The 55,800-nt window shown below is 60.6% G+C and carries 58 protein-coding genes (2 of these 58 running past the window's edge); 38 read left to right on the top strand and 20 right to left on the bottom strand.

Features of this window, described 5'->3' with window-relative positions; all coding sequences use genetic code 11:
- Nucleotides 1–1,838 carry the 3' portion of a bifunctional rhamnulose-1-phosphate aldolase/short-chain dehydrogenase gene (locus tag J5J09_RS16545; RefSeq protein WP_208552397.1) on the top strand. The gene continues 259 nt to the left of window position 1, outside the view, so only the last 1,838 of its 2,097 coding nucleotides appear in the window; its start codon lies beyond the left edge, outside the window; it ends in the stop codon at nt 1,836–1,838.
- A 44-nt stretch (nt 1,839–1,882) separates the two neighbouring features.
- On the opposite strand, the gene J5J09_RS16550 is transcribed toward J5J09_RS16545, so the two are convergent.
- Nucleotides 1,883–2,041 (bottom strand): YqaE/Pmp3 family membrane protein, encoded by a 159-nt coding sequence (locus tag J5J09_RS16550; protein ID WP_208552399.1) that lies wholly within the window; start codon nt 2,039–2,041, stop codon nt 1,883–1,885.
- A gap of 78 nt (nt 2,042–2,119) precedes the next feature.
- On the opposite strand from J5J09_RS16550, the gene rhaI reads away from it, so the two are divergent.
- The 6 genes from rhaI (at nt 2,120) to J5J09_RS16580 (ending at nt 8,747) form a co-directional block, all read left to right on the top strand.
- On the top strand, nt 2,120–3,412 hold the full coding sequence (gene rhaI, locus J5J09_RS16555) for an L-rhamnose catabolism isomerase (RefSeq protein ID WP_208552400.1): 1,293 nt from the start codon (nt 2,120–2,122) through the stop codon (nt 3,410–3,412).
- A gap of 240 nt (nt 3,413–3,652) precedes the next feature.
- Nucleotides 3,653–4,798 carry an ABC transporter ATP-binding protein gene (locus J5J09_RS16560; protein ID WP_208552401.1) on the top strand — a complete coding sequence of 382 codons (1,146 nt, stop codon included), beginning with the start codon at nt 3,653–3,655 and terminating at the stop codon, nt 4,796–4,798.
- Between the two features lie 14 nt (nt 4,799–4,812).
- The gene (locus tag J5J09_RS16565; RefSeq protein ID WP_348646484.1) at nt 4,813–5,721 is read left to right on the top strand and encodes a sugar ABC transporter permease; all 909 of its coding nucleotides are present in this window, start codon (nt 4,813–4,815) and stop codon (nt 5,719–5,721) included.
- Nucleotides 5,721–6,542 (top strand): carbohydrate ABC transporter permease, encoded by an 822-nt coding sequence (locus J5J09_RS16570; protein ID WP_208552403.1) that lies wholly within the window; start codon nt 5,721–5,723, stop codon nt 6,540–6,542. Before J5J09_RS16565 ends, J5J09_RS16570 begins: the two co-directional genes overlap by 1 nt.
- A gap of 38 nt (nt 6,543–6,580) precedes the next feature.
- A complete protein-coding gene (locus tag J5J09_RS16575) occupies nt 6,581–7,873 on the top strand; it encodes an ABC transporter substrate-binding protein (RefSeq protein WP_208552404.1) in 1,293 nt (430 codons plus the stop codon).
- Between the two features lie 73 nt (nt 7,874–7,946).
- The gene (locus J5J09_RS16580; protein WP_208552405.1) at nt 7,947–8,747 is read left to right on the top strand and encodes a phosphodiesterase; all 801 of its coding nucleotides are present in this window, start codon (nt 7,947–7,949) and stop codon (nt 8,745–8,747) included.
- 57 nt (nt 8,748–8,804) lie between these two features.
- On the opposite strand, the gene J5J09_RS16585 is transcribed toward J5J09_RS16580, so the two are convergent.
- Nucleotides 8,805–9,833: a LacI family DNA-binding transcriptional regulator gene (locus tag J5J09_RS16585; protein WP_208552407.1), complete on the bottom strand. Its 1,029-nt coding sequence runs from the start codon at nt 9,831–9,833 to the stop codon at nt 8,805–8,807.
- Nucleotides 9,834–10,139: 306 nt separating this feature from the next.
- On the opposite strand from J5J09_RS16585, the gene J5J09_RS16590 reads away from it, so the two are divergent.
- From J5J09_RS16590 to J5J09_RS16620, 7 genes are all read left to right on the top strand, one after another.
- Nucleotides 10,140–11,474: an extracellular solute-binding protein gene (locus J5J09_RS16590; RefSeq protein WP_208552409.1), complete on the top strand. Its 1,335-nt coding sequence runs from the start codon at nt 10,140–10,142 to the stop codon at nt 11,472–11,474.
- 216 nt (nt 11,475–11,690) lie between these two features.
- Nucleotides 11,691–12,638: a sugar ABC transporter permease gene (locus J5J09_RS16595; RefSeq protein ID WP_208552411.1), complete on the top strand. Its 948-nt coding sequence runs from the start codon at nt 11,691–11,693 to the stop codon at nt 12,636–12,638.
- Nucleotides 12,635–13,579, top strand: a complete 945-nt coding sequence (locus J5J09_RS16600) for a carbohydrate ABC transporter permease (protein ID WP_208552413.1) — start codon at nt 12,635–12,637, stop codon at nt 13,577–13,579. The genes J5J09_RS16595 and J5J09_RS16600 overlap by 4 nt, the downstream gene beginning before the upstream one ends.
- A complete protein-coding gene (locus J5J09_RS16605; RefSeq protein WP_208552416.1) occupies nt 13,576–13,764 on the top strand; it encodes a hypothetical protein in 189 nt (62 codons plus the stop codon). The genes J5J09_RS16600 and J5J09_RS16605 overlap by 4 nt, the downstream gene beginning before the upstream one ends.
- Before the next feature lie 3 nt (nt 13,765–13,767).
- Nucleotides 13,768–14,865, top strand: a complete 1,098-nt coding sequence (locus J5J09_RS16610; protein WP_208552419.1) for an ABC transporter ATP-binding protein — start codon at nt 13,768–13,770, stop codon at nt 14,863–14,865.
- Nucleotides 14,858–15,853, top strand: a complete 996-nt coding sequence (locus J5J09_RS16615; RefSeq protein WP_208552421.1) for an ABC transporter ATP-binding protein — start codon at nt 14,858–14,860, stop codon at nt 15,851–15,853. Before J5J09_RS16610 ends, J5J09_RS16615 begins: the two co-directional genes overlap by 8 nt.
- Before the next feature lie 12 nt (nt 15,854–15,865).
- On the top strand, nt 15,866–17,485 hold the full coding sequence (locus tag J5J09_RS16620) for a dihydroxyacetone kinase subunit DhaK (protein ID WP_208552423.1): 1,620 nt from the start codon (nt 15,866–15,868) through the stop codon (nt 17,483–17,485).
- A gap of 18 nt (nt 17,486–17,503) precedes the next feature.
- Here the strand turns inward: J5J09_RS16620 and J5J09_RS16625 are convergent, their stop codons facing one another.
- Nucleotides 17,504–18,826: an MFS transporter gene (locus J5J09_RS16625; protein ID WP_208553616.1), complete on the bottom strand. Its 1,323-nt coding sequence runs from the start codon at nt 18,824–18,826 to the stop codon at nt 17,504–17,506.
- Between the two features lie 239 nt (nt 18,827–19,065).
- Here J5J09_RS16625 and cyoA point away from each other — a divergent pair, with 239 nt between their 5' ends.
- The 6 genes from cyoA (at nt 19,066) to J5J09_RS16655 (ending at nt 24,444) form a co-directional block, all read left to right on the top strand.
- Nucleotides 19,066–20,271 (top strand): ubiquinol oxidase subunit II, encoded by a 1,206-nt coding sequence (gene cyoA / locus J5J09_RS16630; RefSeq protein WP_208552427.1) that lies wholly within the window; start codon nt 19,066–19,068, stop codon nt 20,269–20,271.
- Nucleotides 20,272–20,283: 12 nt separating this feature from the next.
- A complete protein-coding gene (cyoB, locus tag J5J09_RS16635; RefSeq protein ID WP_208552432.1) occupies nt 20,284–22,287 on the top strand; it encodes a cytochrome o ubiquinol oxidase subunit I in 2,004 nt (667 codons plus the stop codon).
- 5 nt (nt 22,288–22,292) lie between these two features.
- Nucleotides 22,293–22,913, top strand: coding sequence for a cytochrome o ubiquinol oxidase subunit III (gene cyoC, locus J5J09_RS16640; protein WP_208553617.1), 621 nt, complete (start codon nt 22,293–22,295; stop codon nt 22,911–22,913).
- Nucleotides 22,913–23,323, top strand: coding sequence for a cytochrome o ubiquinol oxidase subunit IV (gene cyoD / locus J5J09_RS16645; protein ID WP_208552434.1), 411 nt, complete (start codon nt 22,913–22,915; stop codon nt 23,321–23,323). The genes cyoC and cyoD overlap by 1 nt, the downstream gene beginning before the upstream one ends.
- Before the next feature lie 12 nt (nt 23,324–23,335).
- Nucleotides 23,336–24,037 carry an SURF1 family protein gene (locus tag J5J09_RS16650; protein WP_208552435.1) on the top strand — a complete coding sequence of 234 codons (702 nt, stop codon included), beginning with the start codon at nt 23,336–23,338 and terminating at the stop codon, nt 24,035–24,037.
- Nucleotides 24,038–24,123: 86 nt separating this feature from the next.
- Nucleotides 24,124–24,444 carry a WGR domain-containing protein gene (locus J5J09_RS16655; RefSeq protein ID WP_246745863.1) on the top strand — a complete coding sequence of 107 codons (321 nt, stop codon included), beginning with the start codon at nt 24,124–24,126 and terminating at the stop codon, nt 24,442–24,444.
- Here J5J09_RS16655 and J5J09_RS16660 read toward each other — a convergent pair.
- The 6 genes from J5J09_RS16660 to J5J09_RS16685 form a co-directional block, all read right to left on the bottom strand.
- The gene (locus J5J09_RS16660; RefSeq protein WP_208552437.1) at nt 24,407–25,285 is read right to left on the bottom strand and encodes a MurR/RpiR family transcriptional regulator; all 879 of its coding nucleotides are present in this window, start codon (nt 25,283–25,285) and stop codon (nt 24,407–24,409) included. The two genes, J5J09_RS16655 and J5J09_RS16660, sit on opposite strands and share 38 nt — an antisense overlap.
- Nucleotides 25,286–25,327: 42 nt before the next feature.
- The gene (locus tag J5J09_RS16665; RefSeq protein WP_208552442.1) at nt 25,328–26,374 is read right to left on the bottom strand and encodes an ATP-binding cassette domain-containing protein; all 1,047 of its coding nucleotides are present in this window, start codon (nt 26,372–26,374) and stop codon (nt 25,328–25,330) included.
- On the bottom strand, nt 26,371–27,120 hold the full coding sequence (locus J5J09_RS16670) for a glycerophosphodiester phosphodiesterase family protein (protein ID WP_208552444.1): 750 nt from the start codon (nt 27,118–27,120) through the stop codon (nt 26,371–26,373). Before J5J09_RS16670 ends, J5J09_RS16665 begins: the two co-directional genes overlap by 4 nt.
- Before the next feature lie 14 nt (nt 27,121–27,134).
- Nucleotides 27,135–27,944, bottom strand: coding sequence for a carbohydrate ABC transporter permease (locus J5J09_RS16675; RefSeq protein WP_208552447.1), 810 nt, complete (start codon nt 27,942–27,944; stop codon nt 27,135–27,137).
- Nucleotides 27,934–28,803 carry a sugar ABC transporter permease gene (locus J5J09_RS16680; RefSeq protein ID WP_208552448.1) on the bottom strand — a complete coding sequence of 290 codons (870 nt, stop codon included), beginning with the start codon at nt 28,801–28,803 and terminating at the stop codon, nt 27,934–27,936. Before J5J09_RS16680 ends, J5J09_RS16675 begins: the two co-directional genes overlap by 11 nt.
- Before the next feature lie 61 nt (nt 28,804–28,864).
- Entirely contained in the window at nt 28,865–30,124 is a 1,260-nt protein-coding gene (locus J5J09_RS16685) for an ABC transporter substrate-binding protein (RefSeq protein ID WP_208552452.1), read from the bottom strand.
- 319 nt (nt 30,125–30,443) lie between these two features.
- Here J5J09_RS16685 and J5J09_RS16690 point away from each other — a divergent pair, with 319 nt between their 5' ends.
- The gene (locus tag J5J09_RS16690; RefSeq protein WP_208552455.1) at nt 30,444–30,920 is read left to right on the top strand and encodes a sigma-70 family RNA polymerase sigma factor; all 477 of its coding nucleotides are present in this window, start codon (nt 30,444–30,446) and stop codon (nt 30,918–30,920) included.
- A gap of 285 nt (nt 30,921–31,205) precedes the next feature.
- Complete coding sequence (locus J5J09_RS16695; protein ID WP_246745991.1) at nt 31,206–31,892, top strand: Crp/Fnr family transcriptional regulator; 687 nt, start codon at nt 31,206–31,208, stop codon at nt 31,890–31,892.
- 29 nt (nt 31,893–31,921) lie between these two features.
- Here J5J09_RS16695 and J5J09_RS16700 read toward each other — a convergent pair whose 3' ends face one another.
- Nucleotides 31,922–32,644 carry a Crp/Fnr family transcriptional regulator gene (locus tag J5J09_RS16700; RefSeq protein WP_208552459.1) on the bottom strand — a complete coding sequence of 241 codons (723 nt, stop codon included), beginning with the start codon at nt 32,642–32,644 and terminating at the stop codon, nt 31,922–31,924.
- A gap of 193 nt (nt 32,645–32,837) precedes the next feature.
- Here J5J09_RS16700 and J5J09_RS16705 point away from each other — a divergent pair, with 193 nt between their 5' ends.
- From J5J09_RS16705 to J5J09_RS16715, 3 genes are all read left to right on the top strand, one after another.
- A complete protein-coding gene (locus J5J09_RS16705) occupies nt 32,838–33,203 on the top strand; it encodes a hypothetical protein (protein WP_208552460.1) in 366 nt (121 codons plus the stop codon).
- A gap of 76 nt (nt 33,204–33,279) precedes the next feature.
- Entirely contained in the window at nt 33,280–33,546 is a 267-nt protein-coding gene (locus J5J09_RS16710) for a hypothetical protein (protein WP_208552461.1), read from the top strand.
- A gap of 13 nt (nt 33,547–33,559) precedes the next feature.
- Nucleotides 33,560–33,757, top strand: a complete 198-nt coding sequence (locus J5J09_RS16715; protein ID WP_208552462.1) for a hypothetical protein — start codon at nt 33,560–33,562, stop codon at nt 33,755–33,757.
- A 6-nt stretch (nt 33,758–33,763) separates the two neighbouring features.
- On the opposite strand, the gene J5J09_RS16720 is transcribed toward J5J09_RS16715, so the two are convergent.
- Together J5J09_RS16720 and treZ are read right to left on the bottom strand one after the other, a co-directional pair.
- Nucleotides 33,764–34,375, bottom strand: coding sequence for an HD domain-containing protein (locus J5J09_RS16720; protein ID WP_208552464.1), 612 nt, complete (start codon nt 34,373–34,375; stop codon nt 33,764–33,766).
- A 279-nt stretch (nt 34,376–34,654) separates the two neighbouring features.
- Nucleotides 34,655–36,622, bottom strand: coding sequence for a malto-oligosyltrehalose trehalohydrolase (gene treZ, locus J5J09_RS16725; protein WP_208552468.1), 1,968 nt, complete (start codon nt 36,620–36,622; stop codon nt 34,655–34,657).
- A 12-nt stretch (nt 36,623–36,634) separates the two neighbouring features.
- On the opposite strand from treZ, the gene J5J09_RS16730 reads away from it, so the two are divergent.
- From J5J09_RS16730 to J5J09_RS16745, 4 genes are read left to right on the top strand one after another with little or no spacing between them, the layout of a single operon-like run.
- Complete coding sequence (locus J5J09_RS16730) at nt 36,635–36,946, top strand: hypothetical protein (RefSeq protein WP_208552470.1); 312 nt, start codon at nt 36,635–36,637, stop codon at nt 36,944–36,946.
- Between the two features lie 36 nt (nt 36,947–36,982).
- Entirely contained in the window at nt 36,983–37,210 is a 228-nt protein-coding gene (locus tag J5J09_RS16735) for a hypothetical protein (RefSeq protein WP_208552472.1), read from the top strand.
- The gene (locus tag J5J09_RS16740) at nt 37,207–37,821 is read left to right on the top strand and encodes an NAD(P)H-dependent oxidoreductase (protein ID WP_208552474.1); all 615 of its coding nucleotides are present in this window, start codon (nt 37,207–37,209) and stop codon (nt 37,819–37,821) included. The genes J5J09_RS16735 and J5J09_RS16740 overlap by 4 nt, the downstream gene beginning before the upstream one ends.
- 27 nt (nt 37,822–37,848) lie before the next feature.
- Nucleotides 37,849–38,424 (top strand): exopolysaccharide biosynthesis protein, encoded by a 576-nt coding sequence (locus tag J5J09_RS16745; RefSeq protein WP_208552476.1) that lies wholly within the window; start codon nt 37,849–37,851, stop codon nt 38,422–38,424.
- Nucleotide 38,425: 1 nt separating this feature from the next.
- Here J5J09_RS16745 and J5J09_RS16750 read toward each other — a convergent pair whose 3' ends face one another.
- The 3 genes from J5J09_RS16750 to J5J09_RS16760 all read right to left on the bottom strand — a co-directional run bounded on the left by J5J09_RS16750 (nt 38,426) and on the right by J5J09_RS16760 (nt 40,232).
- Entirely contained in the window at nt 38,426–39,061 is a 636-nt protein-coding gene (locus tag J5J09_RS16750) for a DUF4142 domain-containing protein (protein ID WP_208552478.1), read from the bottom strand.
- Between the two features lie 32 nt (nt 39,062–39,093).
- Nucleotides 39,094–39,255, bottom strand: coding sequence for a hypothetical protein (locus tag J5J09_RS16755; RefSeq protein ID WP_208552480.1), 162 nt, complete (start codon nt 39,253–39,255; stop codon nt 39,094–39,096).
- Between the two features lie 764 nt (nt 39,256–40,019).
- Complete coding sequence (locus tag J5J09_RS16760; RefSeq protein WP_208552482.1) at nt 40,020–40,232, bottom strand: hypothetical protein; 213 nt, start codon at nt 40,230–40,232, stop codon at nt 40,020–40,022.
- A 597-nt stretch (nt 40,233–40,829) separates the two neighbouring features.
- Here J5J09_RS16760 and J5J09_RS16765 point away from each other — a divergent pair.
- From J5J09_RS16765 to ngg, 9 genes are all read left to right on the top strand, one after another.
- A complete protein-coding gene (locus J5J09_RS16765; RefSeq protein WP_208552484.1) occupies nt 40,830–41,954 on the top strand; it encodes a DUF475 domain-containing protein in 1,125 nt (374 codons plus the stop codon).
- A gap of 101 nt (nt 41,955–42,055) precedes the next feature.
- Nucleotides 42,056–43,213: an osmoprotectant NAGGN system M42 family peptidase gene (locus J5J09_RS16770; protein ID WP_208552487.1), complete on the top strand. Its 1,158-nt coding sequence runs from the start codon at nt 42,056–42,058 to the stop codon at nt 43,211–43,213.
- Between the two features lie 153 nt (nt 43,214–43,366).
- Entirely contained in the window at nt 43,367–44,932 is a 1,566-nt protein-coding gene (locus J5J09_RS16775) for an ABC transporter substrate-binding protein (RefSeq protein ID WP_208552489.1), read from the top strand.
- Nucleotides 44,933–45,002: 70 nt separating this feature from the next.
- Nucleotides 45,003–45,950, top strand: a complete 948-nt coding sequence (locus J5J09_RS16780; protein ID WP_208552491.1) for an ABC transporter permease — start codon at nt 45,003–45,005, stop codon at nt 45,948–45,950.
- Entirely contained in the window at nt 45,947–47,746 is a 1,800-nt protein-coding gene (locus tag J5J09_RS16785; RefSeq protein ID WP_208552493.1) for a dipeptide/oligopeptide/nickel ABC transporter permease/ATP-binding protein, read from the top strand. The genes J5J09_RS16780 and J5J09_RS16785 overlap by 4 nt, the downstream gene beginning before the upstream one ends.
- The gene (locus J5J09_RS16790) at nt 47,743–48,537 is read left to right on the top strand and encodes an ATP-binding cassette domain-containing protein (RefSeq protein ID WP_208552496.1); all 795 of its coding nucleotides are present in this window, start codon (nt 47,743–47,745) and stop codon (nt 48,535–48,537) included. Before J5J09_RS16785 ends, J5J09_RS16790 begins: the two co-directional genes overlap by 4 nt.
- A 5-nt stretch (nt 48,538–48,542) precedes the next feature.
- The gene (locus J5J09_RS16795; protein WP_208552498.1) at nt 48,543–49,325 is read left to right on the top strand and encodes a FadR/GntR family transcriptional regulator; all 783 of its coding nucleotides are present in this window, start codon (nt 48,543–48,545) and stop codon (nt 49,323–49,325) included.
- Nucleotides 49,326–49,450: 125 nt separating this feature from the next.
- Complete coding sequence (locus tag J5J09_RS16800; protein ID WP_208552500.1) at nt 49,451–51,226, top strand: N-acetylglutaminylglutamine amidotransferase; 1,776 nt, start codon at nt 49,451–49,453, stop codon at nt 51,224–51,226.
- 1 nt (nt 51,227) lies between these two features.
- Nucleotides 51,228–53,021: an N-acetylglutaminylglutamine synthetase gene (gene ngg, locus J5J09_RS16805; protein WP_208552501.1), complete on the top strand. Its 1,794-nt coding sequence runs from the start codon at nt 51,228–51,230 to the stop codon at nt 53,019–53,021.
- 66 nt (nt 53,022–53,087) lie between these two features.
- Here ngg and J5J09_RS16810 read toward each other — a convergent pair whose 3' ends face one another.
- The 5 genes from J5J09_RS16810 to J5J09_RS16830 form a co-directional block, all read right to left on the bottom strand.
- Nucleotides 53,088–53,312, bottom strand: coding sequence for a hypothetical protein (locus J5J09_RS16810; RefSeq protein WP_208552502.1), 225 nt, complete (start codon nt 53,310–53,312; stop codon nt 53,088–53,090).
- Between the two features lie 112 nt (nt 53,313–53,424).
- Nucleotides 53,425–54,120, bottom strand: coding sequence for a TfuA-like protein (locus J5J09_RS16815; RefSeq protein WP_208552503.1), 696 nt, complete (start codon nt 54,118–54,120; stop codon nt 53,425–53,427).
- Nucleotides 54,117–55,319, bottom strand: coding sequence for a YcaO-like family protein (locus J5J09_RS16820; RefSeq protein ID WP_208552504.1), 1,203 nt, complete (start codon nt 55,317–55,319; stop codon nt 54,117–54,119). Before J5J09_RS16820 ends, J5J09_RS16815 begins: the two co-directional genes overlap by 4 nt.
- A 48-nt stretch (nt 55,320–55,367) precedes the next feature.
- Entirely contained in the window at nt 55,368–55,613 is a 246-nt protein-coding gene (locus J5J09_RS16825) for a hypothetical protein (RefSeq protein ID WP_208552507.1), read from the bottom strand.
- A 22-nt stretch (nt 55,614–55,635) separates the two neighbouring features.
- Nucleotides 55,636–55,800, bottom strand: the 3' end of a protein-coding gene (locus J5J09_RS16830; RefSeq protein ID WP_208552509.1) for a hypothetical protein. It continues 1,698 nt past the right edge of the window; the window shows 165 of its 1,863 coding nt (coding positions 1,699–1,863); the start codon falls outside the window, past its right edge; its stop codon occupies nt 55,636–55,638.

Raw genomic sequence — 55,800 nt, forward strand, 5'->3', positions numbered from 1 at the left:
AGGAGAAGCTTGAAGCGCTGAAGGGCATCTACAAGGGTGTGCACGACGAAGACCGCATGGTTGGCTTCCTGCCGCATTGCACCTTCAACCTCAATCCGCGCGCGGCGTCGATCGATACGCCGCTGCATGGTTTCGTGCCGTTCACGCATGTCGATCATATGCATCCGGACGCGATCATCGCGATAGCGGCCTCGAAGAATTCGAAGGAATTGACCGAGAAGATCTTCGGCTCGGAGATCGGCTGGCTGCCCTGGCGCCGTCCCGGTTTCCAGCTCGGCCTCGACCTCGAAGCCTTCGTGAAGGCCAATCCGACCGCCAAGGGCGTCGTGCTCGAAAGCCATGGCCTGTTCACCTGGGCGAATGACGCCAAGGATTGCTACCTGCTGACGCTCGAGATCATCAACAAGGCGATCGCGTGGTTTGCGAAGGAGACCGAGGGCAAGACGATCTTCGGCGGTGCTGTCGCAAAGAGCCTGCTGGCAGAGGAGCGCCGTGCGATTGCCGCGCGCCTGATGCCCGAGATCCGCGGCCGCATCGGCAAGGCGGAGCGCAAGCTCGGCCATTTCGACGACCAGGATGCCGTGCTCGAATTCGTTAATTCGAAGAACCTGCAGCCGCTGGGCAGCCTCGGTACTTCCTGCCCCGACCACTTCCTGCGCACCAAGATCCGACCGCTGATCGTTGATTTCGATCCGGCAAAGCCGGATGTCGATGCGGTTCTTGCGGGTCTGGACAAAGCGCTCGAAGCCTATCGCGCCGACTACACCCGCTACTACGAGACCTGCAAACACGACAATTCGCCCGCCATCCGCGATCCGAACCCGGTGATCTTCCTGGTTCCCGGCGTCGGAATGCTGTCCTTTGCCAAGGACAAGGCGACGGCGCGGATTGCAGGTGAATTCTACGTCAATGCGATCAACGTCATGCGCGGCGCCTCGACAGTCTCCGAGTATCAGGGCCTGCCGGAGCAGGAAGCCTTCGATATCGAATACTGGCTGCTCGAGGAGGCCAAGCTGCAGCGCATGCCGAAGCCGAAGAGCCTTGCCGGCCGCGTTGCCTTCGTCACCGGTGGCGCCGGCGGCATTGGCCGGGCGACCGCCGATCGGCTGATGGCGGAAGGTGCCTGCGTGGTGCTGGCGGACATCGACGCAGCGGCGCTCGAACAGACCGTCGCCGATTTCTCGAAGCGCCATGGTGCGGATGTGGTCCGCTCCGTGCAGCTCGATGTGACGCGCGAGGATGCGGTTATTCGTTCCTTCGCCGAAGCCTGTGTGGAGTTCGGTGGCGTCGATATCCTCATATCGAATGCCGGGATCGCCTCCTCGGCTCCGGTCGAAGACACGACCCTTGCCATTTGGGACAAGAATATCAGCATCCTGGCCACCGGCTATTTCCTCGTGTCGCGCGAAGCCTTCCGTCTGTTCCGGCGTCAGAAGCTCGGCGGCAACGTCGTCTTCGTCGCATCGAAGAACGGTCTTGCGTCGTCGCCGAACGCCTCCGCCTACTGCACGGCCAAGGCGGCCGAGATCCATCTCGCGCGCTGCCTGGCGCTGGAAGGGGCGGATGCCGGCATTCGCGTCAACACCGTCAATCCGGATGCGGTTCTTCGCGGCTCGAAGATCTGGAACGGCGAATGGCGCGAGCAGCGCGCGGCGTCCTCGAAGATCGAAGTAGACGATCTCGAGGAGCATTACCGCAAGCGCTCGATGCTGAAGCTCAACGTCTTCCCGGAAGACATTGCCGAAGCGATCTACTTCCTGGCGTCCGATCTATCGGCCAAATCGACCGGCAACATCATCAACGTCGATGCCGGCAACGCGCAGAGTTTCACGCGATAGATTTCCCAGGGCAAGCCGCGGCGCGAATGCCGCGGCGACGACCGTTACTTGCGCAGGATCACCCAGATGGCATGGATAATGCCGGGTATGTAGCCCAGCAGCGTAAGCAGGATATTGAGCCAGAAATGCAGGCCGATACCGACCTGCAGGAAGACGCCGACCGGCGGCAGGATAATGGCGAGCAGGATGCGGATGACGTCCATGGAAAGCCTCTTTCGTCGGATGGAATGGGACATAAACGCGGACGGACCACAAACGTTCGCGAGGCCGAGGAGGAAACCATGACGAACCCGACGATTTCGCCCGATCTGATTGCCGACCACAACCACAGAAACGCTGGCGCCTTGAAAGCGGATTACGATGCGCTCGGCGAAAAGCTGTCTCGTGGCAACGTCGATATCGAGACGATCACCAGGAAGGTCTCGGAGTTCTTCGTCGCCGTTCCCTCCTGGGGTGTCGGTACGGGTGGCACGCGCTTCGCACGATTTCCAGGTCCCGGCGAACCGCGCAACATCTTCGACAAGCTGGAAGACTGCTCCGTCATCAACGAACTGACGCGCGCGACCCCAACCGTTTCGCTGCACATTCCCTGGGACAAGGCGGACGCGAGTGAGTTGAAGGCTAAGGGCGATGCGCTGGGCCTCGGCTTCGATGCGATGAATTCCAACACATTTTCGGATGCGCCAGGGCAGGCACATTCCTACAAATACGGTTCGCTCAGCCATGTCGACGCCGCGACGCGGGCACAGGCTGTGGAGCACAATATCGAATGCATCGAGATCGGTCGCACGATCGGCTCGAAAGCTCTGACGGTCTGGATTGGCGACGGCTCGAATTTCCCCGGCCAGAGCAATTTTACAAAGGCCTTCGAACGGTATCTGTCGGCCATGGGCGATATCTACAAGGCGCTCCCGGACGACTGGCGGCTCTTCACCGAGCACAAGATGTACGAGCCGGCTTTCTATTCGACGATCGTGCAGGACTGGGGCACTAACTACCTGATCGCCAACACGCTCGGCCCGAAGGCCTACTGCCTCGTCGACCTCGGGCACCATGCGCCGAACACCAATATCGAGATGATCGTCGCCAGGCTGATGCAGTTCGGCAAGCTCGGCGGCTTCCACTTCAACGATTCGAAGTATGGCGACGACGACCTGGACGCTGGCGCGATCGAGCCTTATCGGCTGTTCCTCGTTTTCAATGAGCTCGTCGATGCCGAGCATCGCGGCGTGAAGGGTTTCCACCCCGCGCACATGATCGACCAGAGCCACAACGTCACCGATCCGATTGAAAGCCTGATTTCGAGCGCGAACGAGATCCGCCGCGCTTATGCGCAGGCTCTGCTGGTCGACCGCGTGGCCCTGGAAAGCTGCCAGTCCGACAATGACGCGCTGATGGCCTCCGAGACGCTGAAACGCGCCTATCGCACCGATGTGGAGCCGATCCTGGCCGAAGCCCGTCGACGAGCGGGTGGTGCCATCGACCCGGTCGCTGCCTATCGGACGAGCGGCTACCGCGCGAGGAAAGCTTCCGAACGTCCGGCCGTGAAGGGTGGCTCGGGCGGCATCGTGTAGCAGCCGATCATCGGCAATCCGCCGGCTCCTTGTCCAAACCGCCTCGGTCGGGGGCGCTGGCTTCCAGCCTGAACGGCTGTCCCAACAGGAGCGCGCCCCTAATTTCGACTTGAGCTGCAGACAGCGTGGCTCGGACGAAGTCGGCAGTGCGACTGCGCAATACTGTCATCAAATGTTCTCGAAAGTGTCGTGCGCACGTCATCGCGCGCCGCCATACGCGCTTCCACCAAGGAGGTCCGTATGTCAGCCAACTCCCTCGAAATCAGTGGTATCGGCAAAGCCTTCGGCGCAGACGATGTGCTGAAGAATATCGATGTTTCCGTCCGCCCTGGTGAGTTTCTGTCGCTGGTCGGCATGTCCGGTTGCGGCAAGTCGACGCTTTTGCGTGTCATAGCAGGGCTCGAGAAGCCGGATCGCGGCCGTATCCTGATTGGCGGCACCGACGTCACCGACATCGATCCGAGCGACCGCAACCTGGCAATGGTCTTCCAGTCCTACGCCCTCTATCCGCATATGACGGTGCGTCAGAACATAGCCACGCCGCTGCGCATGCGCCGGCTGTCGCTTGGCGCCCGTATGCCGCTGATTGGCCGGATGATGTCACCGGCGAATGCTCTTCGGGATATCGAGTCGAGCGTCATACAGGCGGCCGAAACGCTGCAGATCGCGCATCTTCTGGATCGCAAGCCCGCCCAGCTTTCCGGCGGTCAGCGCCAGCGTGTGGCGCTTGCCCGCGCGCTCGTGCGGTCTCCTGCCGCCTTCCTGATGGACGAGCCGCTGTCCAACCTCGATGCGAAGCTCCGAGCGCACATGCGCGACGAACTGGCGGCTCTCCATCGCCGCCTCGGCGCCACATTCATCTATGTCACGCATGACCAGGTCGAGGCGATGACGATGTCGGATCGCATCGCGCTGATGAGCGAGGGCCGGATCGAACAGCTAGGCACTCCGGACGAGCTTTATGGCGAGCCGGCGACCCTGACCGTGGCCCGCTTCATCGGCACGCCATCGATCAATCTTCTGCCGGTCGAGATCGGTGGCGACGGCATCGTGCGCCTGTTCGGTCAGGACCTTCCGATCGCCGCCCCCGTTCGGCATGCCGGGCCGGCCACGCTTGGGTTGCGTGCGGAGGATCTGACGATTGCCGCCAAAGGCCTGGCGCTGCGCGTCTTCCGGACCGAGATGCATGGGGCCGACCGGTTCGTGCATGGTCATGTTCTCGCCGACGAGAACCAGATACTGACGCTCAGGCTGTCGGCGGGCGAACAGCTTGCCGCCGATGCCGACGGTATCATCCACGTGTCCCTCAATGGCGGCCGCGCGCATCTCTTCGGTGCCGACGAGGCTCGGATCGCCGCATCGCTCACCCAGAGGGCGGCGGCATGACGGTCGCTGTTCATATGGCGCCTGCCGCCGAGGTCACGCGGACAAGGGGCTCCAGCACCGAACGACGCATGATGTGGCGTGCCCTCCTGTTCGTTGCGCCCTCCGTCCTGCTGCTTGTCTGCATCTATATCCTGCCGGTCATCGTGCTGGCCGGCTTCTCGTTGACGGATTACCAGCTCGGGGCTCTGTCGACGGAGTTCGTCGGCATCGACAATTTCACCAAGGCCTTCGCCGATCCCGTCTTCATCCGGTCCCTCACGAACACGCTGATCTATGCGGTGATCGTCATTCCGCTGGGCGTCACTCTGGCGCTCGGCGTGGCGCTTCTCGTTCATGGACGCAAGCGCAGCCGCGCTTTCTGGGAGGCGGCCTATTTCCTGCCCGTGACCGCCACCCTGGTCGCCATGGCAACGGTCTGGCAATTCCTGCTGCATCCCTCGATCGGCCCGGTCAATGCCGCGATCAAGTGGTTCGGCTTCGAGCCGGTCTCCTTCCTCTCCAATCCGGCCCTCCTGATCCCCACCATGGCTGTGATCGGCGTCTGGCAGGTGCTCGGCTTCAACATGGTCCTTTTTCTTGCCGGACTGACGGCGATCCCGAAGGACCTTTACGAAGCGGCCAGGCTCGACGGGGCGAAGAACCCGATCGACCGTTTCCTGACCGTCACCTGGCCCATGCTCGGGCCGACGACGCTCTTCGTCCTCGTCACCACGTCGATCTCGGCTTTCAAGGTCTTCGAGACGGTCGCCGTGCTCACCAAGGGTCGCTCCGGTTCGGAAACGCTGCTGTTCGCGCTTTATCTCGAGGGTTTCGAATACGCGAACACCGGATATGCGGCCGCCCTGACGCTGATCTTCCTTGCCATCATCCTGGTTCTCTCGATCGGGCAGACCATCCATCTCGACCGGAAGGTGCACTACTGATGATGCGATTGCGCCAAATTCTTCCCCATCTGGTGCTCGCGACGGGGGCCTTTGTCGTCCTTCTGCCGTTCTACTGGATGTTCCTGACGTCGATCCGCTCGCCGGCCGAGATCTTCGACGTTTCGCTCTGGCCGATCCCGAGGGAGTTCGCCGCCGCCGACAATTACGGCCGGGCGGCATCCCAGGTGCCGATGGCCCGCTTCATGCTGAATGGCGTCATCGTATGCCTCGGTATCCTCGTGGTGCAGATCGCGACGGCCGTGCCGGCCGCCTATGCACTGGCCAAGCTCAAGTTCCCTGGCCGGCGGCTTCTGATGACCCTGGTGATCGCGGCGCTTTGCGTGCCGATGCAGGCTCTGGCGCTGCCGCTCTTCGTCGGCCTTGCGGAGCTCAAGCTTCTCAACACCTATTTCGCGATGATGGCGCCCTTCTTCCTGTCGGTCTTCGCGATCTTTCTGTTTCACCAGTCCTTTCGCAGCTATCCCGACGAGATCATCGAGGCAGCCCGCATGGACGGGTTTTCCGAAATGGAAATCTGCTGGGGTCTCGTCCTGCGCGGCTCGCTGCCGTCGCTCGCGGCGTTCTCGGTCTTTTCGGTCGTTGCCCACTGGAACGATCTCTACTGGCCGATGATCGTCGTCAGCGACATCAACCTCGCGCCGCCGCCGCTCGGCATGCTGTTCTTTTCGGACGTCGAATCCGGCGCCAACTACGGTGCGCTGATGGCCGGCGCCGCCCTGATCACGGCGCCGATGCTCGTCTGTTTCCTTCTTGCAAGACGTCATTTCATCGCGGGCATCACGATGACCGGCGTCAAGTAAGTCCTTCCTCCCCTCCCAAGAATAACCAGGAGATCATCATGCAGCTCTACCGCCGTACTCTGATGCAGGGCGTTGCCGCGACGCTTGCCATCGCGGGGCTTTCCACGCCCGCGCTGGCCGAAGAGATCACGCTCAACGTGCTCTACAACCTGCCGGGTTTCACCAAATTCCATCAGCCCCTGGCCGATGAATTCATGAAGAACAACCCGGACATCAAGATCAGCTTTCTTGCCCCGGCCGCCGGCTACAACGAAGGCCAGCAGCAGGTTCTGCGCGCAGCCGTCACCGGCGATCTGCCGGATGTCTATTTCTCGGGCTACAACCTGACGGCCGAGCTGGTTCATACGCTGGCGCCGCGCAACCAGATCACCGATCTCGGCCCCTTCATCGAAGCCGAAGGCGGTCAGGCATTCCTCGACAAGAACTACTCGCCGAAGATGGCGGCGCTCGGCCAGATCGACGGCAAGCAGTACGGACTGCCGGTCAACGCCTCCTCCCCGATCATCTACATCAATGCCGATCTGGTGACCAAGGCCGGCGGCGATCCGGACAACATGCCCAAGACCTTCGACGGTCTCATTGAGCTCGCCGCGAAGATCCACGCCATGGACTCCAAGGTTGCGGGCATGGGCTACGACATCAATGGCTGGCCGGACGACTGGCTGTGGCAGGCCCTGATCTTCCAGCAGGGCGGAAAGCTTGTAGATGAAGAGACCAAGACGGTCGCCTTCGACAACGAGATCGGCCTCAATGCGTTGAAGCTCACCCGCCGCTTCGTAACCGAAGGCGGTCAGAACCTGCTCGACTGGGACCAGTCGCGCCAGCAGTTCGGCGCAGGCCTCACCGGCTTCATCTTCTCGACGCCCGCCCATGTCCAGACCGTCCAGGGTCTAGTCGGCGACCGCTTCCCGCTGAAGACGGCGACCTTCCCGCAGGACAATGCCGAAAAGGGCGGCGTTCCGACGGGCGGCAATTCGGCTGTCATCCTCACCCAGGACAAGGCCAAGCAGGATGCCGCCTGGAAATACCTGAAATGGATCACCGGCCCGGAAGCGCAGAACACCATCGTTCGCATCACCGGCTACCTCCCGACCAACAAGCTCGCCACCGGCCCGGACTATCTCGAGCCGTACTACGTCGAAAATCCGAACGTGAAGACCGCGTCGCTGCAGGCCGATCGTTCGCTGCCGTGGGCCGGCTATCCGGGTGGTGACTCGGTCCGCATCTGGCGCACCCAGCGCGACATCATCGGCACCGTCATGCGCGGCGAAGTTTCGCCGGAAGACGGCCTGAAGCAGATCGTCGAGCAGACCAACGGCCTGATGAACTGAGCCGTCGCGGCCATGCCTTCTGATTGCGGGGTCTCTTCGACCCCGCAATTTTCATGTCGAGGAACGAAGTATCATGAAAATCATCCAGCTGACCGACACCCACCTGATGCCGTCAGGCATGGTCGTCAACGGAGTTGACCCCGAACGGCAACTGCGCCGCGCCGTCGCCGACATCTGCGAAAGACATGCCGACGCCGATCTCCTGGTCATGACCGGGGATCTCTGCAATTTCGGCGACCCGGAAGCCTATCAGCTGTTGAAGGCGATCCTTGAGCCGGTGCCGTTCGAAACGCGCCTGATGCTCGGAAATCATGATCGTCGGCCGGAATTTCGTGAGGCTTTTCCCGACCAGCCGGTGGATGGCGCGGGCTATGTGCAGTCGCACCTCGACACGCCCCACGGCCGGCTACTCTTCCTCGACAGCCACGAAGCGGAAGTGATTGGCGGCATTTACGGCGAGGACCGCATGGTTTGGCTAGAGCAGGCTCTGGCTGACGCTGGCGACCTACCTGTCACCATCTTCATCCACCATCCGCCGATGGATTGCGGCATCGCCCATTTCGAACACATCGGCATGCATGACGACGGCCGGCTTCTGGCGCGTCTCAAGGCGCATCCGAAAGGCGTCCGCCACGTTGTCTTCGGCCATATCCACGTACCGCTTGCCGGAACAACAGCCGAAGGCATCGCCTTCAGCTCCGGCCAGGCTTGTTCCCATCGCTTCATCACTGATATCGACGCGCCTGATCCGATGTGGACCGGCGGGAATCCCTGCTATCGGGTGTTGATGCTCGATGAACACGGGTTCCGCGCCTATTCCGCGGAAGTCGGCGAGGTGCCGACCGAGCGCGCCGTGATATGCGAGGGCCCATAGTCGTTCTTTGTTCGTCGCAAATCATCGTGCGAAGGATTGGCGCCGCGAGCGCAACCTTCAAAGACCGAGGTTCTCCTTCAGGACGATCTCGATGCGGATCTTTTCCTGGGAGGCGATCGGCTCGCGTTGTTCTACTCTGGCCCTCATGATGCGGATGGCGCTTCTCACAGCGTGGCCGGGATTTTGAGCTATGACGGCATCAATCCGCTCGTCGAGCAAAGCCTTCTCGCTAAACGGCGTTCGCTCATGAACGATTATGGTCAAGGGACGGGGATCGACCACGGCTTCTATCGCTGACATTGGTACGCGCGCTTCCGCGCTCAGAATGTAGACGCCCGTGATGTCGCCGTTGTGCTCCAGCATGCGCGCGATGACCGTACTGGCGCGGCGCTCGTCTCCATAGGTTTCGATTGAAGGAAGTGACGTCAATTGCGGGAAGTGCTCGTTGATGATCCCATCGAAACCCAGCCGTCTCTCGATACTGTCTTGCGCCATCATCGTCTCGGCGACGACCATGATCTTTCCGGGCTCGCGCCCCAGGAAACGTCCAAGAAGTTTTCCAGCGGTGGCGCCAGCTGCAAAATTGTTTACGCCGACGAAATCCGCAGCTGGAAGTCGTTCCTGACCGGACAGGAATTGCACGACCTTGATGCCGCGCTCGACAAGGCGGGCCATCGCGTCGCGAACTTGCGGCGATTCCGGCGCCATGATCGCCACGCCGTCGATATCGTCGGTGCTCAGGCTTGAAAGGTACTTCGCGACGGCGTGGGGATCGCCGGTAGGCAGCTGCACGACATCGATATCGGTCAGATCGACCCGCAGGGCTTCGCGGGCCTCTCCGATCTGGCGCAAAATCTCCTGCATGTACTGATCGCCCGCGAGCGGCAGGACGAAGCGGAAGCGGTACACCCGATTGCGAGCGAGATTGACTGCAGCCGGATTCCGCACAAAGCCGATCCTCTCGATCGCCTCGGTTACGCGCCGAGCCGCTTTCTCGCTGACATTGGGCCGATCGTTCAGCACGCGATCCACCGTGGCCAAACTCACCCCGGCGGCTTCGGCGAGATCCTTTGCTGTTGGTCTCATAGTGTTTTTCGATCCCCTGCCACGGCTGATCAGCCGTTTCAGGGTTTTCCAACAATTTCAAATGAAACGCAAGAAATTGAGGTGCGCACCTCAAAATTAACTTGCCTTGAGGTGCGCACCTCAACTATACGATATCCAGTGTCGAGGAGAGCGGCTGGGCATCACGTGCATCTGCCGTCGACGCCATTGGATCAGGGGAGGGAAGGCCTCGGATCCGGACGGAATTTCGTATTCCAGTTTTGCCCTGGAGGGGGCGTTGCAGATGTGCCGATGGAGTTCGGGACATCAATTTGGGAGGAGAACGTGATGACATCCGCAGTCATGAAATCTTCAGTCGCGGTGGGCGCCCTGGTCTGGGTTAGCCTGTCGAGTGCCGGCGCCGTGAAAGCCGACGAATTGACCCTGTGCTGGGCCGCGTGGGATCCGGCCAATGCCCTGGTCGAATTGTCGAAAGATTTCGAGGCCAAGTCCGGCCACACCATGAAATTCGAGTTCGTGCCCTGGCCGAACTTCGCGGACCGCATGCTGAACGAACTCAATTCCGGCGGCAAGCTCTGCGACCTGATGATCGGCGACAGCCAGTGGATCGGCGGTGCGGCTGAAAACGGCTGGTATGTGAAGCTCAACGACTTCTTCGACAAGGAAGGCATCAAGATGGATGCCTTCGTACCGGCGACCGTCACCGGCTATTCCGAATGGCCGAAAAACACTCCGAATTACTGGTCGCTTCCGGCCTTCGGTGACGTTGTGGGCTGGACCTACCGTAAGGATTGGTTTGAGCGCCCCGAAATCCAGACCGCCTTCAAGGAAAAGTTCGGTCGCGACCTGACGCCGCCGGCAACTTTCGACGAACTGAAGCAGGTCGCCAAATTCTTCCAGGGCCGCGAGATCGACGGCAAGACGGTCTACGGCGCCTCGATCTATACCGAACGTGGCTCGGAAGGCATCACGATGGGCGTGATGGACGTGCTCTATAGCTATGGCTTCAAGTACGACAATCCGGAAAAGCCCTATGAGATGGAAGGCTTCGTCAATTCGGAAGGCGCCGTGAAGGGTCTCGAATTCTACAAGTCGCTCTACGATTGCTGCGTCGCGCCGGGCACGTCCAACACGTACATGGGCGAAGGCATCGACGCCTACAAGTCGGGCCAGGTCGCCATGCAGATGAACTTCGCCTTCACTTGGCCGGGGTTCGAGGCTGACCCGAATGTCGGCGGCGGCAAGACTGGCTATCTCGTCAATCCGGCAGGTCCCGGTGGCGAAAAATTCGCTCAGCTCGGCGGTCAGGGCATTTCGATCGTCGCCAACACCGACAACATGGACGGCGCACTGGCCTACATCAAATGGTTCGCGCAGAAGGACGTACAGGACAAATGGTGGTCCATGGGCGGCTTCTCGTGCCTTCGGGCTGTGGTTGAAGACCCCAACTTTGCCAAGAGCCAGCCCTATGCCCAGACCTTCCTCGACAGCATGGCGATCGTGAAGGACTTCTGGGCCGAGCCGTCCTATGCAACGCTCCTCCAGGCCTCGCAGAAGCGGTTCCACGACTATGTCGTGGCGGGTAATGGCACCGCGAAGGAAGCGCTGGACGGTCTGATTGCCGACTGGACGGAAACCTTCGAAGACGAAGGCAAGCTCTGACCCGGCACGGCAATGGCTTCCGGACTTGCATCTTGAGCAGGCCCCTCAAGCTCTTCCCCCGGCAACGCCGGGGAAGAGTCGAGAGCCAGCATTGCCGCCGGCCTCAATCTCAGAATCCCTAGAAGCCTGCCGGCATAACCGAGCCTTGCCTCGTTGCCTCATGGGGCACAGCACCGCATGCGGCTGCCTTTTGGAAACGCCACACGGATCCAGATGATGACCGATACACCTGCAGACCGCCTCGCCCGTGCGACGCCACAACCGGTTGCCAGACGCATCCGGGGCTTGAGCGACAGGGCCATCGCCTGGATATTCGTCGCGCCGACGATCTTCCTACTCCTGTCGATCAACATTTTCCCGCTGATCTGGACGATCCGCCTGTCCTTCACGAACTTCGCCGCCAACAAGCCGAATGCGGAAGTGCAGTGGGTCGGATTGCGCAATTACACGCGGATCCTGACGGACGCCGACACCTGGGCCAACATGCAGACGACCGCCCACTTCCTCATCTGGACGATCGTCTTCCAGGTGCTGATCGGCTTCTCCCTGGCCTGGTTGATCAACCGCAAGTTCAAAGGCAACGACCTCGTGACGACACTGATCGTCATTCCGATGATGCTCTCGCCTGCCGTGGTCGGCAATTTCTGGACCTTCCTCTACCAGCCGCAGATCGGCCTCGTGAACTACGCCGTCGAGTTTCTGACCGGCATTCCCGCTGAAAGCTTCTCGATGCTCGGCCCCGGCGGCTGGGCACGCTGGGCGATCGTCATCGTCGACACCTGGATGTGGACGCCCTTCGTCATGCTGATCTGCCTTGCCGGCCTGCGCTCCATCCCCGACTACATCTATGAGGCAGCCGAAGTCGACCGTGCATCGAAGTGGCGGCAGTTCTGGACGATCACACTGCCAATGGCCCTGCCGTTCCTGATGTTGGCGGTGCTGTTCCGCGGCATCGAGAACTTCCGCATGTTCGACCTCGTGGTCCTTCTCACCGGTGGCGGACCGGGAGACGAGACGCTGCTCGCCTCGATCGACCTGAAGCGCGAGGCTTTCGAGAAATGGCGAACCGGCTATTCCAGCGCCTACGCTATTGTCCTGTTCGTCACGGTCTTCGGTCTCGCCTCCATCTACGTGAAGGCTCTGAACAAGGTGAAAGAACGATGAGTGCCCATTCCGTCACCGAACCGTCAACCGCCTCGAAATGGATGGCCGGCATCCTCGTTGGACTTTACGCGGTAATCACGCTGATCCCGCTGCTCTGGATCATTTCGACGAGCTTCAAGTCCGGCCCGGATTCGATCAGCTACCCGCCGAAGGTGGTCTTCCAGCCGACGCTCGAAGGTTATGTGAACCTCTTCACGACACAGTCACGCCCATCCGCACAGGACCTTGCCAAGCTGCCTGAACCTACCACCTGGTATGACAAGATCACCCGGGACAGGGGCATGATCATCTCCGGCCCGTCGCGCTTTGGACAAAGGTTCTTGAACTCGGTGATCATCGGCTTCGGCTCGACATTCCTGTCGATCTTCCTCGGGACCCTGGCCGCTTATGCCTTCAGCCGTTTCAAGGTGCCGCTCAAGGATGACCTTCTGTTCTTCATACTGTCGACCCGCATGATGCCGCCGATCGCAGTCGCCATTCCGATCTATCTGATGTTCCGCCAGCTCGGGCTCTCGGATACGCACCTCGGCATGATCCTGCTTTATACGGCGGTCAACCTGTCGCTGTCGGTCTGGCTGCTCAAGGGTTTCATCGACGAGATCCCACGGGAATACGAGGAAGCGGCCTTGATCGACGGCTATACTCGCTTCCAGGCCTTCTACAAAGTCGTGCTGCCGCAGGCAGCAACAGGTATCGCCTCGACCGCGATCTTCTGCCTGATCTTTGCCTGGAACGAATATGCCTTCGCAGTTCTGCTGACGAGCGGCAATGCACAGACGGCGCCGCCCTTCATCCCGACCATCCTGTCGGTCGGTGGCGGCATCGACTGGCCGGCCGTTGCGGCGGCCGCGACCCTGTTCCTGCTGCCCGTCGTCATCTTCACCGTGCTGCTGCGCAAGCATCTGCTCCGCGGCATTACCTTCGGAGCCGTGCGCAAATGATGAACTTCCTTGCCCGCCTGAGCCGGTTCCGCCGGTCCGAATGGGAACTGCTCGCCTCTGCACTCATTGCGCTCGGCGTCGTCATGCTCATGCAGCCATTGTCGCTGACGCTTTTTACCCTCTCCTTTCCGGTGACGCTGATCGGAACCGTCATGTTCATCGTCGTCAGTCATTTTCCGGAGTAGGTCATGGCTCAGATTCGCGTTCAAAACCTGCGCAAGGAATTCGGCAGCTTCACCGCTGTCCAGTCCTCGACCTTCACCATTGAGGACGGCGAGTTCTTCATGTTGCTCGGCCCGTCCGGCTGCGGCAAGACAACGACGTTGCGCATGATGGCGGGGTTGGAACTGCCGACCAGCGGCGAGATCTATATCGATGGCGAGGAAGTCGGGATGAAACCGGCGAGCCAGCGCGACATCGCCTTCGTCTTCCAGATGTTCGCGCTCTATCCGCACATGAACGTCCGCCGCAACATTTCCTATCCGCTCCTGAGCCAGGGCGTGCCAAAAACCGAGGTTAGCACCCGCGTTCAGGAGGTCGCCCGCATCCTCAGGATCGAGGACATCCTCGACAAGCCGGTGGGTGGCCTCTCCGGCGGCGACCGCCAGCGCGTAGCACTCGGCCGCGCCATCGTCCGCAGGCCCAAGGCCTTCTTCATGGACGAGCCTCTCGGCGCACTCGATGCGGAGTTCCGCGAGCACATGTCCGAAGAACTGCGGGCGCTGCATGACCGCATGGGTGCGACCACCGTTTACGTCACCCATGATCAGCTCGAAGCCATGCAGATGGGTGACAAGATCGTCGTGATGAACCATGGCGTCGTCGAGCAGTTCGGCCTGCCGCAGCAAATCTACGATTGGCCGGCGACCCGCTTCGTTGCGAATTTCATCGGGTCTCCCTCGATGAATTTTCTGGACTTCGACGGCATGGTCGGCATCGGCAGCGATCATGTAACTCTTGACGGTCACCGCATCGCCGTCCCGGTCTTGCGGCAGGGTGCCGAGGGGCGGCTGACGCTCGGCGTGCGGCCCGAACATGTCCGTTTTTCAGATCATTCGCCCTATCGCGGCCGGGTCCTCGCCACCGAATATCTTGGCACGACCCAGATCGTGACGCTGGCGACCGCAAACGGCGACATCAAGGCTCGCATCTCCTCGGCGGCCCCGATCAAGTCCGGCGAGAATGTCGGGCTTGAGTTCGACAGCCGGACGTTGACCGTTTTTGCCGGCGAGCGCGGTCATGCGCTGGTCTCGGCCGGCAATGAAGGAGTGTTTCGCCATGGCTGAGGTCATCCTTGCCAACGTCACCAAGCGTTTTGGTGATCATCTCGCCCTCGACAACGTCTCGATGACCGTGCCTGACGGCTCCTTCGTCGTGCTCCTCGGCCCGACCGGTGCGGGAAAGACAACGACGCTGCGCCTCATTTCCGGTCTGGAACGTCCGGACAGCGGCGAGATCCTGATCGATGGCCAGACGACGAAAGGGCTCACGCCTGCCCAGCGCAACGTCGCCATGGTGTTCCAGCAGTATTCGCTGTACCCGCATCTGACGGTACGCGAAAACCTGGAGTTCCCCCTGAAATCACCCATGCTCCGGACTCCGAAAGACGAGATCGACCGCAAGGTAAAGGCGATCGCCGACGTCCTTCAGATCGGACATAAGCTCGACAACAAGGCGACCGCGCTCTCGGGTGGCGAAATGCAGCGCGTCTCGATCGGCCGGGCCCTGGTGCGCAATCCGCAGATCTACCTGATGGACGAGCCCCTAAGTTCGCTCGACGCCAAGCTTCGCGCAGATTTGCGTATCGAGCTGAAGAACATTCAGGCCAATCTGGGCGCGACTCTGCTTTATGTTACCCACGACCAGATCGAGGCCATGACGATGGCGACCCATGTCGGGGTCTTGCATCACGGCCGCCTCGTCCAGTTCGGGTCGCCTCGGGAGGTCTATGAGGAGCCCGTCAGCATCTATGCGGCGGCACGTCTCGGCCTTCCGCGGATCAACATCGTGCCGGCGGAACTGTTTGCCGGCGCTCCGCCGCGCGCTGCTTTCATGGGATTGAGACCCGAGAACATCCAGCAGGGTAGCGGCGAGGACAGCCTCGTTCAACGCGTCGAACGGCTGGGCGACCAGACGCGCTTGCATCTGTCCTGCCGCGGCCAGTCCCTCGTTACCGTGACAGACCCTCACAGCAACCTGCAAAGCGGTGACATCATTAAGATCCAGCCGCACAATCCGCTTTATTTCGACGCGGACGGCATACGCCTCGCATAAGGGAGACTTCCGATGGCACAGTTCATTAACAAGCGGGAAGACGTTGTGGTGGAGGCGATCGAGGGCCTCCTTGCCTCGTCCGGCGTACCCCTTTCGCGGCTTGACGGTTACCCCCATATCCGCGTCGTCGTACGCGCCGACTGGGACAAGACGAAAGTCGCTCTCGTGTCGGGCGGCGGTTCCGGCCATGAACCGGCCCATGCCGGCTTCGTGGGGGAGGGGATGCTGACCGCGGCGGTGTGCGGCGACGTCTTCGCATCTCCGAGCGTCGACGCGGTGCTCGCCGGTATTCTGGCCGTGACGGGACCGGCGGGATGTCTTCTCATCGTCAAAAACTACACCGGTGACCGGCTGAACTTCGGCCTCGCGGCCGAACGGGCCCGCGCCTTTGGCCTTAACGTCAACATGGTCATCGTCGATGACGACATCGCCTTGCCCGATCTACCACAGGCCAGAGGTGTGGCCGGCACGCTGTTCGTCCATAAGATTGCCGGTGCCCTGGCCGAGGACGGCGCTACTCTCGAGACAGTGACGGAGGCTGCGCGTCGCGTCATTGCGGGCACGCGAAGCATCGGTATGTCGCTCGACACCTGCACTGTTCCCGGATCGCCGAAGGAAGACCGCATTCCCCCCGGAATGGCCGAACTTGGTCTTGGCATCCACGGGGAAGCCGGGGTCGAGCAGGTGGATTTTTCCGGCGCGCAATCCGCCATGGCCGCGGTTGCCGCAAAGCTCAAGTCTGCCATCGGCGATGGCACTTATGTCGCCCTCATCAACAATCTCGGCGGCACATCCGTTCTGGAAATGTCGGTCCTCGCCCATGAACTGATCCGTTCCGAGATCGGTGATCGCATCCGTCACCTGATTGGTCCGGCTCCCCTTATGACCTCGCTCGACATGCGCGGCTTTTCAATCTCGCTTCTGGCCGCCAGCGAGGATGACCTTGCATCTCTGGCCCGTCCGGTCGGTCCAGCCGCCTGGCCCGGCCTGTCGACGGTGAGCCCGGTATCGATCCTGTCGCTACCGGATGGCCTGACGCCGATCATGCCCTTGCCGTCTGATCACAAGCCGACGCGGGATTTTCTCGTGGCCTGCTGCAACGTCATGATCGCCGCGGAACAGGATCTCAACGCCCTCGACGCGAAATCCGGAGACGGCGATACCGGCTCGACCCTGGCTGGCGCCGCGAGAGCCCTGGTCAACGCCATGGACCGGCTGCCGCTTTCCGACCATACCCAACTGCTGCGGGCGATCGGGCTTGAGCTCAGCCAGACCATGGGTGGCTCTTCCGGCGTGCTGCTTGCCATCTTCTTCGCCGCTGCCGGCGACGGTGCCTCAAGCGGGCTACCCATGCGGGATGCCCTGAAGGCAGGGCTTGCAAGAATGCAGGAGATCGGCGGCGCGCAGGTTGGTGACCGGACGATGGTCGATGCTCTTGCACCGGCGCTGGACGGGCTGCAAAGCGGCTTGTCGGAGGCCGCGAAGGCTGCCCGGGAAGGGGCCGACCGCACCGCCAAGCTGGTGCGTGCCAAGGCCGGGCGTGCCGCCTACATTAACGCCAAACAGTTGGAGGGTCATGCGGACCCCGGAGCCGAAGCGGTTGCCCGCTTGTTCGAGTTCCTTGCTCGCTGACGTCTCTGAGCAGCCGACCTATTCTTGTTTCGGACGGAGCGAGACCTGGCGGACGACGGCCAGCGACAGCAGCGTGCAGATCGCGCCCGACAACAGATAGAGACCGGCTGCATAAAGCCCGAACCAGGTGGACAGAAGCAGTGCGCACAGCGGCGCAAAACCTGCCCCGAACATCCAGGATAGAGCCGATACGAAAGCCGAACCCGTGTAGCGGTTTCGCTGGTCGAACAGCGACGCGACGGCGCCGGATGACTGGGCGAGATTAAAGCCGAGGATGAGGAAACCAACCAGGACGTAGATGATGACGCCCGCGTGACCGGCGCTCAACAGGACAGGGGCGACGAGAGCAAACGCACCGATTGCCCATGCACCCCAGACGAGGATCTTCGGCCGGCCGATCCGGTCGGAGAGCCAGCCGGAGAACAGCATCGCCAGAATGCCGACGCCAGCGCCCGCAGCCTCGATCATCAGGAACGAGCCCGGCGCTTCGTCTGTATAGAGGAAGATCCACGACAGCGGGAAAACGGTCACCATGTGGAACATGGCGAAGCTCGCAAGCGGCACGAAAATCCCGAGCAGAACCGTGCGGCCATCCTGCACAATCGTTTTGCGAAGACTGGTGGGCGTCAGTTCGTTGGCTTCGAAGAGTTCCTTGAACTCCGGCGTTTCAACGATACGCAGGCGTGCGAAAAGCGCGACAACGTTGATGGCGAAAGCGACGAAGAACGGATACCGCCAGCCCCAATCCAGGAAATCTGCCGCAGAGAGTGTCATGACGAGATAGGCAAAGAGGACGGCCGCAACGGACAGTCCGACGACGGCGCCAAGTTGCGGAACCATCGCGTAGAAACCGCGTCGGTTTTCAGACGCTGTGATGGCGAGAAGCGGCGCAAGGCCATCCCAGGTTCCACCCAGCGCCAGGCCCTGACCGATGCGCAGCAGGGCGAGCATGGCGATGGCCCACCAGCCCGCGGCTTCGTAGGACGGCACGAGGCCCATCGCGACCGTCGAAGTGCCCAGGAGGAACAATGCGACGGTCAGCTTCACGAAACGGCCGTGTCGCCGGTCAAGCGAGGTGAAGAGCAAGGTGCCGAGCGGCCGTGCCACGAAGGCGAGGGCGACGAGGACGAAGGACCACAGGGTTCCTGTCAGCGGATCGAGGAATGGAAATACCCGAGCCGGGAAGACGATGACCGAGGCGATCGCAAAGACGAAGAAGTCGAAAAATTCCGAGGTGCGGCCGATGACGACCCCGACGGCGATATCGGACGGAGACACATGATGATCGTCTTCCGCGTCACGACGGCTCTGCTGCCGATCTTCATAGGTTGTGCCGGTCATGCTCGCCATGGAACCTTACTCTCTTCTCAAACGGTAGAAGTAGGCGCGCAGCGCCAGCCGTCCACCCAAGGACTGTTTTTCGATGACAGCGATGCCGCAGCGGCGCCAAAATTGACAGGTGACAAATTGTCGTATGTGCCGCGCTGCGAAATCGAACTAACTAGCTTGACGATCATCAATGGTCGCCGGTGGGTACTGGAGGGGGTCCGCCTGCGATTGAGCCATCGTCAGGGTAAGCTATGCGAAAGCGCCTCCGTCCGAAATTGTTCGCCGCTCTCGGAGCGGTTCTGTTCCTGTCCGCCTGCAAGGCGGAGGTTCTTGCTCCAACGGGAGATATCGCTGCGCAGCAGCGCGACCTTCTGGTGATCTCAACGCTATTGATGCTGATCATCATCGTGCCGGTCATGCTGCTCACCTGCTGGTTCGCCTGGCATTTCCGGTCCTCGAACGCGGCGGCCGTCTACAAGCCGAACTGGTCGCATTCGGCGAAGCTTGAGCTCATCATCTGGGCGATCCCGCTTCTCATCGTGGTCAGCCTGGGGGCGCTGACCTGGGTCGGAACCCACCTCCTCGATCCGTATCGTCCGCTATCCAGAATTTCGAAAGTCGAGCCGATCGCGCCGGACCAGAAGCCGCTGGAGGTCCAGGTGGTTGCGCTGGACTGGAAGTGGCTCTTCATCTACCCGGAATACAGGGTGGCATCCGTCAATGAGTTGCCCGTACCGGTCGATCGTCCGATCCGGTTCTCCCTGACGTCGTCGTCTGTCATGAACGCGTTCTACATCCCGTCGATGGCGGGGATGATCTACGCCATGCCCGGCATGCAGACGACGCTGCACGGCGTCTTCAACGAACCCGGCGAATACCAGGGTCTTGCCTCGCATTACTCGGGCGCCGGTTTCTCCGGCATGCGCTTCAAGGCGAAGGCAACCGATGCCGCTGCTTTCGAGGCCTGGGTCGAGACGGCGCGTCAGCAGGACCAGGTCCTCGATCGTCAGACCTATCTCGAGCTTGAGCGGCCGAGCGAGAACGTTCGGCCGATCGGTTACTCCGATGTCGATCCGCAGCTGTTTGCCCGCGTGGTCAACATGTGCGTCGAAGAGGGCAAGATCTGCATGGCCGAGATGATGGCGCTCGATGCGCAGGGCGGCACGGGTCTCGCCGGTACGGTCAACATGAGCGCCCTGATCTACGACAAACACGAGCGACGCGGCACGCGCGAACCTGTCTTCGGTTGGGAGCCTTTCAAGGTCACCGGCTTCTGCTCGACGGAGGAACTCGACCGTATGCTCGCCGCCAAGCCGGCATCGTCGTCGGTCACGCCGGTCGTCTCCGGACCGCTTCGCGGACACGGCATGCCGCAGCCCATGACACCGTTTGGCGATCCTGCCGATCGCTATCTCACACTTATGCAGCCGTCCGCCGGCAATGCGCAGCAACTTTGACAGGATCCGGCCATGGCTACGGTAGATCATTCGACCTCCCTCCTTCTGGGTCGCCTCAACTGGAGTGCGATCCCAACCGATCCGATCGTCTTGTCGACCTTCGTCGTCGTCGTTATCGGCGGAGTCGCCGCGGTTGCCGCCCTGACCTATTTCCGCCTGTGGGGCTATCTCTGGAAGGAGTGGTTTACATCTGTCGACCACAAGAAGATCGGCATCATGTATATCATTCTGGCGCTGGTCATGCTGGTGCGCGGCTTCGCCGACGCCATCATGATGCGCCTGCAGCAGGTGCTGGCATTCAACGGATCCGAGGGCTATCTCAACGCCCACCACTATGACCAGATCTTCACCGCGCACGGTGTGATCATGATCTTCTTCGTGGCGATGCCCTTCGTCACGGGCCTGATGAACTATGTCGTGCCGCTGCAGATCGGCGCGCGTGACGTCTCCTTCCCCTTCCTCAACAACTTCTCCTTTTGGATGACCGTCGGCGGTGCCGTGCTGGTCATGGCGTCGCTATTCGTTGGCGAGTTCGCGCAGACGGGCTGGCTTGCCTTCCCACCGCTGTCGGGCATCGGGTACAGTCCGTGGGTCGGGGTCGATTATTATATCTGGGGCCTCCAGATCGCCGGTGTCGGCACGACGCTCTCGGGCATCAACCTGCTCGTCACCATCATCAAGATGCGGGCGCCTGGCATGACGCTGATGCGCATGCCGGTTTTCACCTGGACCGCGCTCTGCACCAACGTCCTGATCGTCGCCTCCTTCCCGGTGCTGACGATGACGTTGATCCTCCTGACGCTCGATCGCTACGTAGGAACGAACTTCTTCACGAACGATCTCGGCGGCAACGCGATGATGTATATCAACCTCATCTGGATCTGGGGCCATCCGGAGGTCTACATCCTGATCCTGCCGCTGTTCGGTGTGTTCTCCGAGGTGACCTCTACCTTTTCCGGCAAACGGCTCTTCGGCTACAGCTCGATGGTCTATGCCACGGTCTGCATCACGATCCTCAGCTATGTCGTGTGGTTGCACCACTTCTTCACGATGGGCTCGGGCGCGTCGGTAAACGCCTTCTTCGGCATCACCACGATGATCATCTCCGTGCCGACAGGTGCGAAGATCTTCAACTGGCTGTTCACGATGTACAAGGGCCGGGTCCGTTTCGAATTGCCGATGATGTGGACCGTCGCCTTCATGCTGACCTTTACGGTCGGCGGCATGACGGGCGTCCTTCTGGCGGTGCCGCCGGCCGACTTCGTCCTGCACAACTCGCTGTTCCTGGTTGCCCACTTCCACAACGTGATCATCGGTGGCGTGTTGTTCGGCTGCTTTGCGGCGATCGCCTACTGGTGGCCCAAGGCTTTCGGCTTCACGCTCAACGTCTTCTGGGGCAAGGTCTCGTTCTGGAGCTGGGTCGTCGGCTTCTGGCTCGCCTTCATGCCGCTCTACATCCTCGGGCTGATGGGCGTGACGCGACGCATGCGGGTCTTTGATGATTCGGATCTCAGGATCTGGTTCATCCTGGCGGCACTCGGCGCCGTTCTCATTGCCGTCGGCATCGCAGCCTTCTTCGTCCAGGTTGCCGTCTCGATCTGGAAGCGCAAGGAGAATCCCGATCTCACCGGCGATCCCTGGGGAGGCCGGACCCTGGAATGGGCAACCTCGTCTCCTCCGCCATCCTACAACTTCGCCTTCACGCCGGTCGTGCACGACCTCGATGCCTGGCACGATATGAAGGAAGCCGGTCAGAAGCGGCCCAAAGCGCCTTATCTGCCGATCCACATGCCGCGATATACAGGCACCGGCGTCATTCTCTCCGCGCTGGCGACCGTCTGCGGCTTCGCACTGGTCTGGCACATCTGGTGGCTGGCGGCGCTATCCTTCCTGGGGATCGTCGCTGTGTCCATCGCCCACACCTTCAACTATGACCGCGACTATTACGTCCCCGTCGATGAGGTCGAGAGCATCGAAGCCGCGCGCGATCGCCAACTTGCCGGAATGGGAGCATGACCGCCATGGCTACCGTCACGCAGTCCGCCGAGCCGGCGGTTTATTGGGAAACCGAGCCGCACCATCATGAGGAAGGCGGTTCCACCCGTCTCGGTTTCTGGATCTATCTGATGAGCGACTGCCTGATGTTCGCAGTGCTCTTCGCCGTCTTCGGTGTCCTCGGGCAGAGCTATGCGGCGGGTCCCGGACCCAAGGCGCTCTTCGACCTCACCCTGATTGCTATCAACACCGGCTTCCTGCTGGTCTCCTCGATCACCTTCGGCTTCGCCATGCTCGCGATGTACGAGGGCCGGCAGACCCGGATGCAACTTTGGCTCGCCGTGACGCTGCTCCTCGGCCTCGCCTTCCTTGCAGTCGAGATCTACGAATTCCATCACCTGATCCATCTGGGCGCCGGACCGCAACGCTCGGCCTTCCTGTCGGCCTTCTTCGCGCTGGTCGGCACCCACGGGCTGCATGTGCTCTTCGGCTCAATCTGGCTCGTCACGCTGATGGTCCAGATGAACCGCAAGGGTCTCATTCCGGCCAATACCCGGCGAATGGAGTGCCTCAGCATGTTCTGGCACTTCCTCGACGTGATCTGGATCGGCGTCTTCACCTTCGTCTATCTCCTGGGGATGATCTGATGTCCAAACATTCCATCGAACCCCATAGCCATCGCGGCGACCACGGCGCTGCGCCACACGACAATACCGGTCACGATCACGGCAGCTATCGGTCTTATCTCACCGGCTTCGTGCTCTCGGTCGTGCTTACCTTCATCCCGTTCGCCATCGTCATGAGCGGGGGGGTCGACAGTCGGGTGGTCACGGCGCTGACCGTCATCGGCTTCGCCGTGGCACAAATCCTGGTCCACATGGTCTATTTCCTCCATATGAACAGCCGTTCGGATGAAGGCTGGACCCTGCTGTCGATGATTTTCACGGTGATCGTGGTCGTCATCATGATCTCGGGGTCGCTGTGGGTCATGTACAACCTCAACACCAACATGATGCCGCAGATGGAGCATGAGAGCTTCCAGGGCTTCGGCTCCTGATCGGGGAGGGGCATGGCACGATCTCATCGCAGATGGATATTGCTCGGGCCCGGCCTTCTGGCGGTGATGGTCCTGCTGGGCCTCGGCGTCTGGCAGGTGCAGCGCCTGCAGTGGAAGACGGCGCTGATCGAACGCGTCGAGACGGGGCTGGCCGCGGCTCCCGTCCCGGCACCCGGTCCGGCGGAATGGTCCCCGTTGTCATTCGACACGGCGGAATACCGAAGGATATCCGCGTCCGGCCGTTTCCTGCCTGCAGATGATATCCTCGTGAAGGCCGTTACCGTGCGCGGCACGGGCTTCTGGGTGATGTCGTTGTTCGAAACCGACGAAGGCTGGCGGCTCTTCATCAACCGCGGATTCATTCCGGACAGTTTCTCGCCCGATGAGCTTTCGCGGCCCGACGGCCTGGTTGAGGTGTCCGGCCTCTTGCGCCTGACGCAGCCGGATGGCGCTTTTCTCCGCTCCAACGATCCCGACGGTGGGCGTTGGTTTTCCCGCGACACGCTCGCCATGGCGCGCTCCCTCGGATTTCCAGAGGTCGCCCCGTATTTCCTGGATGCGGATGCCGGAGGCGAGAACCCGCCGATTGGCGGCCTCACCGTCGTTTCGTTTCCCAACAATCATCTCGGTTACGCCATCACCTGGTTCGGGCTTGCAGCCGTGCTGACCGTCCTGCTTGTCAGAGCAAGCCGCCTGTCGAACCACGACCAGTAGCCAAGGCCAGTGGCTTGGCGATATTCATCACGATCATGAATCGGTGAGGCCGGACCGATTCAAAACACTCGTTGGACCGACCCCGCATGCTTTGCGATTCTGTCTGCATGACGAGAGTGTTGGATACCCATTACGCAGAACGAACCGATGTCACGCGAAACATGGCCCGTTTCTATGCACTTGAAATCGTGCCGACATTGTTCGGTGAAACGTGCCTGACGAGACGTTGGGGCCGGATCGGGCGACCAGGACAAAGCAAGGCGCACACGTTCGAAACCGAAGAGGCCGCGGCAAACCTCTTTCGAGAGATCGTCAAACGCAAGCAAGCCCGTGGCTACAGGGTGCCCACCGGGGTGGACGTAGCCCCGGTCAAAGCGGCAAATCGCTCGACGCCCGAAACGACCTGAACGCTCCGAGCGCCTGGAGGGAGCGACCGTCGTCGATCGCCGCAAGATCAAGGATGACGGCGTTCGCCACCGTCATCGGCACGACGAGCGATTGGCTCTCCCCCGGCTCGCCGCGAGATACGGCGATCTGGTGCTCCGGTGCCGGATCGAGGCGCGCGCAACGGAGGTCTGTCAGCGCCAGTGTCCGTGCCCCCCGTTTTGTCGCGATCTCTAGAACCTCCCGGATTAATGGCGGCGGCCGCCGGAAAGCCAACACCCAGACGACGTCATCCGGGGTCAGCGTCGACAGAAGTTCCTCGATCTGGTGCAACTGGCTGGACAAGTCCACGGCCTCATATCCCGACCGGTTCAGCCTGAGGGCGATGAGCGAGGTCAGCGCGGCGGAATGTCCCCGACCGAAGACAAGAATCCGGCGGCAATCACGCAGGCTCTGCGAAAACGCGCGGATATCGGCGTCCGAGACGCTGTTGCGAACCTGCTGCAGGGCGGCGATTTCACTGTCCAGGACGGAGGCGAGCAGACTGCCGTCTTCGGCGCGAACCAGGCGTGCGGCCATTCTCGCCGCCGGGCTCTCGAAATCGCCGCCACCCTCGAGCAGGCTCGACTGCAGGAAGGTCCGGAACTCCGGGTAGCCCTTGAAGCCCAGGCGACGCGCCAGCCGAACGGCGGAGGCTGGATGAACGCCTGCCCTGAACGAGACGGTCTTGCCGTTTTCCATGGCCGCCCGGATCGGGTCCTGCATCAACACGTCAAGCAGACGTGTGTCCGCATCCGTCAATTGCGGTGAGTGACGGCTGATCAGATCGCCGAGCCGTTCGGGAAGGTCGTTCCTGCCATTCATTCCGTGTCCAACTCGTGTTCAACCCGGTCGCCAAAGCCAATACTAAAAGCCGCGATCGATCGCCGAAAGCTCCAGCCGATCGCCCGTCTTGTCGTCGAAGAAGACCGCCTTCTCCAGATCATAGGTGATCCAGAGGCGGTCGGCCCCACGCAACTCGGTACTCCGTGGTCCCACCACGGTCAGGCGCCCCGCCGGGCTGTCACAATGAAGGATTGCTTCGGCACCCGTCATCTCGGAGAGCACCACGCGGACGGGGAGGCCATGGCCTGCGGGTTCGCTGGTCGAGACTGTCAGTGTCTCCGGGCGAAAGCCTGCTGTCAGCCCAGGCCGGCCGGTCCAGTCCGGCAGGCGCTCGACGGACACGAAGTTCATTGAGGGCATGCCGAGGAAGCCCGCGACGAAACGGTTTCGCGGGCGATCGTAGATCGCTTCGGGCCTATCGAATTGCTGGAGGTGACCGTCCTTCAGGACAGCAATGCGGTCGGCAAGCGACAAGGCTTCCGTCTGGTCGTGTGTCACGTAGACGATGGTCGCCTTCAGTGAACGGTGAAGCTCCTTGATCTCCGTCCGCATGGCGACACGCAGCGCATTGTCGAGGTTCGACAGCGGCTCGTCCATCAGGAAGGTCGAGGTGTCGCGGGCCATGGCGCGGCCCATGGCGACGCGCTGGCGCTGGCCACCCGACAGGGCCCCCGGCTTGCGGTCGAGATAATCCGTCAGCTGCAACGTCGCGGCGACGGCCTCCGCCCGGGCGTGACGCTCCCGTTTCGCCATGCCGCGCAGTTCGAGGCCGAAGGCGATGTTCTGGCGCACCGTCATGTGCGGATAGAGCGCGTAGTTCTGGAAGATCATGGCGATGTCGCGGTCCTGCGGCGCCAGATCGTTCGCCCGCCTGCCGCCGATGGAGAGTTCTCCGCTATCGCATGTCTCGAGGCCAGCGATCAGGCGGAGCAGTGTTGACTTGCCGCAACCGGACGGTCCTACGATGACGACGAATTCGCCGGGCTCGATATCCATGGAGATGCCGTGCAGGATCTCCGGTCCTCCGGGATAGGATTTGCGGATGTCCTTGAGCGAAATGCCACTCATCGTTGGCTACCCCCTCTTTCCTGTTCCCGGATCGCGATCGCGAGGCTCGGACGATCGGTGGTGAAGACCTTTACCCCGAGGGAGAACGCCTTCTCGATCTGCTGTGCCGTGTGCGCCGCCCAGCAGCCGAAGGCGAGCCCCGCGTCGTTGACGGTCTGCTTCAGGGAGAGGGTCGCCGTGTCCACGTGCACGCTGATTTCCGGAATGCCGTGCGCCAGGGCCGTCTCGACCACCGCAGCAGGGCCGAGCTGGCCAAGCACCGGCGGACTGACAAGCCACAGCAGGGGACGATCGGTTTCCGTCCTGAGCTCGTCCAGCGAGGGAATGAGAAACGAGGAGAAGGTGGTGCGGTGAAGCATGTTCTCCCGCTCCAGCATCCGCACGACGCGCGGAACGAAGTCGGGGTAGGGGATGCCACCCACACCCGGCTTGATCTCGCAGCGGAAGTCAACGTGGCTCCCCCGAAAGATCGCGCAAAGTTCGGACAGGGAAAGCGGATGGCCTCCGGCCCCGTAGTCTATGACCGCCGACCGGACGTCCGCCTCCGTCAACTCCGCGATGACACCGCACCGGTCGGTCGTGCCATCCAGCGTCGCGTCGTGGTGCACCATGATCGCGCCGTCGGCGGTCGGGTGCACGTCGAACTCGACTTCCTCGAGTGCCATTTGCGCCGTAGCTTTGAAACCACGGGGCGTGCTGTCGCCGAACTCAAGCGTGCCGCCGCGGTGGGATGCGATGCGTGTCATTCCAATTCCTTCGATTATTTCAAGGCGCCCATGGTGATGCCGCGCACCAGGTGCCGTTCCACCAGGAAAAAGCCGAGCAGCACGGGCAGGATGGTGATGGTCGAGGCGGCCATGACCAGCGGCCAGTCGATGAGGCCTTCCCCAGGGTTCACGCGGTAAAGGCGGGCGAGCCCGATCTGCAGCGTGTAGAGATCCTGCTTGCCGATCGCGACGAGCGGCCAGATGTAGTTGTTCCATTCGGTGATGAAGATGTAGAGGCCCATCGAGAAGATGGCCGGCCGGCTGATGGGAACGATCACCCTCCACAGAACCTGAAGCGGTGTCGCGCCATCCATGTAGGCGGCCTCGTCGAGCGCCCTCGGAGTCCCCCGGATGTACTGTCGCAGGAAAAACGCGGCAAATCCGTTGGAGATCGCCGGCAGGATCAGCCCGGCATAGGTGTCTAGCAAGCCGACCTTGGCCAATGTCAGATAGTTGGGGATCAGGCTGATATGGCTCGGTATCATCAGCGTCGCCACAGTCGCCCCGAACATGAGGTCGCCGCCCCGGAACCGGTAGCGCGCGAAGGCAAAGGCGGCCATCGTCGCAAAGGTGATGCCGAGGATCGTCACCAAGCCGGAGACGATGAGGCTGTTCAGCAGGTAGCGGGCGAAGTTGTACTGACCGACGGCGCGCGCGTAGTTGTCGAGGGTGAACTCTGTCGTCCCGCGATAGTAGGCGTCCACCGTCTGGAACGACATGAAGATCGAATAGAGCACCGGGGACAGGAACAGCAGTCCGGCCACCAGCGCGAGGCCCGTCAGGAGAGGATTGTCACGCTTCATAATGAACCCTCCGGCCGATCACATAAGATTTGACGAACGCGAGCACGACCAGGAAGACGAAGAGCAGGACGGCCAGCGCCGACCCCTGGCCGATATCGAACAGCACGAAACCGATGCGATAGAGCATATGGACGAGGAGATCGGTCGCGCCTGCCGGTCCGCCACGGGTCATGACGCTGACGATGGTGAAGACCTGGAAGGCCTCTATGACGGAGATGACCAGCAGGAAATAGGTCGTCGGCATCACGAGCGGCACCGTCACCCGGCGGAACACGTGCAGGCGACGGCCCCCGTCGACGGCTGCGGCATCGTAGAGTTCCTGCGGCACCGCCTGCAGGCCGGCGATGTAGATGACGATATCGTAGCCCAACTGTTTCCAGGTGTTGACGAGGACCAGCACCCAGAGCGCGACATGCGGATCCTGAAGCCAGGCCACCTTTCCAAGGCCGAGTGCGCCAAGAACGGCGTTGGCCATGCCATAATCGGTCGAGAACACCCAGGAGAACACGACCGCGATCGAGACCGCCGAGGTGACGTAGGGAAGGAAAAGCGCGCCGCGCAGCAGGCGGGACGCGGCGGTTTCCCGCGCAAGATAGGAGGCGATGACGAGAGCGACGGCCAGCCGCAAGGGCACCGAAAACACGGCGAACAGCGTGGTGACCCAGAGCGAATTCCAGAAATCGCTGGACGTCAGCAATTGCTGATAGTTCGCCAATCCGACGAACGGCATGTCCGGCGACAGGAAGTTCCAGTGCCGGACGCTGAGGTTGAGGCTGGTGGCGATCGGAACATAGGTGAAGACCGCCATGAAGAGCATGAGCGGCGCGACGAAGAGATAGGGCGTAAGCTTGCGGGGCATGGCGGAACCGGAAGACCGACGGACCTCGCTAAAGAGGTCCGTCGGGCATGGGTTGGAGGTATCAGTTGCTGGCGCGTTGTTCTTCCTGACGCGTCTGCGCGGCGAAATCGGTCATGGTTTCTTCGACCGGCCGCTGGCCGAGCGCCATCGCCTCCCACATCTTGTACTCGGTCGTGCGCATCCAGGTGACGACCTCGGTGCGAGCCCGACCGTGAGCATTCGGAAGGGACTGGATTGCGACATCGATGCCCGGCTGGGTGGCAAGCGCCTCCACGGCAACCGGCAGCTCCGCGCTCTTCTTGTTGATCGGCAGATAGCCGGTCCCGGCAAACCAGATGGCATTGGCTTCCTGCGAGGCCGCGTAGCTGACGAACTTGTAGGCTGCGTCCTGGACCTCCTTGGGGGCGGATGCCATGATGCCGATGCCGGCGCCGCCGATCGGCACGGAGCAGACCTTGTTGCAGGGCATCGGACGGACGACGAGGTTGTCGCCGAGCGCCTTCTTCGCGCCGACATAGTTGCCGGTCGAGTTCATCATGATGCCGACCTTGCCGGCAAGGAAGGCGTCCCGGCCAACATCCTCGTCCGTCACGCCATCGGGCGAAGCGACCTTGTGCTCGTGGACGAGCGACGCCATCCACTGGTAGGCCTCGATGGTGTTCGGCTTGTCGAGAAGGGTCTCTCCGCTCTTCGAATCGATGAGATCGCTGTCATTGGCCATGACCAGACCCCAGCGCGCAAACTGGCCGGGAGCGGCGATGCCGGAAATCCCCTCCGAGCCAAGCTTCTCGGAGATCGTCTTCGCCGCTGCGAGGATGTCGTCAAATGTCTTCAGCGGGGTGTCTTCTGCGAGACCGGCGCGGGTGAAGATGTCCTTGTTGAAATAGAGGACCGGGGTCGAGGAGTTGAAGGGTACGATATAGTTCTTGCCGTCGATCACCCCGACTTCGCGGGCGTAGTCGTAGAGATCGTCCTTCAAGGGGTCGGCATCGACATAGGGCGTCAGGTCGGTCAGGACGTTGTTTTCGGCAAACAGGCCATAGCGCGTGACTTCCAGGATCACCGCAGCCGGTCCGCGATTGGCCGGTATGGCAGCCTGCAGCTTGGCAACGATATCGTTGTAGTTGCCGACGAACTCGCCCTGGATGTCGATATCGGGATTGGCCGCTTCGAACGTGGCGATGATCTTGTCGAGCGCTTCGCCGTTGCTCTTGTTGAAGCTGTGCCAGAAGGTAACCGTGGTGGCCGCCTGAGCGGGGCCGATGGCGGTCAGCAGTGTGAAGGCGCCGGCTGCCAACATGGTATGCAATCTACGTGTCATCGCGTTCTCCTTTGCAATAAAAATTGCACCGTCGTTTGCCGAGGTTTAGCGCTGCTGGACGACAGTCCGGTGAAAGCGGTGCGAAGTTTTCATGACACCGAGATCCCGCCTGGGACGTTTCGTGCAATCTGGTTGCGGCGTCGGTCGCGCAAATCATCGGAAGCATGATGTCAGGCGGACTGCCCGACTGTTCCATCATAGCCCGTCATCTCACGCAGCCAGAACCGTACAGTCGCAACTGCTATGTACGGTGGAGTACAGAAACTATTGGCGCTCCTGTCCATTGAGTGACCACCATGGAACAAAGGGGCGAGACAGGATGCGCGGAGAACAGGTCGTTGAACTGATACCGGCATTGAGGGCATTTGCGCGGTCCTTTCACGGGTCGCCCGACGATGCGGATGATCTGGTTCAGGAGACACTGATGCGGGCGATCGGCAGCATCGATCAGTTCGAAGAGGGGACGCGCCTCAAATCCTGGCTGTTCACAATAATGCGAAACACCTTTTCGACCCGCTATCGAAAGGGGCAGCGGGAGGTGGTGGGTGTGTCAACGGCGCTTGAGGAGAGCCTGGTGAGCCCCGCCGCACAGGAGTGGGTGGCGCAGTCACAGACAGTGCGCGATGCCATATTGAGACTGCCCGATACCCACCGAGAGGTTCTGGTCCTTATCGCCATTCTGGGTGAGAGTTACGAAGATGCTGCGGAAATCTGCGGATGTCCGGTTGGCACCGTGAAAAGTCGCCTTAGCCGTGCTCGAGAGAGACTTAAAGTCGATCTCGGAGAGCCGGCCTGATGCCGGTAACATTCTTTCGCCTGTGCTCGCCATCGTAAATCGCTCCCGGTTTGGAACCAAATGGGCTCCTCCGAGTTCGATGGGGTTGAGGCGGAGACTTCGGCTCCGCTGCAGCACTGACGAGGAGGCGCATCCGTGGACGAGTACGATAACAATGTGACGCGTCAACATCCCGTGCACAAAGACGGCGATGCTGCCGAGGCGAAACATGGGGGCAAGGCATTTCGGTCGACGGGCGCAGCGAGGCCGGAAAAGACTCCGCCGGAGTTCAACAAGCTTCTTGCCCTGCTTCCGAGGGAGGAGCTGGCCGCAATTACGCCTGATCTAGATTTCGTGATGCTTAAAAAGGGGGAGTTGCTCGGCAGCATCGACCAGCCTCTTGAGTATGTCTACTTCATCACCGCCGGTCTCGGCTCGGTGGTACTGACGACTCCGGAAGGTCGGCGTGCTGAAGCCGGCATCTTTGGTTTTGAGGGTCACGTTCCGGCCCCGGCGATTACGGGGACATCACTTAGCCTGCACGACGTCACCGTTCAGATCGCTGGCTCTGCCTATCGCATAAGCTATGCCGACTTTAGGCGCGGCATGGAAACCCTGGAGCTTTTCCCGAAGCTTATGATGAGGGCCTCCGAGGCGTTCGCCGTACAGCTTGCATATACAGCGGTTTCGAATGCTGTCCATGACATCAGCGTGCGGCTGGCCAGGTGGCTGTTGATGTGCCACGATCGGGTGCCAGCCAACGAAATCTCGCTCACGCATGATGCGCTTTCCCTGATGCTTGGCGTGCGACGACCCAGTGTCACCACATCTCTCCACGTCCTTGAGGGCCATGGCCTTATTCGTTCTGAGCGGGGGCTCATCACGATCCGCCATCGCGCCGATCTTGAGGACTACGCCAGAGACGCCTACGGTAAGCCGGAAGAGGAGTATCGTAAGCTTATGGCGGATCTCCCGGGTGACCTTGAAGTGTGATATATCCCCCGAGTGTTCCCACCAACCCGTCAAGACGTTCCCAATCTGCCCACCAATAGTCGGTATTCGTCTTCGGGCGCGCCATAGGTATCGCCAGCAAACTCCTCCAGTCCGCGTCGATCCCTTATCGTGACCCGGCCACGTTCGGAGCGGATGTATTTTTGGCCTTCAAGAATATGGATCGCGGTGGTCACACTCGGTCGTCGCACCCCCAGCATGATTGATAGCTGGTCATGGGTCAGCGCGATCTCGTCGCCTCCCACGCGGTCGTGAAACATCAACAGCCACCGAGCGAGGCGCTCGTCTATCTGGCGCGAAACATTGCATAGCGCAGTGAAGGAAATCTGCGAGACGAACGTCTGTACGAAGCGTGCCAGAACATTGGCAAAGACGCTGTGCTGGGCGATGGCGTCGCTCATTTGTTTCATGGGCATCCGGTGACCATGACCCTCGACCTGCATCACGACTTCGTGGACACTAGTTATGCCACCCACCAGTGCAGAGGTGGGAGAGAAGCCTTCACGGCCAAACATGCCCGCTTCTGCCCGGCGACCTTGTGAAGATATGGTTATGACCGAGCCGACCCCCGCCGATGGAAAATATGCATGATCGACCGGCGCTCCGGCTTTCACCATCGCATAGCCGCGGGGTAGTTCGATCGGTTGCAGGCTCTTGTTGATTTCCAGGAATTCGCTTTTCGGCAACAGTGCAAGTAGGTGGTTCTGAATATCTGGTTGAAGTACGGCGGACATGGCTCTCTATCGCTTCGGGCGAAAGCCGCCGGGACCTTCCGCCGTCGGGCCCTTACAAATCAGACGGTTAATGTCGATATATCATCGAGTATCAGGTGTGGGTTTTAGGTACGCTGGCGGACGATCGGCCACGTCGAAGATCGTTGATGCTAAATGGGAGCATGGGCGCTCGGATCCGAGGAGCATCATGTTCATGAAGAGAACGAACGTTGCACTGGTCGTGGAAGACCAGCCATTGATCGCGCTGGAAATTGAGCAAATTCTAAAGGATGCGGGTTGGCGCGATATCCTTACATTCGTTTCCGCAGGGGAAACCGAGAATTGGCTGGCGCGTCAACTTCCTTCGGTCGCGGTCATTGAGGCAAGCGTGCAGGACGGTCACTGTGAAACGATCGCTCGGATGCTCAGCGATCACGCGGTCCCGTTCATTGTGCATAGCGTTGAAAATGAAGGGAGACGCCTTAGCTCGCCGCTGCGAAACTGCAAGGCGTGGATCGAGAAGCCTGGCACACCGGAGATGTTTGTTGCTGCTCTGGGGCGGCGCTTCGACGGCTTTTGACGATAATGGTCACCGGAACAATCCTCCGCTCCGTGAGTTCGCTAAGGTGATCCGAAATCATCATCTGGAGGCGTCGATGAGCGAAGCGAAAAAGAGCACCAATCACGATACTATCCGCTTCTGGATCGAAAGCCGTGGAGGGCGCCCGTCGAAGGTTAGCGGGGCCAGTCATGGAGGAATTCTCCGGATCGATTTCGGAGAGCCCGAGGAAAATCTCGAAGAGATCGAATGGAAAGAATTCTTCGATATCTTCGAGGATTCCAAGCTCGCCTTTCTCTATCAGGACGAAACTGGCGATGGCGCCGAGAGCCGATTTAACAAGTTCGTTTCACGAGACAGCTGATAGGGAAATGCAAATGACCGGCTCGGAAAAGAAAGTTCAAAAGATCCACAAGGATGCGCAGGGACAGTTTGCGCCTAAGCAGGCGGGTGGACAAAGCGACGGGGTCGCGAGCGCAAAACCGACGGTGATTACCGGATCGGAGGACGCAACGGAGCATAACCGCCCACCGAAGCCGTCAGGCTCTTCCCGCGCCGGTCGTCATCGGCCGTGAAAACGGTCAACACAAACACGACAGGAATCGTCTGACACCACTGGCCTGGGGGCCAGAATTCTGATCAGGGCGCACAATTCCCAGTTCCGTCAGCAAAGACCTCATAAAAGGGCGCGGCGTTTCCTCAGCCTTCCGCTCATAGGGGGAGATGCCGATCATCTGGCAGAACATCTCCAGGTTTTCACTATAGGCCGAGGCATCGAGACCGGCCGCGTCGCATTGGTTGATGTTGTCTTCCAGGTCGGCGATCTTGATACGGGTGGCGATCGGATTACGTGCGATGCGGATCAGGAACGCGTGCTCACTTTCGTCCTTTCGCCGGGTGAGAGCTGAGACCGCTTCGACGACCATGTCCGAGAATCCCTCTTCTCTGAGCTGGGAGGCAGACCAGCCATTGCCCTTCTCAACTGTATCATGAAGAAAACCCACCGCCCGTTCTTCGGTGGTGGAAAAGCGATTGGCGACGCGCTCGCAATGGGTGGTGTAGGGACGTCCTGTCTTGTCGCGCTGACCCGCATGAGCTCGGGCTGCGATCCGCTGAGCACGCAGCAGACCCTGTTGCTCCGGGCCTACAGCCGGCCTTTGGGTTGTCGTTTCGGTCCTGATGATCTCGCGCATCCTTCAAACTCCCTGACGTTGTCCACCAGAACCCGCCAGCACAGGGTCCGTTCCACTCGGACGCAAACAGTCGAAGCATTCTTCGGGGGCGTACCGATCCGCTGATGACCATGGCTCCGGATCGAAGCGGCGTGAAGAGGCGACCGCGGGCTGGGTCTCAGCAATCATGTCCTCCCTCCGAAGTCAGCCTCCGCACACGCGCCTCTGGATTCCCCGAAGCACCACGCCGTATCTCGTGGCGACCTGACAATATCAGGCCGCCAAGACGGAATCCGGCAGCTATAGAAGATTTGCCACGCTGAATAGGACACTGAACGCGGGGAGGATACCGTCCCTCGGCAACTGTCCATAGATCAGTTCACCGGAAACGACAGGCGGCGCTGTCGCCTCTTCTTCCGTCAGATTGGCGCGCATTTGCAGCAGGCTCTTCCCGAATCTCCAATCGATGGCGATCAGCCCATCCGGAGTCTCATGGCCGATTGCGCCGCGATATTTCGTCTGTGCGTGAAGTGGCCATATGAGACGCTGCCGCTTGTCGAGAAGGTCGGCAACAAAAGAGCTCCATCGCTCAGCGTCCCGGCTTTCGGTTGCGCTGTGGTCGATCTTCGATTGCAGGAAGGTTTCGACTGCATTTGGATCGGGAACGTCGGAAACGGTCTCCCCCTTCATATCCTGAAATAACCACGCCTGCTCCAACCTGCCGCGGCGCTCCTGTTCATGGAGCTCTTCCGGATGGTCGGAGAAGAAGAAAAAAGGCCGGCGTGTCGCAAACTCCTCGCCCATGAACATAAGCGGAGTTTGCGGTGATAGCAGGAGAATTTCCGTCAGCGCTTTGACGATGGGCGGCTCCGCGAGATTCAGCAACCGTTCTCCGCGCACACGATTGCCAATCTGGTCGTGATTTTGCAAAAAGTTGATGAACGCCGTCGGTGGAAGATCAGCGCTTGTCTCGCCGACCACCTTGCCGTCCTGCGGGCGAGCCTCGCCCTGATAGACGAAACCCTCGGTGAGCGACCGGCGCAATTTCTGCCACGGCTTGTCGCAGAAATTGACGTAAAATCCTCCCGTTTCTCCTGTGGCGATCGCGTGTGCGACATGATGGAAATCATCGTTCCATTCAGCCTTGCAGAGAGGTCCCGTATCGCGTCCCGGCCGCATTGGTTCTGCCACGTTACGTGCATCCTCAATCATCAGGTGGATGTGCCGGCCAGAGTATTGACGGCGTATTTCACGGGAAATTTCCGAGAGCAGTTCCGGATCTCCGCTGTCATTGACCAGACAGTCGGCGGCGTCTAGCCGCAACCCGTCAAGCCGGAACTCCCTCAGCCAGTAGAGGGCATTGTCCAGGAAATAACGCCGGACCTCCGGCCGCGAGAGGTCCGGGGCCGGGCCCCAGGGAGAGCCCTCCGCCTTGAAGAACTCAGGCGTAGAGCGCTCGAGGTCATTTCCCAGATTGCCGAAGTGATTGTAGACGACATCGAGGAATACCATCAGCCCGAGCCCGTGCGCGGCATCCACAAGTTGACGGAAATCGTCTGGCGTACCGTAGGCTGGGTGTGGGGCGTATTGCAGCACGCCGTCATAGCCCCAGCCGCGTTGCCCGTCTAAGGCCGCCACGGGCATGATTTCGATGGCGGTGAAACCCTGGTCCGCGAGCCTTTGCAAATGCGGTATCGCAGCAACGAAAGTGCCCTCGGATGTGAACGCCCCCACATGGAGCTCATAGATGATGGCCTCATGCCATGGGCGCCCGGTCCAATCCGTGTGGCGCCACCCGTAGCTGAGGTCCGCGACAACTGAGCGTCCTGACACTGACTCGACCTGCTGGCGGGACGCCGGATCGGCGACCTCGCTCCCGTCGGAGAGAATGAAACAGTAGGTCTCGCCGGGCTGCGTCTCTGTCTCCAGCTCATGCCAGCCGGCAAGAGTCCGGACCAACGGCATGCTTGCGTCGCCCAGACGCAGACGGATCAGATCGTGCCGCGGCGCCCAAAGGCGAAATGAAGCCCGTTGACCGTCAATCATCTCGGCACCCCAGGCGTACCGACGGGTGTAAGGCCTCGGGTTTGAGCGTGCGTTTTGCTTCATTTGCTCGGTTGTCATGGATTTGTTTCTCCAAGGTGGCGGCGAATAACCAGACGGCACCGAGGATGTTCCATCTCCCCGGGCGGCTGATAAACATTCAGGGTGCTCGGGAAACAAGGGAACCTGGTGGAGGTCCGGGAGTTTGAAAACCAGCAGGGTCAACCGAGGTCCATGATGGATACGCAACTGAAGATTTACCGCCTTGTGCCGCAGGCTCCTCCTTCGGATCCGAACTGGCAGAATGCGATTTTCCAGGGAGAGGTGCGCGTCTGTGCGGTATCGCCTGGCGACGCCAGACTTGTTGCGGCCGAGGCCGAGGGTGATTTTCCCCAACGGGACGCGAAGCCTGCGGAAGGGGTGTCGACTATCAACGGTTCCGCCTTCCTCAACGAGAAACTCTTCACCGTGATCCTGGAGGACGGAGAGGCCGATGTCGGCCGGAGGGTCCGGGGTGTGGTGAGTGGGACGATAGACGTCATCACCTAATGCCGTCCAACCGGCGCAGGAACGAGGAGCAATAAGATGGCTATCAAAAAACCACGTGACGGGGCCGCCGGCACGACCGATCAGTCACCGCGATGGGAAGGGCCGCAGGAAAACACCCCGAGCGGCTATCTTCCAGCCAAGGATGATCCCGACCACGATCGTGATGCTGTTGGAGAAAACCTTCAGGATCCCCGGAAGAAGACGGTCTCCGACGGGTTGAAAACGGGTGACGATGACAACTCATCCAAAGGGAGCCGCCAGTGACGCTTAAAGCCCTCGCATTCAATGCGACACTGAAACCGAGCGGGAATACCGCGGCCTCATCGACGGATTTTCTGCTGGAACAATTTCGGGCGGCGTTTGCCCGATCGTCGATCGAACTTCCCATCATCCGGTTGGTGGACCATGACATCAAGCCGGGCGTAAGCGCCGACGAAGGCGGCGGCGATGCCTGGCCCTCCATCCGGCAGCAACTCATGGATGCCGATATTCTTGTGATGGCGACGCCCATCTGGATGGGCCAGCCCTCCAGCGTGTGCAAACGTGCGCTGGAGCGAATGGATGCGTTTCTCGGAGAGACAGACGATTCGGGTCGCATGCCTACGTTCGGGAAGGTTGCCCTGGTCGGTGTCGTCGGCAATGAGGACGGCGCACATCACGTTTCAGCCGAACTCTATCAGGCGCTGAACGATGTCGGCTACACGCTTCCGCCCAATGCTGTTGACTATTGGGTCGGTGAAGCGATGTCGTCGGTCAATCTGGTCGATCTGGACGAGATCCCCGAGAAAGTGAAGACAACGGTCGACATGGCGGTATCGAACGCCCTTCATCTGGCCCGTCTTCTTTCAGAGGCACCTTATCCACCTCCGGCCTGAGGCCGGAGCCGACGTGGAGGCGACACCGTGGCGGATGACGTAACAGCGCTGCTCGACAGCATAGATGATGCATGCGACCGCGACGAGCGCCTGACGATCGCCGCTATTCAGGAGATCGCGGGCAGGAGGGCCAGTGCACCTCTTATCCTTTTGCCGGGTCTTGCCATCCTGTCACCGCTGAGCGGCATACCGACAGTACCAACCTTCCTGGGACTGGTGATCGGTCTTGTCAGCCTTCAGATCATGCTGGGTCGCAGCACGATTTGGCTTCCGAAACGGTTGGGTACGTCCGGCATTTCCGCCGGACGTGCCAAGCGTGCCGTCGGATGGGTCCGTCCGGTCGCCGGTGTTATCGACCGGTTCAGCAGCCGGCGTCTCGAATGGTTCGCCAATCCGGTCTCGGTAAGACTTGCCGGCCTGATGTGTCTCCTCATCGCCGTCTGCATGCCGGCGATGGAATTGGTGCCCTTCTCCAGCTCCATCGCCGGCATGTTTGTTGCCGTTCTCGGCCTAGCGCTCATGACCCACGACGGCCTTTTGTTCGCCTTCGCGTATCTTTTGTTCGCCGGAGCGGTTGCCGCGGCGGCCTTGTTGGTGGCCTGATCTAGTCATTGGCACCGGTTAGGGCCTTCAGGAAATGCGTGCGTAATGTCGGGTAGACTGATTGGGCGTAAGCCTTCAAAGGTCCGGCCGCACCGCGATCTGCGTAAAGCGCGACAAGCGCCATGGCGGATTGGTGGGACACCATCTGAGCCGAGAGAAAGGCTGAATCGAAGTCGGCGTCGGACGCCGAGGTCAGCGCGTTCAGCTTCTGTGTCTGCGAAGAGTCCAAGGCAAAATCGACTGTCACCGACTGCGCCCGGGCTGCTGCTTCAAGCTCAGACTGGGCTTTCCGGTGGTCGGCGATCAATTGCCTCGCATAATCTGTTACGAGCGGATCGGCGCTGCGCTTTAGAGCGAGTTCAGCCGTCTTGATTTCCAAAAGGTTCGACGATGCCGCCCTTGCGGCGAACACATCCGGCGCTGGTGCTTCTCCTTGAGGCGCGTCGGCGGGTGTAGGAGGTGTCGGTATCTCCGTTGCCGGTGACGGCTGCGTCGTTTGTGCTAAAGCCGGCAGAGGCGTAATCGTAACGGCAAAGACGGCGGGAAGTATCTTGAACTGGTCTCCCTTCAGGAGTCCAACCCTGCCGTGCGGTGGCTTGTTCCTTGCTGACTGTCGTAGCCGTTGCTGTTCCGTCATCTCGCACGCCGCCGCCACAGCGGACGGCTATGTCAGCTCCGACGCTGATCAAGACGCTTCTGCAGTTCCTGTGCGAGTTCCGTTATCTTGGGTGGCGTGGGTACGGCGTTCAGTTCGGTCAGAAGCTCCGACACGGCCCGTTCGAGATCGGAATCGGTCGCGCCTTTCCCGTTTCGCTGTTTTTCGTTTCCCATCTGGTCCTCGTTATCGACGGGATAAGGTTTTGAAGAACTACTCATGCGCCGCACATCGAATGATGAATCTGTCCGCGAATGAAATCTCTTCCTCTTCGCCCTGCGGAACCAAACTGAGGCAAGTCAGGTTTGATCCGCTGACGCAAGCGGGTTTACCTATAGTATGGTGACGTTGACGAACAGCGGAAACGCAAAAGCGCTATAATTCCCTCCGTCCGAGACTGGATCAGCATCTGGAGCGAACCGCTCACCCTCGGAATCAACTCGGAATGCTGGTCGTGTGGCTGGTCTACGTGCATGTCGTTGTGAAAACCCTTCGCCCCGGTGCGGGACCAAGGATCATATCAACGATCAGCGCCCGCTGACGCACCACGGACCGCTGTTATCGGGGGAATAGCATCGGCAGTTTCCGCGAGAGATAATCGAGAGAGCCTTCAGCCAGTCACTGCCACCGAATGGATTGCCAACGGGCAGCCGCATCGACGTTCTTGTCGTGGAGGACTAAGCGTCGGAGGAACTTCTCATCGGTGACCGTCGCACCTGTTGAGTCGCTGGCGAGGCCAAAGGGGCAGGTGGTCTGTCTGCGCGGGTCGCGTACGGTGCAGATTACCGGACGGCGCCAGCGAAAGAGGCTGTCTCGTCAAGTGGCGGGGCGGGACTCACGGGCGACTTACAGGCAGTGCCGAAGACCTCACGAAAATTGCGGCCTTGCTTGATCAAAATCTACGGCCGCCCGGCCTGATCCGGACGACCTTGCAGAAATCTCATGGGGCGTTGATGTCGGGGAGATAGAACTCGACGTCGCGACGCGCCTTGTCGTCAAGGACCGCGATACGCTCCTGCCAGAATTTTTCGGCTTCGGGCGGGTCGTTCTCCCATTCGCGAACCTTTGTGATGTTGTCGTCGATTTTGGCGAGCCGCCGGCCCCCCAGGCGCATGTATTCGTCAGCCAATGCCTTGCTCTTGGTCGTTGTCATACCGGCATTTCCTTTCAACTCATAGGCATGTGTTTCGATGCGTTGTCTCACCAACAGGATGCGCGGTCGAAAGTTCCCCCAGCCGGTGCCGGTTGCGAACGGTGTCGCCGAGTAGGAAGAGTCGGGCAACGGCGATGCCACGCGAACCGCACTTCGCCAGCGGACCCGCATCACAAGTCGTTCCGGACTGACAAAGAGGAGACGCCAGATGCCGGCACATGCTTGGCAAACCATCGGACGCGGTTGAGCCGGGCAAGGATTAAACCGGGAAGGATGGCCTTTCGACGGACGTTTGCCGTCCGCCGGATGAAATAAGTGCCGCGACCGCGAAGCGGTACTTGACCGGCGCCCCCGGTTCGGTGAAAAGAAGCTGGGTCCTAGTCACGTTATCGTTATGGCCCAGACCTTCTGGTGCCGGGCCCCTCTGGCGAGAGTTTACGGCGCTCTCGTGATGTCGGTACCGCCAGCAAGATGAGCCGGCGGATTTCAAAACATGAACACATCGATCATGCTCCTTGCGCGTGAGTGCAACGCGCGAACCTTTTCGATCAATCGTAACCTCTCCATCACGACATCCTCCACTTCGGAGGTCTGGGCATGAGCGCGCAACCGTTGGAAGCAAAAACCACGCTCTCCTATTTTCGCTGGGCGTTCATCGTTACCGTCTTCGGTCTCTTGCTTGGTGGGCTCTTGGGTTGGCAGACCACAGGTACCATCGGCGGCACGGCGACGGTCTTCTTCATTTGTGTCGTTCTGGCCGTTCTCGAGATCTCTCTCTCCTTCGACAATGCGATCGTGAACGCCAACAAGCTGAAGGAGATGACGCCGGTCTGGCAGCATCGCTTCCTCACGTGGGGTATCATCATCGCTGTCTTCGGCATGCGGGTTATCTTCCCGCTTCTGATCGTCGTGATCGCGGCCAATGTCGGTCCATGGACGGCAATGGTGATGGCGGCGACGCAGCCGGAGCGCTACGCGGAAATCATGCATGACGCGCATCTCCCGATCGCGGCCTTCGGCGGCACCTTCTTGATGATGGTCGGCCTGAAGTTCTTCTTCGATCAGGAAAAGGACGTTCACTGGGTGCAGTGGATCGAGGAGAAGGCGTCGATCTACTCGTCAGTCAAGGGGATAGAGATCGCCGTCGTCCTGGTCATCATGCTGATCTTTTCGCGTATCATCGGCAGCATCAACGAGCCGGACCTTGGTCCGGCCGCGGCAAATGTCTTCTTTCATGCGGCTATCTGGGGGCTGCTGACGTTCCTGCTGGTCGAGGTGCTGGGCGGTATTCTCGACCGGAGCCAGGAGATGCTGGAGGGCGCCGCCAAAGGCGGTTTCGGCGCGTTCCTCTATCTCGAAGTGCTCGACGCCAGCTTCTCGTTCGACGGTGTGATCGGAGCCTTCGCGCTGACGCAGAACCTCTTCATCATCGCCATCGGCCTTGGAATTGGGGCGATGTATGTGCGTTCGATGACGATCATGCTGGTGGAGAAGGGCACGCTCGCGGAATACCGCTACCTGGAGCACGGTGCGTTTTATGCGATCCTGATCCTCTCGGTCATCATGTACGTGCAGACGCTGTTCCACATTCCGGAAGTCATCACCGGATTGGGCGGCGCGGCCCTTATCGGGCTCTCGCTCTGGTCTTCGCTTCGGTATAATCGCCATGAGCGGGAAGAAGAACTGGCGCGGGAAAGCGCCGCTGTCGGCGAGAACATCTGACGTCACGTGCCCGGCCATTGCTGGCCGGGCGCCATCCCTGGGCATTGAACGCCAGCAAGCCTCGGGTTGACGCATCGTCCCTCGATTGCGACAAGGTGCGGATGAAAACGCCCGTCACAATCGATCACGACTATCTGACGCGCCAGCTCAAAGCGCTTCTCGCCATTCCAAGTCCGACCGGCTTCACCGATGAGGCCGTGCGCTTCACGGCGCGTGAACTCGAACGCCTCGGCCTCGACGTCAAGCTGACGCGCCGCGGCGCGATCCGCGCGCTCCGCCCCGGCGCGGCCGAGCGACCGGCACGCGGTCTGGTCTCGCATCTCGATACGCTCGGCGCTCAGGTGAAAAGCCTGAAGGAGAATGGCCGGCTCGAACTCGTGTCGATCGGCCACTGGTCGGCGCGATTTGCCGAGGGTGCTCGGGTCTCGATCTTCTCGACCAAAGGCATCTATCGGGGGACGATCCTGCCCCTGAAGGCATCGGGTCACACGTACAACGACGAGGTCGATAGCCAGCCGACCGGCTGGCGTCACGTCGAGCTTCGCATCGACGCGCTGGCGCGGGATCGCAATGACGTGGTCCAGCTGGGCATCGACATCGGAGACATCGTTGCGGTCGATCCTCAGCCGGAGTTCCTAGAAAACGGCTTTATCGTTTCCCGCCACCTCGACGACAAGGCGGGTGTTGCCATCATGCTCGCCGCCTTGGAGGCCATGCAGCGGGAGAAGATCGAGACGCCGGTGGATACCTACTGGCTCTTCACCATCGGGGAAGAAGTGGGCGTGGGGGCGTCGGCCGCCCTGGTGCCGGAGATCGCCTCGCTGGTCGCGATCGACAACGGCACGACGGCGCCCGGGCAAAACTCCGATGAATTCGGCGTGACGCTTGCCATGGCCGACCAGACCGGGCCGTTCGACTATCATCTGTCGAAGAAGCTTTTCGAGCTTTGCGGCGAAAACGGCCTGCGTGTGCAGAAGGACGTCTTCCGCTACTATCGTTCGGATGCGGCGTCCGCTGTCGAAGCCGGACACGATGTGCGCACCGCACTTGTCACCTTCGGTGTCGACGCATCGCACGGCTACGAGCGTATCCATCTTCACGCGCTTATGTCGGTTGCCAAGCTTGCGGTGCTCTATGCGTCAAGCGAGGTCCAGATTGAGCGGGATGCCGAGGAAGTCTCGGGCCTGCGCGGCTTCACCCGTCAGAAGGTGAGGGAGGCGGAACAGGCGCTCCGCCCGGATGATCCGGACGCACACTGAGTAATCCAAGGAAAACGGGTGTTGGTGATGCTCCATTGAGTGGGGCTGAGAGGGGTCATTTCGTCTCTCTGAAAATTAATTACTATAAATTGTTGAGTCGAGTTGATTTATACGTATAGATCGAGAAGTTGCCAGATCGAAAGGATGTTTCCCATGACGAGGCTGTTCCGAACCGTAGCTGCCGTCGCCGCCGCGCTCGTTGTCACCATGACGACCCTGCCCGCGCATGCGCAGACACCTCCCAATGTCTTGATTGTCGGGCAGATCGCCGAGCCGCAATCGCTCGATCCCCACACCGTGACGGCGACCAACGATTTCCGCATTCTGGTCAACGTCTATGATGGGCTCGTCCGGTTCAAGGACGGTACGCTGGAAGTCGAGCCTGCGCTCGCGGAAAGCTGGACGGTCTCGGAAGACGGCAAGACCTATACCTTCAAGCTGAGGCAGGGCATCAAGTTCCATGATGGTTCCGATTTCAACGCGGAAGCGGTGAAATTCAACTTCGATCGCATGTTGCGGGAAGATCATCCCTTCTACGAAACAGGCCCGTTCCCGCTCTCGTTCAACTTTTCCTCCATCGAGGCGGTGAATGCCCTCGACGACCACACGGTCGAGTTCAAGCTTTCCGAAGCTTTTGCGCCGTTTCTGTCCAACCTCGCCTATCCCACCGGCCTGATCGTCTCGCCCGATGCCGTGAAGCAGCATGGCAAGGACTATGGACGCAATCCGTCGGGGACTGGTCCGTTCCGGTTCGTCGAATGGCTGTCAAACCAGCGCGTCGTAGTGGAGCAAAACCCCGATTACTGGGGCGGCGCTGCGGGTCTGGAAGCCGTGGTCTTCCGGCCGATCACCGATCCCAACACGCGCGTCGCCGAAATGATGGCTGGCGGCATTGATGTGATGGTGGAGGTGCCGCCGGACAATCTCGCGACCTTTGCCCAGGACGAGAACTTTGCCGTGGTCGAGCAAGCCGGCCCGCATGTCTGGTTTGCGATCCTCAACACAAAGAGTGGCCCGTTCGCCGACAAGAAGGTGAGGCAGGCCGCGAATTACGCCGTCAACAAGCAGACGCTCGTCGACGATGTGCTCCAGGGCACGGCGACCGTCGCCGCCGGCCCTATCCCGCCCGCCTTCAATTGGGTCGAAAGCTCCGTGCAGCCCTATCCGTACGACCAGGAGAAGGCCAAGGCTCTGCTTGCCGAGGCTGGCGTAGAGGCTCCGGAGCTGACCTTTTATGTGACCGAAGGCGGCTCCGGAATGCTGGATCCCGTGACAATGGGAGCCGCGATCCAGGCGGATCTTCAGGCCGTCGGCTTCAAGGTCGACATCGAGACCTACGAGTGGAACACCTTTCTCGGTCGCGTCAATCCGGGCCTTGAGGGGAATGCCGACATGGCCGAAATGGCCTGGATGACGAACGATCCCGACACCGTGCCTTATCTGACGTTGAGGACGGACGCGATGCCGGACAAGGGCGGCTTCAACTCCGGCTACTATTCGAACCCGAAGGTGGACGAATTGCTTGAGCAGGCGCGTCGGTCGACCAACCAGGCCGAACGCGGCAGGCTCTACGGCGAGGTCCAGGCGATCGTGCACGAGGACGCGCCATGGCTGTTTGTCGCCAACTGGAAGCAAAACGCCGTGACGACGTCCGCGGTCCAGGGCTTCAAGCTTCAGCCGTCCTTCCTGCTCGACCTGCGCGGCGTCACGAAGCAGTGAGAACCAATCCGGTTGCCGGGGTCGACCGCGGCGCCGGCAACTGTTTTCGACGTCTGGGAGAAGTACCCCCATGTCGGCTTACATTCTAAAGCGGCTGATCGCGGTTGTGCCCGTGCTGTTCGGCCTCTCCGTCATCGTCTTTCTGGTCATGGCGCTGATTCCAGGGGATACGGCGACGGCGATCCTCGGCGCCTATGCGACGCCGGAAAACGTCGCTCGGATCAACCGGGACCTTGGCCTCGACAAGCCTCTAGTTCAGCAATATCTGATCTGGATCGGCAATGTCCTGCAGGGTGATTTCGGTCGCTCCTACTCGCTCAATCGTCCCGTGCTTGACGAGGTAGTCGAGCGATTTCAGGCAACCCTCATTCTCGCGGGTGTGTCGCTGCTCCTCTGTTCGGTGATCGGACTTCTGGCAGGCATCGTTTCCGCCGTCCGTCAGTTCGGATGGGTCGATCGCCTCGTCACTTTATTCGTGCTGGCCGGTATTTCCATGCCCTCGTTCTGGCTTGGGCTGCTCCTTATCTACCTGTTCGCCGTCCAGTGGCGCATCCTGCCGCCCTCCGGGATGTACGCTGTCTACGGCGGCGGTGACCTCAAGGACCTGCTTTTCCATCTGGTACTGCCAGCGATCACGCTGGCGGTGGTCGCGGCAGGTGTGGTGGCCCGGCTCACGAGGGCGGCCATGCTCGAGGTGTTGCGGCAGGACTATGTGCGAACCGCGCGCGCCAAGGGGCTGACCGAGGGGCGCGTCATCTATGCCCATGCCTTTCGCGCGGCACTCGTCAGTGTCATTCCCATTATCGGCATCCAGGCTGGTTTCGTCCTCGGCGGTGCCGTCTACATCGAAACCGTGTTTCAGTGGCCCGGAATCGGAGCCATGCTCGTGAAGGCCATCTCCACGCGCGACATCCTGCTCGTACAGGGCGGTGTTCTCGTCGTGGCGGCTAGTTATGTGTTGTTCAATCTCGCGGCAGACGTGGTCCAGTCGATGCTCGATCCGAGGATCAGGACATGAGCGTAGTTGCCGAAGAGCCGATCAGATCGACAAGAACGCCTAGCCTGACGTCATGGCGGCTGCTCCTCAACAATAGGCTGGCGACGGCCGGGTTGCTGCTGCTTGGCCTGATCGTGCTTGCAACTGGTCTCGCGCCTTTCCTGCCCTTACCCGATCCGGATGCGACGGCGCCCGCCCAACGCCTGATGTCCGTGATGACCGAAGGACATCTGCTGGGCACGGACCAACTCGGTCGCGATATCCTGAGCCGGCTTGTCTGGGGTACGCGGGTTTCGCTTGCTGTCGGGTTCGCGGCCACCCTGGTCGCGGCCGTGATCGGGTCCGCCATCGGCCTCGTGGCGGGCTATGCCGGCGGACGCACCGACAATCTGATGATGCGGTCGATCGATATGCTGATGGCCTTTCCCTACATCCTGCTCGCGCTCGCCATCGTTGCCGCACTCGGTCCCGGCCTCATGAACGCGCTTTATGCGATCGCGATCGTCAACATCCCGTTCTTTGCCCGAAACGTCAGAGGTGTGACGCTCGGCTTTGCCCATCGCGAGTTCGTCGATGCGGCCCGGCTTTCGGGGAAGGGGCACCTCTCCATTCTCATGACGGAGATCTTCCCCAACGTGCTTCCCGTCATCGTCATCACGATGTCGACAACGGCTGGTTGGATGATCCTGGAGACGGCTGGCCTCAGCTTTCTCGGTTTGGGTGCGCAACCGCCTCAGGCTGACCTCGGCGCGATGTTGGGGGAGGGCCGGGCGCAGCTCTTTACCGCGCCGCACGTGTCCATCGTGCCGGGCGTGATGATCTTCCTGATCGTCATCAGCCTAAACACTCTGGGCGACGGCATCCGTGACGTTCTCGACCCGCGCCTGCGTTCCGGGGCGCTGGTCCGGCCCGGACCCTTGACCGAGGTTTCCACGGGTCGGCAAGAGCTGCAAAACTCGCATCCCGAAGCGTCCCTTTGCGTTGAACGGCTTGAAGCCGGGTTCCGCCGTGACCGCGACGTCGTTCCAGCCGTTCGCGGGGTCTCCTTTCACGTGATGCCTGGAGAGTGTTTGGGTCTTGTTGGCGAAAGCGGATCGGGCAAGAGCGTCACGGCGCTCTCCATCATGCGCCTCGTCGCCTCTCCGCCAGGCGTCATACGCGACGGCGCGATCTATCTCGGAAACGAAGACATACTCTCCATGCCCGAGACGAAACTGATCGCGAAACGGGGCAGCCGTGTTGCCTACATCTTCCAGGATCCGCTGACGACGCTTCATCCGATGTATCCGATCGGACGGCAGGTGGAGGAAGCGATTTCCGCCCATCAGCGGCTCGGCGCTTCGGAACTCAAGGAAAGAGCGATCGCATTGCTCGAAAAGGTGGGTATCCGCGATGCCCACGAACGTGCCCGCCATTATCCCCACCAGCTATCCGGCGGTCAGCGACAACGCGTCGGGATCGCCATGGCGCTTGCCAACGATCCGGACATCATCATCGCCGATGAGCCGACGACCGCGCTCGACGTCACCGTACAGGCGCGCATTCTGGATCTGCTGCGCGATCTCCAGCGGGAGAAGGGCATGGCGCTTATCTTCATAACGCACGACTTCGGGGTGGTTTCCGAGATCTGCGACCGCGTGGCCGTCATGAAGGATGGAGAGATCGTTGAAGCCGGTCGTACCGGTGAGGTTCTGTCGAGACCACAACATCCCTACACCAAACGGCTGATCGCCTGCGTCCCCGAACTTGGAAGCAGGGACGGGTACCTCGATCGCGTCGCAAAGCTCTTCGCCCCGCTTGATGGAGGGACGTCATGACATCGACCGCCATCAGCGTTCGGGAGCTTTCGAAGACTTTCGGGGGAGGGTTAAACCTCATCGGCAGAGCAAGGCATGAAGTCAAAGCCGTGAAATCCGTGTCCTTCGACCTCGCAGGGGGAGAGACGCTCGCGGTGGTGGGTGAAAGCGGCTCAGGCAAGAGCACGCTTGCACGTATGCTTGTCGGCCTGGAAAAACCAACCTCCGGCGACATCTCGATCGATGACGTCGATGCGGCCTTTCGCGGTGCCGATCCGCGCGCCCTCGGCAAGAGGATCCAGTACGTGTTCCAGGATCCCGTCGCCTCCCTCAACCCACGCAAGACGATCGCCGACATACTGGATACGCCCCTGAAACTGCTGGCCGGTCTTGATGCCGCTCGACGGCCGGGGCGAATGCGTGAATTGCTGGACGCAGTTCAGATGCCCGAAAGCATGCTCTCGCGCTATCCCCACGAACTTTCCGGCGGTCAGGCTCAGCGTATTGCAATCGCGAGGGCTTTGGCCGCGGAAGCGCGGATCATGGTTCTCGATGAGCCGGTCAGCGCGCTCGACGTCTCGGTGCAGGCGCAGGTCCTGCTGCTTCTGCATGACCTGAAGGCTCGCTTCAATCTTTCCTACCTCTTCATCAGTCACGATCTCGCGGTTGTCGAAGCGGTCGCCGACCGGGTGGCGGTCATGCACCTGGGAGAAATCGTCGAGATCGCTGATGCGGATCGGCTTTTTGCCGCGCCCGAGCACGCCTATACGCAGAACCTGATCGCAAGCGCGCCGCGAATCAGGAGAGAGTAGGGGCAATGGAGGAAGCAGGGTCGAGCAAGATGGGTAATGTTGAAGACGGAAAGCGGCTGTTCCTGCCCGCGGGTCGTACAAAACGCCGTCCCGACATGATCGCCGAGCAGATCAAGGACTACATACGGCGAGAGCGTTTGCGACCCGGAGATCGCCTTCCTCAGGAACGCGAACTCATGGATACCTTCCAGGCCGCCAAAGGCACTGTGCGAGAGGCCATGAAGGCTTTGGAGACACAAGGTCTCGTCCGCACGCGCAGTGGACCGGGAGGAGGGGCCTTCGTCGCAAAGCAGTCCACGCAGCAGGCGATGGAGTTGCTCTCCACGCACTTCTTCTTCGCCGAGCCAAGCCTGTCGGACATCTATGCCGTACGAAAAGCACTTGAACCCGAGGTCGCGGCTCTTCTTGCGGGCCGTATGTCGGCGGCCGATCTTGCCGATCTCGAAGACACGATCAGGATCTATGATCATCCCCCCGCTGATCTCTCCGACCAATATCACCAGCGCGTCGCGGAGCTCGATTTTCATTCGGCTCTGGCCCAGCTTTGTCCCAACCCGCTGCTCGGCTTCATATGCGGCCTGATGCACAATCTGCTTCGCGAGTTGCCCGTCGCACGGAAAATCTACGCCGATGCGACTCCGTTTTCACGGGAGGAAGGGCTGTCCTTTCAATATCGGCTCATGGCGGCCCTCAAGGATGGTCGTGGCGACGATGCCCGTGCCATTGCGCACGAGCACATGATCTTTGCAGAAACCTACATGCTGCGACGCGCTGCGGCTCTCGAATGACAACCCTGGTGGAACAATAGGCAGGTTCAGGCATTCGCATTTCATGGCGACATCAGGGCCGCAGAACCGATCTGCGGCCCTGATGTCATGTTCTTCTATCAAAAACGGAGGTTTAGACCCGGTCCATGTGTGGAATTTGCGGAGAAGTAAGGTTCGATGGCGGATCGCCCTCGGTGGCTTCAATCACGACGATGGCGCAGGTTCTGGCGCCACGCGGTCCGGACGCGGCCGGTATTATCGTCCGCGGAAACATCGGGCTTGGACACCGGCGATTGCGCATTCTCGATCTGTCGGAGAAGTCCGAGCAGCCCATGGTCGATCCCGACCTTGGCCTTTCGCTTGTCTTCAACGGCTGCATCTACAATTTCCGCGAACTCAGGGCCGAGCTCCAGGAGAAGGGCTATCGGTTTTTTTCGGATGGAGACACCGAGGTCATACTCAAGGCCTGGCATGCCTGGGGAGCCGAGTGCGTCTCGCGCTTCCATGGAATGTTCGCCTTCGTCATTCACGAGCGGGACAGTGGCAGGATCGCCATGGCGCGCGATCGTTTCGGTATCAAGCCGCTTTATCTGGCAGAGGTGGAGGGGGGGCTGCGCTTCGCCTCTTCACTGCCGGCAATCGTGAAGGCCGGAGGGGTCGACACCTCGATCGACGTTGCGGCCCTTCACAACTACATGAGCTTTCATGCCGTCGTTCCGCCGCCGCGCACGGTGCTCAACGGGGTCCGAAAGCTGCCTCCGGCGACGATCAGGATCTATCAGAAAGATGGCGCCTTCGAAGACAGGCGCTACTGGGATCCACCATATAGCCGCAAGGCAGGTGATGGAAATGTGTCGCGCGAGGAGTGGCAGGAGCGCTTGCTTGAGGCACTGCGCCTGGCGGTTCGTCGCCGGATGATCGCCGATGTGCCGGTTGGCGTTCTCTTGTCCGGCGGCGTGGATTCCAGCCTGATCGTGGGGCTGCTCGCAGAAGCTGGGCAGACAAATCTCATGAGTTTTTCCGTCGGTTTCGAGGAAGCCAACGGCGAGAAGGGCGACGAGTTCATGTACTCGGACCTGATCGCGGAGCGCTTCGGCACCGATCACCATCAGATCTTCGTGCCCTCGTCCGAACTCATGGACGCGCTGCCGGGAACCATCGCGGCCATGTCGGAACCGATGGTTTCCTACGATAACGTGGGGTTCTACCTTCTTTCCCGCGAGGTTTCGAAGCACATCAAGGTGGTCCAGTCGGGCCAGGGCGCCGACGAGGTGTTTGGCGGATATCACTGGTACCCGCCATTGACGAACAGCAATGATGTCGTCTCCGACTACGGAAAAGCCTTCCGAGATCGTGCGCATGACACGCTTGTCGAGCAGCTTGGCGAGGGGTGGCTGGCAGACAGCGATGTAAGCGGCGACTTGCTGAAGGAGCATCTACTCCGCGACGGCGCAGACACACCAGTGGACCAGGCACTTAGGCTCGACAGCAATGTCATGCTGGTGGACGACCCCGTCAAACGCGTCGACAACATGACGATGGCATGGGGTCTGGAGGCGCGGGTGCCGTTTCTCGATCATGAACTGGTTGAACTCGCCGCACGGATTCCGCCGGAGGAAAAACTGCGGGACGGCGGAAAGGGCATCTTGAAGGACGTGGCGCGAAAGATCGTCCCGAGCGAGGTGATCGACCGGAAGAAGGGGTACTTCCCGGTTCCGCAACTTAAGTATATCGCGGGGCCGTATCTCGACATGCTGCGCGATGTCCTGTCGTCTCAGGCTGCTCGGGAGCGCGGACTTTTCCGGAAATCCTATGTCGACAAACTGCTGGCCGCGCCCGCCGATCACATTACCCCGTTGAGGGGATCGGAGCTCTGGCAGGTCGGGCTGCTCGAAATGTGGCTGCAGGCGCAGGAGGTCTGAGATGGCGAAATCGGAGAAGAAGCCGCAGCCGTCGCGTCGGCAGCGACGTGGTGGTGATATCTCGCATCGTTTGGCCCGCCTTCGTTCCCCTGGAGTGATGGTGGCCGCCGGGGGCGTACGTGCGGATCAGATAGCCGAGCCGAACCGGAACGTTGTTCTCGATTGTGGCTGGGGACGGTTGCTTTTTGCCCAGACATTCACAGAGCAGGACGAGCTCCTCGACACCCTGCGACAAGAGGCACCGAACAGCCGCGATATCGCGTTTTATGTTGCCGATCCGCATGTGCTGCTTGCACAGGCGCCGCAGGAGATATTCCTCGATCCGTCGCACACATTCCGTTTGGACCTCTCGACCTATCGTGCGGGCAACAAGCGCCTTTCCGGCGTTACGATCCGTCGTCTTTCTTCCGAGAACGACGCGACAGGTATCAACGCCGTCTATGCGGCATGTGGCATGGTGCCGGTAAGAGAAGATTTCTTTTCCGGTGAGCGTGACAATCGGCCTGTGACCTATTTTGTTGCGCAGGATGATCACACAGGAGAAATCGTCGGTACAGTGACGGGTATCGATCATCAACGCCTCTTTGACGATCAACAGCGTGGCGCTTCTTTGTGGTGTTTGGCCGTGCATCCCCAGGCCAGACAACCCGGCATAGGCGAGGGTCTTGTTCGAACGCTTGCGGCTCATTTCCAAGCGCGAGGCTCGGCGTACGTCGATCTTTCGGTCCTGCACGACAACGATAAGGCTATAAGTCTTTACGAGAAGCTCGGCTTTCGACGCGTCCCTCTTTTTGCGATTAAGCGAAAGAATGCGATCAACGAGCGATTCTTCGCGCAGCCAGTAGACGGTTATGAGGAGCTCAATCCTTACGCGAGGCTCATCGTCGACGAGGCGCTACGCAGGGGCATTCATGTTGAGGTCACGGATTCCGACGGAGGCTTCTTCCGGCTATCGCATGGTGGACGCACAATTCATTGCCGTGAAAGCCTGTCCGACCTTACCTCAGCAGTGGCAATGTCGATCTGCGACGACAAGGCAGTCACCCGCAGGTTTGCGCTCGCCGCCGGACTTCGCGTTCCCGAACAGATTTCTGCCGATGCCAGCGACGAAGAGAAGCAGGCTTTCCTGACGCGGCATGGCAAGGTTGTGGTCAAGCCGGCGCGGGGAGAGCAAGGACGGGGGATATCGGTCGGCATTTCGTCGGTCGAGGGCCTGCAGAACGCCATTCGCCGTGCACGCGACGTCTGCGATCGTGTGCTCCTGGAAGCGTGCTTCGAGGGGGAGGATCTTCGGTTGGTGGTGATCGATTATCGACTGGTAGCAGCCGCTGTGCGTCGGCCGCCCCGCGTTGCGGGCGATGGGCGGCTCCCGGTCCGCAAGCTTATCGAACGTCAGTCACGTCGACGTGCGGCGGCAACGGGCGGCGAAAGCCGTATCCCAGTCGATGCCGAGACCAAGCGGTGCCTCGCTGAACAGGGATTGGATCTTGATGTGGTTCTGGAGCCAGGCCGCGAAATCACGGTACGCAAGGCCGCCAATCTCCACACCGGTGGCACAATCCACGATGTTACGGCCACGGTTCATCCTGAGCTTGTCGAAGCCGCTTGCAAAGTCGCACGCGCCATTAAAATCCCCGTAGTCGGGATCGACTTCATGGTGCGTGATCCGGCCGAGCCGGACTACGTCTTCATCGAAGCCAATGAACGCCCGGGTCTTGCCAACCACGAACCCCAGCCGACCGCAGAGTGTTTCATCGAACTGCTGTTTCCGGGCAGCGGGAGAAAGGCCCCGTAACGGCGTGTTCCGGCATCGTCATCATTTGAAGATCGACCAAAAAGCCCGATCTGACGTTGAGGCGGTTCAGTGCATTTGTGATGCCGGAAGCTCCAGCCGCTCCATGGCAGCTGCGACTTCCGGTGTCTTTTCGGCCTCGGCCAGAACAGCCGTCAGTGCCATGTCGAGACAATAGACGGGCAGGTCGAGCTTCAGATCGCTTGCGCTTGTGCGCGCGAATGTCAGCATCCGCGCCAGAGCTGCCAATTCCGAGGTGATATTGTCTTGCTTCCCCTTGCCTAGTTTTTTCACGACCCAACCTTCTTTACCAATGACTACGACAATGAAGGGTATTTCAGCAGATCCGACGTGACACAGCCGTGACACGCCTTTCCCGGATTTCCATTTACCGGTGCACGGGGTTTCAGAGAGCAAGGTAGGTTGTGGTCTGGAGGTTCCAGCCGGGCCGGTTCGCGCTGCGTTCATCGCACGCACGAGACACGCGATCGAGCAGCAACTCTGCATCTATCTGCTTCTGGCTGACAAAACCGGTGCGTAGCGATTGCAGGACAAAGTCGGAACGGGCGGGGTCGGTTTGGATCGCCGAAACGATGGCGCGCCAGGTTCTGTCCTTGAAGAATATTGTCTCTGCCGCGCCAAGAAGAGCAGCGACTTCCGCAGATGTGATTTGCTCCTGCGTTTCAAGGCTCCGAACTGTTGCTATCACGTCGACATAAGCAACAGTAAGGGGCAGATAGCCGGTTTCACGAGGGCCGTGGGAGAGTGCTACGGCTCCATCATCGATGATTTCGCCGCGACGATAGGCCTCGAATATTTTGCCAACGCCGATCATACCGAAAGAACAGCATTCGGCAGCGCGAAGGGCGCCCATGCTGGAAGCCCCGAAGACGGTGACACCTTCTGAAAGGGCAAAAAGAATTTCCTTGTGCCATACGGCGGCGGAATCGTCGAAGTAGCCATCGACCAAACCGATCACATTCGCTCCCTCGTTTACCGCCCGATGGACATCCCCCTGACGCGCTGGCTCAAGAAGGGCAATGTCGGCCGGTACGGCACGGTGGCTGCCATGTAGAGAGGGTCCCGCAAAAACGACCTTCACCGGAACCTCACGAGGCGCGACATTGCTCGCGGACCGTAGCGCCGGCGCCTCGCGCCGGGAGGATTCTCGAGATCAGGGACCAAAACTTTCACGACAGCAAAACGATCTTCGTGCGGATTCAGGCGCGCCGAGTATATTCTGGACACGCCGCTGGTCCTGAGATTGGCCAGTAGCCGACCGACATGGCGGGCAATCGATCCGTCAATCACGCCCCTGAGATCCTCTGGAGGCATGCGGCATGCCAGCGAGCCGAGATCGAGCGCCACCGAAGCGGGAAGAGGGCGCTGGTAGACAGGTGCAGGAACATCATCACGAGCACCGCTGATAAGCGTCAGCCGCGATTGCACAGCTTCCGTGATGGCGCGAATGGCGGCGCGAGAGGCGCTGGGATGGGCGCCGCTCCCTTCCGTTACGTCGATGTACCGTGTTTCATTCAGGCCTTGCGAACACAACTCCCCCGGACTTGGCCCAATCATCGCGGACACCACCGGCACGCCGATATCGGACGTCAGGTCGAACAAGACCAGATGCAGTCCGGCTTTTCGGATTTGCCGATGCAAGTCATCGACGATCGGATCCTTCAGATCGGCCGGATCAAAACAGGTCGAGCGGCGAGCTTTGGGGGCAAGCAGTTTCCAAAGCGTGTCGGCATCCCGTTCAATGCGTTCCAACAGCCCGTGAAATACCGCCTCTTCTTCGGTATTGCCCGATGCCAATCCATCCGAGGACTGCCAGTACCGCGCCGTCCGGGTCCGGTCGAGACATGCACTCTCGAACGGTACAAGGATTGGCCGTTCTTCCAGAAGGCTTTGCGCTTTTATCCACGGGACAGATGTCTTGCGAGTTGGCGGCGACTGTCCGAGAGCAACGAACTCCTCCAGAGGATCAGTTTTGCATCCCTTTTCCTCAAGAGCGTCGATCGAGGCGGTTTGGGCGGCGATCTCTGGCCCTTCGGCAACCGCCCGCTCCAGCGCTTCCATCGTCGCGGAGGCGCGAGCGAACGAATCTGTCAGTCCCTTGCCCTGTGCGACAGACAGAGACTTCGCGTTCGGTCGTATCGCCGTCCAGACGGGGATGCCGATCCGGTCGAGCGAGGTCAACCTGGAAAGCCGCGTGATGCCGTGCACTTCGAGCGTTGGCGCCACGCGTTCCAGGGTTTCATCCGGCGAGCAACTTCGGTCCGAATAGCGATCCAGCACCGCTTTATCGTTCTTCTGGTCGTTCGGTGTCTGAACCTGTTTTCTTGATCAGGTGTCGTATCTGCCCGAGAACGGCACGCTGTCATATCGACCGGCGAATGCATCATCCTGATCGGTGACTGTGACTGCGAGATCCACTCCCGCGGTCAACACGGCACCGTGGGAGCGAGCTTCGGTGCTGTATCCAAAGGGCGCCTCCACGGTCGACGGCATGGCGGTGACGGTTCCTGCTTCGAAGTCGACGAACCAGTAGCCCTCTTCGCCGCTGACACCCAGAACTACAAATTTTGCCATAACACCATCTCCAATGTTTGCATTATTGAAATCCGGCCCTCTTCAGGCCTTCCCGGTATTGCTCTCGCTGCCAGTTTTCCTTCACGGGCATGATCGAGAGCCATTTCTCCACCTCGAAGTCAGGATAGAATTCCATCGTTCGACGCATGAGTGCGCGCGCCTTCTTCTGATCTCCGAGCATTGCCCA

This window comes from Ciceribacter sp. L1K22 (assembly GCF_017599385.1).
Lineage (GTDB): Bacteria > Pseudomonadota > Alphaproteobacteria > Rhizobiales > Rhizobiaceae > Allorhizobium.

What these genes read in the sequence shown, in the direction of transcription:
- J5J09_RS16550 (WP_208552399.1), bottom strand. Translation starts at nt 2,041, where the DNA reads ATGGACGTCATCCGCATCCTGCTCGCCATTATCCTGCCGCCGGTCGGC.
- rhaI (WP_208552400.1), top strand. Translation starts at nt 2,120, where the DNA reads ATGACGAACCCGACGATTTCGCCCGATCTGATTGCCGACCACAACCAC.
- J5J09_RS16560 (WP_208552401.1), top strand. Translation starts at nt 3,653, where the DNA reads ATGTCAGCCAACTCCCTCGAAATCAGTGGTATCGGCAAAGCCTTCGGC.
- J5J09_RS16565 (WP_348646484.1), top strand. Translation starts at nt 4,813, where the DNA reads ATGGCGCCTGCCGCCGAGGTCACGCGGACAAGGGGCTCCAGCACCGAA.
- J5J09_RS16570 (WP_208552403.1), top strand. Translation starts at nt 5,721, where the DNA reads ATGATGCGATTGCGCCAAATTCTTCCCCATCTGGTGCTCGCGACGGGG.
- J5J09_RS16575 (WP_208552404.1), top strand. Translation starts at nt 6,581, where the DNA reads ATGCAGCTCTACCGCCGTACTCTGATGCAGGGCGTTGCCGCGACGCTT.
- J5J09_RS16580 (WP_208552405.1), top strand. Translation starts at nt 7,947, where the DNA reads ATGAAAATCATCCAGCTGACCGACACCCACCTGATGCCGTCAGGCATG.
- J5J09_RS16585 (WP_208552407.1), bottom strand. Translation starts at nt 9,833, where the DNA reads ATGAGACCAACAGCAAAGGATCTCGCCGAAGCCGCCGGGGTGAGTTTG.
- J5J09_RS16590 (WP_208552409.1), top strand. Translation starts at nt 10,140, where the DNA reads ATGACATCCGCAGTCATGAAATCTTCAGTCGCGGTGGGCGCCCTGGTC.
- J5J09_RS16595 (WP_208552411.1), top strand. Translation starts at nt 11,691, where the DNA reads ATGACCGATACACCTGCAGACCGCCTCGCCCGTGCGACGCCACAACCG.
- J5J09_RS16600 (WP_208552413.1), top strand. Translation starts at nt 12,635, where the DNA reads ATGAGTGCCCATTCCGTCACCGAACCGTCAACCGCCTCGAAATGGATG.
- J5J09_RS16605 (WP_208552416.1), top strand. Translation starts at nt 13,576, where the DNA reads ATGATGAACTTCCTTGCCCGCCTGAGCCGGTTCCGCCGGTCCGAATGG.
- J5J09_RS16610 (WP_208552419.1), top strand. Translation starts at nt 13,768, where the DNA reads ATGGCTCAGATTCGCGTTCAAAACCTGCGCAAGGAATTCGGCAGCTTC.
- J5J09_RS16615 (WP_208552421.1), top strand. Translation starts at nt 14,858, where the DNA reads ATGGCTGAGGTCATCCTTGCCAACGTCACCAAGCGTTTTGGTGATCAT.
- J5J09_RS16620 (WP_208552423.1), top strand. Translation starts at nt 15,866, where the DNA reads ATGGCACAGTTCATTAACAAGCGGGAAGACGTTGTGGTGGAGGCGATC.
- J5J09_RS16625 (WP_208553616.1), bottom strand. Translation starts at nt 18,826, where the DNA reads ATGACCGGCACAACCTATGAAGATCGGCAGCAGAGCCGTCGTGACGCG.
- cyoA (WP_208552427.1), top strand. Translation starts at nt 19,066, where the DNA reads ATGCGAAAGCGCCTCCGTCCGAAATTGTTCGCCGCTCTCGGAGCGGTT.
- cyoB (WP_208552432.1), top strand. Translation starts at nt 20,284, where the DNA reads ATGGCTACGGTAGATCATTCGACCTCCCTCCTTCTGGGTCGCCTCAAC.
- cyoC (WP_208553617.1), top strand. Translation starts at nt 22,293, where the DNA reads ATGGCTACCGTCACGCAGTCCGCCGAGCCGGCGGTTTATTGGGAAACC.
- cyoD (WP_208552434.1), top strand. Translation starts at nt 22,913, where the DNA reads ATGTCCAAACATTCCATCGAACCCCATAGCCATCGCGGCGACCACGGC.
- J5J09_RS16650 (WP_208552435.1), top strand. Translation starts at nt 23,336, where the DNA reads ATGGCACGATCTCATCGCAGATGGATATTGCTCGGGCCCGGCCTTCTG.
- J5J09_RS16655 (WP_246745863.1), top strand. Translation starts at nt 24,124, where the DNA reads ATGCTTTGCGATTCTGTCTGCATGACGAGAGTGTTGGATACCCATTAC.
- J5J09_RS16660 (WP_208552437.1), bottom strand. Translation starts at nt 25,285, where the DNA reads ATGAATGGCAGGAACGACCTTCCCGAACGGCTCGGCGATCTGATCAGC.
- J5J09_RS16665 (WP_208552442.1), bottom strand. Translation starts at nt 26,374, where the DNA reads ATGAGTGGCATTTCGCTCAAGGACATCCGCAAATCCTATCCCGGAGGA.
- J5J09_RS16670 (WP_208552444.1), bottom strand. Translation starts at nt 27,120, where the DNA reads ATGACACGCATCGCATCCCACCGCGGCGGCACGCTTGAGTTCGGCGAC.
- J5J09_RS16675 (WP_208552447.1), bottom strand. Translation starts at nt 27,944, where the DNA reads ATGAAGCGTGACAATCCTCTCCTGACGGGCCTCGCGCTGGTGGCCGGA.
- J5J09_RS16680 (WP_208552448.1), bottom strand. Translation starts at nt 28,803, where the DNA reads ATGCCCCGCAAGCTTACGCCCTATCTCTTCGTCGCGCCGCTCATGCTC.
- J5J09_RS16685 (WP_208552452.1), bottom strand. Translation starts at nt 30,124, where the DNA reads ATGACACGTAGATTGCATACCATGTTGGCAGCCGGCGCCTTCACACTG.
- J5J09_RS16690 (WP_208552455.1), top strand. Translation starts at nt 30,444, where the DNA reads ATGCGCGGAGAACAGGTCGTTGAACTGATACCGGCATTGAGGGCATTT.
- J5J09_RS16700 (WP_208552459.1), bottom strand. Translation starts at nt 32,644, where the DNA reads ATGTCCGCCGTACTTCAACCAGATATTCAGAACCACCTACTTGCACTG.
- J5J09_RS16705 (WP_208552460.1), top strand. Translation starts at nt 32,838, where the DNA reads ATGAAGAGAACGAACGTTGCACTGGTCGTGGAAGACCAGCCATTGATC.
- J5J09_RS16710 (WP_208552461.1), top strand. Translation starts at nt 33,280, where the DNA reads ATGAGCGAAGCGAAAAAGAGCACCAATCACGATACTATCCGCTTCTGG.
- J5J09_RS16715 (WP_208552462.1), top strand. Translation starts at nt 33,560, where the DNA reads ATGACCGGCTCGGAAAAGAAAGTTCAAAAGATCCACAAGGATGCGCAG.
- J5J09_RS16720 (WP_208552464.1), bottom strand. Translation starts at nt 34,375, where the DNA reads ATGCGCGAGATCATCAGGACCGAAACGACAACCCAAAGGCCGGCTGTA.
- J5J09_RS16730 (WP_208552470.1), top strand. Translation starts at nt 36,635, where the DNA reads ATGGATACGCAACTGAAGATTTACCGCCTTGTGCCGCAGGCTCCTCCT.
- J5J09_RS16735 (WP_208552472.1), top strand. Translation starts at nt 36,983, where the DNA reads ATGGCTATCAAAAAACCACGTGACGGGGCCGCCGGCACGACCGATCAG.
- J5J09_RS16750 (WP_208552478.1), bottom strand. Translation starts at nt 39,061, where the DNA reads ATGACGGAACAGCAACGGCTACGACAGTCAGCAAGGAACAAGCCACCG.
- J5J09_RS16755 (WP_208552480.1), bottom strand. Translation starts at nt 39,255, where the DNA reads ATGGGAAACGAAAAACAGCGAAACGGGAAAGGCGCGACCGATTCCGAT.
- J5J09_RS16760 (WP_208552482.1), bottom strand. Translation starts at nt 40,232, where the DNA reads ATGACAACGACCAAGAGCAAGGCATTGGCTGACGAATACATGCGCCTG.
- J5J09_RS16765 (WP_208552484.1), top strand. Translation starts at nt 40,830, where the DNA reads ATGAGCGCGCAACCGTTGGAAGCAAAAACCACGCTCTCCTATTTTCGC.
- J5J09_RS16770 (WP_208552487.1), top strand. Translation starts at nt 42,056, where the DNA reads ATGAAAACGCCCGTCACAATCGATCACGACTATCTGACGCGCCAGCTC.
- J5J09_RS16775 (WP_208552489.1), top strand. Translation starts at nt 43,367, where the DNA reads ATGACGAGGCTGTTCCGAACCGTAGCTGCCGTCGCCGCCGCGCTCGTT.
- J5J09_RS16780 (WP_208552491.1), top strand. Translation starts at nt 45,003, where the DNA reads ATGTCGGCTTACATTCTAAAGCGGCTGATCGCGGTTGTGCCCGTGCTG.
- J5J09_RS16785 (WP_208552493.1), top strand. Translation starts at nt 45,947, where the DNA reads ATGAGCGTAGTTGCCGAAGAGCCGATCAGATCGACAAGAACGCCTAGC.
- J5J09_RS16790 (WP_208552496.1), top strand. Translation starts at nt 47,743, where the DNA reads ATGACATCGACCGCCATCAGCGTTCGGGAGCTTTCGAAGACTTTCGGG.
- J5J09_RS16795 (WP_208552498.1), top strand. Translation starts at nt 48,543, where the DNA reads ATGGAGGAAGCAGGGTCGAGCAAGATGGGTAATGTTGAAGACGGAAAG.
- J5J09_RS16800 (WP_208552500.1), top strand. Translation starts at nt 49,451, where the DNA reads ATGTGTGGAATTTGCGGAGAAGTAAGGTTCGATGGCGGATCGCCCTCG.
- ngg (WP_208552501.1), top strand. Translation starts at nt 51,228, where the DNA reads ATGGCGAAATCGGAGAAGAAGCCGCAGCCGTCGCGTCGGCAGCGACGT.
- J5J09_RS16825 (WP_208552507.1), bottom strand. Translation starts at nt 55,613, where the DNA reads ATGGCAAAATTTGTAGTTCTGGGTGTCAGCGGCGAAGAGGGCTACTGG.